56 protein-coding genes and 2 pseudogenes (1 of these 58 cut by a window edge) are annotated in these 56,221 nt (G+C 66.1%); 38 read left to right on the forward strand and 20 right to left on the reverse strand.

Going from position 1 to position 56,221, the window contains the following annotated elements:
• The 3 genes and pseudogenes from G9E11_RS20750 to G9E11_RS03145 form a co-directional block, all read right to left on the reverse strand.
• Positions 1-644: pseudogene (locus tag G9E11_RS20750) on the reverse strand (ABC transporter substrate-binding protein); the annotation flags it as partial.
• Between the two features lie 171 nt (positions 645-815).
• The gene (gene murJ / locus G9E11_RS03140; RefSeq protein WP_190603609.1) at positions 816-2,933 is read right to left on the reverse strand and encodes a murein biosynthesis integral membrane protein MurJ; all 2,118 of its coding nucleotides are present in this window, start codon (positions 2,931-2,933) and stop codon (positions 816-818) included.
• 72 nt (positions 2,934-3,005) lie between these two features.
• Entirely contained in the window at positions 3,006-3,506 is a 501-nt protein-coding gene (locus tag G9E11_RS03145; protein WP_190603610.1) for an NUDIX hydrolase, read from the reverse strand.
• 195 nt (positions 3,507-3,701) lie between these two features.
• Between G9E11_RS03145 and G9E11_RS03150 the strand changes: the two genes are divergently transcribed.
• From G9E11_RS03150 to G9E11_RS03225, 16 genes and pseudogenes are all read left to right on the forward strand, one after another.
• Positions 3,702-5,240, forward strand: a complete 1,539-nt coding sequence (locus tag G9E11_RS03150; protein WP_190602825.1) for a CCA tRNA nucleotidyltransferase — start codon at positions 3,702-3,704, stop codon at positions 5,238-5,240.
• The gene (locus G9E11_RS03155) at positions 5,237-5,818 is read left to right on the forward strand and encodes a histidine phosphatase family protein (protein WP_102972578.1); all 582 of its coding nucleotides are present in this window, start codon (positions 5,237-5,239) and stop codon (positions 5,816-5,818) included. Before G9E11_RS03150 ends, G9E11_RS03155 begins: the two co-directional genes overlap by 4 nt.
• 585 nt (positions 5,819-6,403) lie before the next feature.
• Complete coding sequence (locus tag G9E11_RS03160) at positions 6,404-6,577, forward strand: hypothetical protein (protein ID WP_190602827.1); 174 nt, start codon at positions 6,404-6,406, stop codon at positions 6,575-6,577.
• Between the two features lie 142 nt (positions 6,578-6,719).
• Entirely contained in the window at positions 6,720-8,189 is a 1,470-nt protein-coding gene (locus G9E11_RS03165) for a glycosyltransferase family 87 protein (RefSeq protein WP_190602829.1), read from the forward strand.
• A complete protein-coding gene (locus G9E11_RS03170) occupies positions 8,182-9,621 on the forward strand; it encodes a phytoene desaturase family protein (protein WP_190602831.1) in 1,440 nt (479 codons plus the stop codon). Before G9E11_RS03165 ends, G9E11_RS03170 begins: the two co-directional genes overlap by 8 nt.
• A gap of 80 nt (positions 9,622-9,701) precedes the next feature.
• A complete protein-coding gene (locus tag G9E11_RS03175; RefSeq protein WP_190602833.1) occupies positions 9,702-11,687 on the forward strand; it encodes a penicillin-binding transpeptidase domain-containing protein in 1,986 nt (661 codons plus the stop codon).
• A gap of 139 nt (positions 11,688-11,826) precedes the next feature.
• Entirely contained in the window at positions 11,827-13,509 is a 1,683-nt protein-coding gene (locus G9E11_RS03180; protein WP_190602835.1) for an ABC-F family ATP-binding cassette domain-containing protein, read from the forward strand.
• 127 nt (positions 13,510-13,636) lie between these two features.
• The gene (locus tag G9E11_RS03185; RefSeq protein ID WP_190602838.1) at positions 13,637-14,833 is read left to right on the forward strand and encodes an MFS transporter; all 1,197 of its coding nucleotides are present in this window, start codon (positions 13,637-13,639) and stop codon (positions 14,831-14,833) included.
• A 63-nt stretch (positions 14,834-14,896) separates the two neighbouring features.
• Positions 14,897-16,399, forward strand: coding sequence for a bifunctional phosphatase PAP2/diacylglycerol kinase family protein (locus G9E11_RS03190; RefSeq protein ID WP_190602840.1), 1,503 nt, complete (start codon positions 14,897-14,899; stop codon positions 16,397-16,399).
• A 144-nt stretch (positions 16,400-16,543) separates the two neighbouring features.
• Entirely contained in the window at positions 16,544-17,488 is a 945-nt protein-coding gene (locus tag G9E11_RS03195; RefSeq protein WP_190602841.1) for an ABC transporter ATP-binding protein, read from the forward strand.
• Positions 17,489-17,492: 4 nt separating this feature from the next.
• The gene (locus tag G9E11_RS03200) at positions 17,493-18,371 is read left to right on the forward strand and encodes an ABC transporter permease (protein WP_190602843.1); all 879 of its coding nucleotides are present in this window, start codon (positions 17,493-17,495) and stop codon (positions 18,369-18,371) included.
• A gap of 18 nt (positions 18,372-18,389) precedes the next feature.
• Positions 18,390-19,748 carry a sensor histidine kinase gene (locus G9E11_RS03205; protein ID WP_190602845.1) on the forward strand — a complete coding sequence of 453 codons (1,359 nt, stop codon included), beginning with the start codon at positions 18,390-18,392 and terminating at the stop codon, positions 19,746-19,748.
• A gap of 65 nt (positions 19,749-19,813) precedes the next feature.
• Positions 19,814-20,542: a response regulator gene (locus G9E11_RS03210; RefSeq protein ID WP_190602847.1), complete on the forward strand. Its 729-nt coding sequence runs from the start codon at positions 19,814-19,816 to the stop codon at positions 20,540-20,542.
• A gap of 83 nt (positions 20,543-20,625) precedes the next feature.
• A pseudogene (locus G9E11_RS03215) lies at positions 20,626-21,584 on the forward strand (intradiol ring-cleavage dioxygenase).
• Positions 21,585-21,605: 21 nt separating this feature from the next.
• Positions 21,606-22,940 (forward strand): M18 family aminopeptidase, encoded by a 1,335-nt coding sequence (locus G9E11_RS03220; protein WP_190602849.1) that lies wholly within the window; start codon positions 21,606-21,608, stop codon positions 22,938-22,940.
• A 244-nt stretch (positions 22,941-23,184) separates the two neighbouring features.
• Positions 23,185-24,615 (forward strand): amino acid permease, encoded by a 1,431-nt coding sequence (locus tag G9E11_RS03225; protein WP_190602850.1) that lies wholly within the window; start codon positions 23,185-23,187, stop codon positions 24,613-24,615.
• A gap of 117 nt (positions 24,616-24,732) precedes the next feature.
• On the opposite strand, the gene G9E11_RS03230 is transcribed toward G9E11_RS03225, so the two are convergent.
• The gene (locus tag G9E11_RS03230; RefSeq protein WP_190602852.1) at positions 24,733-25,068 is read right to left on the reverse strand and encodes a YnfA family protein; all 336 of its coding nucleotides are present in this window, start codon (positions 25,066-25,068) and stop codon (positions 24,733-24,735) included.
• 116 nt (positions 25,069-25,184) lie between these two features.
• Here G9E11_RS03230 and G9E11_RS03235 point away from each other — a divergent pair, with 116 nt between their 5' ends.
• The 5 genes from G9E11_RS03235 (at position 25,185) to rplI (ending at position 29,711) form a co-directional block, all read left to right on the forward strand.
• Positions 25,185-27,701 (forward strand): hypothetical protein, encoded by a 2,517-nt coding sequence (locus G9E11_RS03235; RefSeq protein WP_190602854.1) that lies wholly within the window; start codon positions 25,185-25,187, stop codon positions 27,699-27,701.
• A 223-nt stretch (positions 27,702-27,924) separates the two neighbouring features.
• Entirely contained in the window at positions 27,925-28,230 is a 306-nt protein-coding gene (gene rpsF, locus G9E11_RS03240) for a 30S ribosomal protein S6 (protein ID WP_190602856.1), read from the forward strand.
• Positions 28,231-28,285: 55 nt separating this feature from the next.
• Entirely contained in the window at positions 28,286-28,870 is a 585-nt protein-coding gene (locus G9E11_RS03245; RefSeq protein WP_190602858.1) for a single-stranded DNA-binding protein, read from the forward strand.
• A 130-nt stretch (positions 28,871-29,000) separates the two neighbouring features.
• A complete protein-coding gene (rpsR, locus tag G9E11_RS03250) occupies positions 29,001-29,240 on the forward strand; it encodes a 30S ribosomal protein S18 (protein WP_003800144.1) in 240 nt (79 codons plus the stop codon).
• 18 nt (positions 29,241-29,258) lie between these two features.
• Complete coding sequence (gene rplI / locus G9E11_RS03255; RefSeq protein ID WP_102972562.1) at positions 29,259-29,711, forward strand: 50S ribosomal protein L9; 453 nt, start codon at positions 29,259-29,261, stop codon at positions 29,709-29,711.
• Positions 29,712-29,947: 236 nt separating this feature from the next.
• On the opposite strand, the gene G9E11_RS03260 is transcribed toward rplI, so the two are convergent.
• Positions 29,948-30,256: a DUF1801 domain-containing protein gene (locus G9E11_RS03260; protein WP_311764284.1), complete on the reverse strand. Its 309-nt coding sequence runs from the start codon at positions 30,254-30,256 to the stop codon at positions 29,948-29,950.
• Positions 30,257-30,364: 108 nt separating this feature from the next.
• Between G9E11_RS03260 and G9E11_RS03265 the strand changes: the two genes are divergently transcribed.
• Together G9E11_RS03265 and G9E11_RS03270 are read left to right on the forward strand one after the other, a co-directional pair.
• Complete coding sequence (locus G9E11_RS03265) at positions 30,365-30,991, forward strand: FMN reductase (protein ID WP_190602859.1); 627 nt, start codon at positions 30,365-30,367, stop codon at positions 30,989-30,991.
• A 37-nt stretch (positions 30,992-31,028) separates the two neighbouring features.
• Positions 31,029-31,382 carry a TFIIB-type zinc ribbon-containing protein gene (locus G9E11_RS03270; protein ID WP_190602862.1) on the forward strand — a complete coding sequence of 118 codons (354 nt, stop codon included), beginning with the start codon at positions 31,029-31,031 and terminating at the stop codon, positions 31,380-31,382.
• A 49-nt stretch (positions 31,383-31,431) separates the two neighbouring features.
• Here G9E11_RS03270 and G9E11_RS03275 read toward each other — a convergent pair whose 3' ends face one another.
• Positions 31,432-31,998: a hypothetical protein gene (locus tag G9E11_RS03275; RefSeq protein WP_190602864.1), complete on the reverse strand. Its 567-nt coding sequence runs from the start codon at positions 31,996-31,998 to the stop codon at positions 31,432-31,434.
• 2 nt (positions 31,999-32,000) lie between these two features.
• Positions 32,001-32,480: a hypothetical protein gene (locus G9E11_RS03280; protein ID WP_190602866.1), complete on the reverse strand. Its 480-nt coding sequence runs from the start codon at positions 32,478-32,480 to the stop codon at positions 32,001-32,003.
• Positions 32,481-33,197: 717 nt separating this feature from the next.
• Here G9E11_RS03280 and dnaB point away from each other — a divergent pair.
• The gene (dnaB, locus tag G9E11_RS03285; protein WP_190602868.1) at positions 33,198-34,580 is read left to right on the forward strand and encodes a replicative DNA helicase; all 1,383 of its coding nucleotides are present in this window, start codon (positions 33,198-33,200) and stop codon (positions 34,578-34,580) included.
• Positions 34,581-34,590: 10 nt separating this feature from the next.
• Here the strand turns inward: dnaB and G9E11_RS03290 are convergent, their stop codons facing one another.
• On the reverse strand, positions 34,591-35,565 hold the full coding sequence (locus G9E11_RS03290; RefSeq protein ID WP_190602869.1) for an acyl-CoA thioesterase: 975 nt from the start codon (positions 35,563-35,565) through the stop codon (positions 34,591-34,593).
• Between the two features lie 152 nt (positions 35,566-35,717).
• Between G9E11_RS03290 and G9E11_RS20930 the strand changes: the two genes are divergently transcribed.
• Together G9E11_RS20930 and G9E11_RS20935 are read left to right on the forward strand one after the other, a co-directional pair.
• Complete coding sequence (locus tag G9E11_RS20930; protein WP_246468658.1) at positions 35,718-36,542, forward strand: hypothetical protein; 825 nt, start codon at positions 35,718-35,720, stop codon at positions 36,540-36,542.
• A 4-nt stretch (positions 36,543-36,546) separates the two neighbouring features.
• Complete coding sequence (locus G9E11_RS20935) at positions 36,547-37,101, forward strand: hypothetical protein (protein ID WP_246468659.1); 555 nt, start codon at positions 36,547-36,549, stop codon at positions 37,099-37,101.
• A gap of 155 nt (positions 37,102-37,256) precedes the next feature.
• Here G9E11_RS20935 and G9E11_RS03300 read toward each other — a convergent pair whose 3' ends face one another.
• On the reverse strand, positions 37,257-37,691 hold the full coding sequence (locus tag G9E11_RS03300; RefSeq protein WP_190602872.1) for a DoxX family protein: 435 nt from the start codon (positions 37,689-37,691) through the stop codon (positions 37,257-37,259).
• Between the two features lie 156 nt (positions 37,692-37,847).
• Between G9E11_RS03300 and G9E11_RS03305 the strand changes: the two genes are divergently transcribed.
• The 3 genes from G9E11_RS03305 (at position 37,848) to G9E11_RS03315 (ending at position 40,362) form a co-directional block, all read left to right on the forward strand.
• Entirely contained in the window at positions 37,848-39,200 is a 1,353-nt protein-coding gene (locus G9E11_RS03305) for an MATE family efflux transporter (RefSeq protein ID WP_190602874.1), read from the forward strand.
• A gap of 48 nt (positions 39,201-39,248) precedes the next feature.
• On the forward strand, positions 39,249-39,842 hold the full coding sequence (locus G9E11_RS03310) for a hypothetical protein (RefSeq protein WP_190602876.1): 594 nt from the start codon (positions 39,249-39,251) through the stop codon (positions 39,840-39,842).
• Between the two features lie 112 nt (positions 39,843-39,954).
• Positions 39,955-40,362, forward strand: a complete 408-nt coding sequence (locus tag G9E11_RS03315; protein WP_190602878.1) for a hypothetical protein — start codon at positions 39,955-39,957, stop codon at positions 40,360-40,362.
• A gap of 14 nt (positions 40,363-40,376) precedes the next feature.
• On the opposite strand, the gene G9E11_RS03320 is transcribed toward G9E11_RS03315, so the two are convergent.
• A complete protein-coding gene (locus tag G9E11_RS03320; RefSeq protein ID WP_190602880.1) occupies positions 40,377-40,922 on the reverse strand; it encodes a CGNR zinc finger domain-containing protein in 546 nt (181 codons plus the stop codon).
• 107 nt (positions 40,923-41,029) lie between these two features.
• Between G9E11_RS03320 and G9E11_RS03325 the strand changes: the two genes are divergently transcribed.
• Complete coding sequence (locus G9E11_RS03325; RefSeq protein ID WP_311764298.1) at positions 41,030-42,058, forward strand: EamA family transporter; 1,029 nt, start codon at positions 41,030-41,032, stop codon at positions 42,056-42,058.
• A gap of 66 nt (positions 42,059-42,124) precedes the next feature.
• Here G9E11_RS03325 and G9E11_RS03330 read toward each other — a convergent pair whose 3' ends face one another.
• Positions 42,125-42,391: a WXG100 family type VII secretion target gene (locus G9E11_RS03330; protein ID WP_190602885.1), complete on the reverse strand. Its 267-nt coding sequence runs from the start codon at positions 42,389-42,391 to the stop codon at positions 42,125-42,127.
• Between the two features lie 209 nt (positions 42,392-42,600).
• Here G9E11_RS03330 and G9E11_RS03335 point away from each other — a divergent pair, with 209 nt between their 5' ends.
• Positions 42,601-42,873, forward strand: a complete 273-nt coding sequence (locus G9E11_RS03335) for a DUF2277 domain-containing protein (protein WP_190602887.1) — start codon at positions 42,601-42,603, stop codon at positions 42,871-42,873.
• A gap of 9 nt (positions 42,874-42,882) precedes the next feature.
• On the opposite strand, the gene G9E11_RS03340 is transcribed toward G9E11_RS03335, so the two are convergent.
• From G9E11_RS03340 to G9E11_RS03355, 4 genes are all read right to left on the reverse strand, one after another.
• On the reverse strand, positions 42,883-45,261 hold the full coding sequence (locus tag G9E11_RS03340; RefSeq protein ID WP_190602889.1) for a heavy metal translocating P-type ATPase: 2,379 nt from the start codon (positions 45,259-45,261) through the stop codon (positions 42,883-42,885).
• 60 nt (positions 45,262-45,321) lie between these two features.
• Positions 45,322-45,552 (reverse strand): heavy-metal-associated domain-containing protein, encoded by a 231-nt coding sequence (locus tag G9E11_RS03345; RefSeq protein WP_190602891.1) that lies wholly within the window; start codon positions 45,550-45,552, stop codon positions 45,322-45,324.
• A 60-nt stretch (positions 45,553-45,612) separates the two neighbouring features.
• The gene (locus G9E11_RS03350) at positions 45,613-45,969 is read right to left on the reverse strand and encodes a metal-sensitive transcriptional regulator (protein WP_190602893.1); all 357 of its coding nucleotides are present in this window, start codon (positions 45,967-45,969) and stop codon (positions 45,613-45,615) included.
• 282 nt (positions 45,970-46,251) lie between these two features.
• Complete coding sequence (locus G9E11_RS03355; protein ID WP_190602895.1) at positions 46,252-46,758, reverse strand: universal stress protein; 507 nt, start codon at positions 46,756-46,758, stop codon at positions 46,252-46,254.
• Positions 46,759-46,936: 178 nt separating this feature from the next.
• Here G9E11_RS03355 and G9E11_RS03360 point away from each other — a divergent pair, with 178 nt between their 5' ends.
• Complete coding sequence (locus G9E11_RS03360; protein WP_102972543.1) at positions 46,937-47,137, forward strand: hypothetical protein; 201 nt, start codon at positions 46,937-46,939, stop codon at positions 47,135-47,137.
• A gap of 24 nt (positions 47,138-47,161) precedes the next feature.
• On the opposite strand, the gene G9E11_RS03365 is transcribed toward G9E11_RS03360, so the two are convergent.
• From G9E11_RS03365 to G9E11_RS03380, 4 genes are all read right to left on the reverse strand, one after another.
• A complete protein-coding gene (locus G9E11_RS03365) occupies positions 47,162-48,445 on the reverse strand; it encodes a Y-family DNA polymerase (protein WP_190602896.1) in 1,284 nt (427 codons plus the stop codon).
• On the reverse strand, positions 48,438-48,869 hold the full coding sequence (locus G9E11_RS03370; RefSeq protein ID WP_190602899.1) for a LexA family protein: 432 nt from the start codon (positions 48,867-48,869) through the stop codon (positions 48,438-48,440). The genes G9E11_RS03365 and G9E11_RS03370 overlap by 8 nt, the downstream gene beginning before the upstream one ends.
• Positions 48,870-49,180: 311 nt before the next feature.
• Entirely contained in the window at positions 49,181-50,632 is a 1,452-nt protein-coding gene (locus G9E11_RS03375) for an SLC13 family permease (RefSeq protein ID WP_190602901.1), read from the reverse strand.
• Between the two features lie 12 nt (positions 50,633-50,644).
• Positions 50,645-51,763 (reverse strand): PrpF domain-containing protein, encoded by a 1,119-nt coding sequence (locus G9E11_RS03380; RefSeq protein WP_190602903.1) that lies wholly within the window; start codon positions 51,761-51,763, stop codon positions 50,645-50,647.
• 241 nt (positions 51,764-52,004) lie between these two features.
• Between G9E11_RS03380 and G9E11_RS03385 the strand changes: the two genes are divergently transcribed.
• From G9E11_RS03385 to G9E11_RS03405, 5 genes are all read left to right on the forward strand, one after another.
• A complete protein-coding gene (locus tag G9E11_RS03385) occupies positions 52,005-52,961 on the forward strand; it encodes a LysR family transcriptional regulator (protein WP_190602905.1) in 957 nt (318 codons plus the stop codon).
• A gap of 14 nt (positions 52,962-52,975) precedes the next feature.
• Complete coding sequence (locus tag G9E11_RS03390) at positions 52,976-53,212, forward strand: MmyB family transcriptional regulator (protein WP_311764299.1); 237 nt, start codon at positions 52,976-52,978, stop codon at positions 53,210-53,212.
• Between the two features lie 280 nt (positions 53,213-53,492).
• Positions 53,493-53,780, forward strand: coding sequence for a hypothetical protein (locus G9E11_RS03395; RefSeq protein WP_190602907.1), 288 nt, complete (start codon positions 53,493-53,495; stop codon positions 53,778-53,780).
• Positions 53,781-53,864: 84 nt separating this feature from the next.
• Positions 53,865-54,986 carry a WD40/YVTN/BNR-like repeat-containing protein gene (locus tag G9E11_RS03400; RefSeq protein WP_414635169.1) on the forward strand — a complete coding sequence of 374 codons (1,122 nt, stop codon included), beginning with the start codon at positions 53,865-53,867 and terminating at the stop codon, positions 54,984-54,986.
• 9 nt (positions 54,987-54,995) lie between these two features.
• Complete coding sequence (locus tag G9E11_RS03405) at positions 54,996-55,283, forward strand: MoaD/ThiS family protein (protein ID WP_111903109.1); 288 nt, start codon at positions 54,996-54,998, stop codon at positions 55,281-55,283.
• 5 nt (positions 55,284-55,288) lie between these two features.
• On the opposite strand, the gene G9E11_RS03410 is transcribed toward G9E11_RS03405, so the two are convergent.
• Positions 55,289-55,525, reverse strand: a complete 237-nt coding sequence (locus G9E11_RS03410; RefSeq protein WP_102972536.1) for a hypothetical protein — start codon at positions 55,523-55,525, stop codon at positions 55,289-55,291.
• Positions 55,526-55,820: 295 nt separating this feature from the next.
• Between G9E11_RS03410 and G9E11_RS03415 the strand changes: the two genes are divergently transcribed.
• Positions 55,821-56,221 carry the 5' end (the start) of a glycoside hydrolase family 13 protein gene (locus G9E11_RS03415; RefSeq protein ID WP_190602911.1) on the forward strand. It continues 1,384 nt past the right edge of the window, so the window shows 401 of its 1,785 coding nt (coding positions 1-401); it begins with the start codon at positions 55,821-55,823; its stop codon lies beyond the right edge, outside the window.

Here is a 56,221-nt window from a genome sequence, read left to right on the forward strand (position 1 = left end):
GCGGCGGCTGCACCGGCTGCCGGACCCGCGACGGGGCGGGCGGCCGGAAGCGGCGGCACGACGGGAGCCTTCCGCACCGGGGCTGTGGGTGCCTGCGCAGGAGCCTGCTGCCCGCGCCCCTGCGGAGCCGCTGCCCCGTGGGTGGACCGGCCGCCGGCAGGGGCCGGGGCGGTGGCAGGGTACTGCTCGCCCGGCCCGGACTGGCCTTCGCTGTAGTTGATGTACCCGGCTTCGACCTCGTCGTCTTCGTCGTAGGTTTCGGGTTCGTGGGAGCGCGCCTGGCCGAAGATCTCGCTGCCCAGGGTGTCCGTAAAGAAGGGCTCCACGTAGGGCGGATTGGAAGCAACCACAAGGTCCAGCAGGTCAGCGGCGGAGGTGTGGTTGGTGATCAGGTAGGTCGTGGCGTCGCTGACACCAAGGTCCAAAATCTGCACGTTCCCGGGGCGCTCCCCCGTGGCCACTTCGCGGGCACTTTGAGCCACCTGATCGGCGTTGTACGGGCCGGCCACCAGGATGCTGACCGAACGGTTCAGCACCTGGTCCACACCGTCCAGCACCAGATCCTGGTCATGCGAGCTCAGCACTGTGGCCGTGACCTTGTAGCGGCCGCCAAGTACTGATCCGACATCGATCGGGTGGGACACGTGTTCCTCCTAGCCTGTCCGGGAAATGCTTCTGGCCCTGGCGATGCATCGCCCTGAAAGGCCTCCGGCGCGCCGGCGGACCCGTGGTCTGCAACTACCTTAGTTCCCCTCGATCCTAGCCGATGCTGTGCCACGGCCGCGGATGACGGGGCTGGCTGGCTGCCTCCCGGGCTACTTTTTCTTCCTCCGCCGTGACGGGAAGTGGGGGTTCTGTCCGGGGGTTCCCTGGTAGGTCCGGCGGCCGGGGAGTGGGATCTCCCCGCGGAGGGCGTTTCCACGGGCCGTCCCGGGGACGTCTTCCTCAGGAAGGTAAGTGGCGGCGTCGTAATCTTTCGGCTGCGGCGCCGGCCCGGCGCGGAAGGAGGCGGAATCGAACTCGCCGGAAATCCGGGGAATCAGGCCGGTGTCCGAAGAGACCGTGGCGCGTTCCGGCGTCGGACGCCGCAGTGCAGCAGTGCCAGCGGACGCCCCGGCAGCCGAAACCCCGGCGTTAGCCGCGGCAGCGGGAGCAGCTGCCGGTGCACCGGAATCCCCGCCGGAACCGCGGCCCAGCCGCCCCAGCAACGGCCGCAGCAGATCGCGCAGCTCGGTGACGCGGAACAGCTTCAGCAGCAGCAGGTACACCGCCAGCATGACGGGCCCGACCACGATGATGGTCGCCAGGGCGGCCGGCCGGCTACTCCAGGCGAAGCCCACCGGGCTGTAGCTGCCCATAAGCCACAGCCCACCCACACCGGCGATGGCCGAGCCGAGGGCGGCGTAGCCCATACGGATGTATGAGTTGACGATCCGCGGACCGTCCAGGTGCCCCAGCAGGCGGCGCAGGAAAATGGCGGAGACGACCACCGAGAGGATGTTCCCCGCGGTGTAAAGGACGGCGATGGCGAAAATAATCTGGTCGAACGGCAGGAACTGGATGAAGAACGCCGCCACCACATTCACCAGGGCCAGGACCAGCTGGATGTAGAACGGCGTGCGCGCGTCCTCGTTGGCGTAGAAGACCCGGGACATCATGAAGTTGGCGCTCATGAACGGGGTGCTCAGCGCCAGGATGGTAAGCGTCTGCGCCAGCATTACGCCGTCCGTACGGGCACCGCCGGAGAAGAACATGCCCAGCGGCCCGGCGAGGGCGAACAGCGCCAGCGCACCGAAGACGGTCGCCACGGCCATGGTCCGCAGCCCTTGCGACAGGGCTTCGCGGAGCTCCGCGCGGTTCCCGTCCTGGGAAGCCCGGGTCATCCGGTTGAACAGCACCGTGGCGAGGGAGAGAGCGATTATCGAGTGCGGGAGAAGGTACAGCTGGCTGGCCACTTCCAGGACCGCGTTGCCCGGAAGCATGTCACCGGCGGGGTCGCCGGCCTCCTGCAGCCGGAGCCGCTCGGCTCCGGGGATGGTGGCGATGCGCATGACGTACAGGAACGCGAGCTGCCCGGCAGCCGCGGTCAGGAGCGTCCAGACACTTAGCCTGGCGGCATGGCCCAGCCCCACCCCGCGCCAGCCAAAGCGCGGCCGCAGCCCCAACTTCAGCCGGAATACCGGGATCAGGAGGATGGCGGTCTGGGAGAGGACGCCGATGGTGGAGAAGCCGGCGACGAAGAACGTCTGGGACGCACCCCAGTTATCCAGCGAGTGCCGGTTGACATTGTTGGCGCCGAAGATCCAGATGAACATGCCAAGGCCGGCAATGGCCACGATGTTGTTCAGGATGGGGGCCCACATGGCCGGGCCGAAGGCGCCGTTGGCATTGAGGACCTGCGTCAGCAGCGCGTAGAGGCCATAGAAGAAGATCTGCGGCAGGCACCAGAAGGCGAAGGTAACAGCCAGTGCCTTTTGCTGCGGCGAGTAGCCCTGCGTGGTGAGTTCGATGACGGCCGGCGCTAACAGCGTGACCAGCAGGGTCAGGGACAGAAGGACGAGAACTGCCAGCGTGAGCAGCCTGCTGATGTAGTCCGCTCCCCTGTCCGGAGCCTTGCTGGCTTTGATGATCTGCGGGACCAGCACGGCGTTGAACACCCCGCCGGCCACGAGCAGGAAGATCAGGTTGGGCAGGTTGTTGGCGTTGATGAACGTGTCATTAACGGTCGAGCCCAGACCCAGCGCGGCGCCGAGCATCCAGGTCTTGCCGAATCCCAGCACACGCGACACCAGCGTCCCGGCAGCCATGATGGCGCTGGAACGGGCCTCGCCGGGTTGCGCGGCACTGGAGGCTGCCTCGCTGGCGGGCGCTACACCGGGCGGTGTTTCGCCCGGCTGCGCGGGCTGGTCGGAGGACGGATTGGCGGCTGACATCGTCTTCATCGTCTCACCTGGGCGCTGATATCGCGGCACGCACGGGGGTATCCGGCAGGCATTGCCGGACGGTCAGAGGTGCTCGGGAAGGACTTCGCGTGCCAGGTCGGCGATGCGGCGTTCATTGGGGAACGAAAGCTTGCGCGCAAGCTCATGGATGGGAACCCAGGCAACATCAACCGCTTCCTTGTCAGGATCGTTTTCGATGGTGAGTTCGCCGCCGGTGGCGCGCAGCAAGTAGTGGTGCACCGTCTTGTGCACGCGGTGCCCGCTGACGGTAAACCAATAATCGATGCTGCCCAGCGGGGCCAGGATCTTGCCGTCGATGCCGGTTTCCTCGGCAATCTCACGGACCGCGGCTTCCTCGTTGTTTTCCCGGCCCTCGGGGTGGCCCTTGGGCAGGCACCACTCCAGCCGTCCGCCCCTGTTAAGGCGGGCAATAATCGCTACCCTCAGTTCGTCGTCGGAGGTGTCCACCACGACGCCTCCGGCGGAGACCTCCTCGACGGTGGGGAGCGAGGCCGGGGCCGAGTGCGGTGCAGGCGCGACATGGGCACCGATTGCCGACGGCAATGGTGGGTTCGTCCTCCTGCCGGGAGCGCTCGGTACTGGATGGGCCATGCAGTCCACTCTAACGACTCTTGCCCCGCCGTGATGACCGGGACATGGCTTCCGGGTGGACTGCATGTGACGGGCTTTGCCGGCGCCGTCGCACAATGACGGGATTTGGTACGGTGGGGGTCGGTTTTCTGACAAGCTTAAGTAACTATGGCGCACGCACATCAAAAGACTGATCTTCACACCGTTGACTTCCAGGTGGACCCGGTGGTCCTGGAGCTCGGTCAGCGGTTCGTGGACGCCGGTCATGAGCTGTCGCTCGTCGGCGGCCCGGTCCGGGACCTCTTCCTGGGCCGCACCTCCCCCGACCTCGATTTCACGACGGATGCGACGCCGGACCAGACCGTGGCGCTGATCAGGAAGTGGGCGGACAACTTCTGGGAGATCGGCCGTGCCTTCGGAACGATCGGCATGCGCAAGGCCGGCTTCCAGATCGAAATCACCACCTACCGGGCCGAAGCGTACGACCCAGAGTCCCGGAAGCCCGTGGTGGCCTTCGGCTCCTCCCTCACGGACGACCTGCTGCGCCGCGACTTCACCATCAACGCCATGGCCCTGCGGCTGCCCTCGCTGGAACTGGTGGACCCGTTTGGCGGAGTCCGCGACCTGCACGCCTCCGTGCTGGCCACCCCTGGTGCACCCGAGGCGTCCTTCTCCGACGATCCGCTGCGGATGATGCGGGCCGCGCGGTTTGCGTCCCAGCTGGGAGTGTCCGTGCGAGACGATGTCCGCGTTGCCATGACCCGGATGGCCGAGCGCATCAGCATCATCTCGGCCGAGCGCGTCCGCGATGAGCTGGTCAAACTCGTCTGCGGGCAGCATCCCCGCGTGGGCATCGACCTGCTTGTGGATACCGGCCTCGCCGAGTTCGTGCTGCCCGAGGTGTCCGCGCTTCGGCTCGAAGCGGACGAACACCACCGCCACAAGGACGTCTACCAGCACTCCCTCCAGGTCCTGGAGCAGGCGGCCGCCCTGGAGACTGATTCCGACGGCGCCGTCCCCGGCCCCGACTTTGTCCTGCGGTTTGCGGCGCTGATGCACGACGTCGGGAAGCCGGCTACGCGCCGGTTCGAACCGGGCGGCGCGGTCAGCTTCCGCCACCACGACATGGTGGGGTCCAAACTGACGACGAAGCGGATGAAGACGCTGCGCTTCGACAACGACACCATCAAGGCGGTGGCCCGCCTCGTGGAACTGCACATGCGCTTCTACGGCTACGGCGAGGCCGGCTGGAGCGACTCGGCCGTGCGCCGCTACGTGACCGACGCCGGGCCCCTGCTGGAGCGCCTGCACTGCCTCACCCGCTCCGACGTCACCACACGCAACCAGCGCAAAGCCGACCGGCTGTCCTTTGCCTACGATGACCTCGAATCCCGGATTGCCGCCCTCCGCGAGCAGGAATCCCTGGATGCGGTCCGTCCGGACCTGAACGGCGCCGAGATCATGGCCTTGCTGGATCTCAAGCCCGGGCCCGTCGTGGGCAGGGCGTACAAGTTCCTGCTGGAGGAACGGATGGAAAACGGCCCGCTGGACCCTGCTGACGCCGAGTCCCGGCTCCGGGCCTGGTGGGCTGAGCAGCCCGAAGCCGTTGCCCCTGCCACATCTGAGTCTCCCGACGCTCCTGCTACTTCTGTGTCGCCCGGCTCTCCTGCCGACGTCGAATCTTCCCTAACCGAGGAGTCCAAGTGAACGCCGCCAACATCGCCCGACCCCAGCTCTGGATCCTGCGGCACGGCGAAACCGAATGGTCCAAGAGCGGCCAATACACCGGGCTGACGGACCTGCCACTGACCGTGGAGGGCGAGCAGCAGGCAGTCGAGGCCCGCAGAATCCTGGACAGCGTTGATTTCGACCTGGTCCTGACCTCTCCGCTGCGCCGCGCCCGGCGCACCGCGGAACTCGCCGGGTTCCCGGATGCCGTCCACGAACCGCTCGCCGTGGAATGGGACTACGGAGACTATGAGGGCATCAGCTCGGACCTGATCCGCAAGGACAACCCCGACTACCTGATCTGGACGCACGGGGTTCCCAACGGCGAAAAGCTGCATGATGTGGCTGCCCGGGCAGACAAGATCGTGGCCCGGGTGCTGGAGTCAGGGCTGGACAACGTCCTGATTGTGGCCCACGGCCACTTTTCCCGCATCCTCACCGCCCGCTGGCTGGAACTCGAACCTGAAGAGGGGCGGCACTTTATTCTGGGAACAGCAAAAGTTTGCACCCTGGGCTGGGATAAAAGGACGCCTGCCATTGTCCGCTGGGGCCTCTAAAAGGTTCCTTAGCATTTGTTTTTCGAATTTTTGGAAAATAAGTAGTCAACCAGATCATACGTGGTGTACTTTTATTCCTGACCCCAGAGCGATCCGCCAGGGTCCATGGCGCACGTTGCCCGGCCAGTCAGCCGGCACCGGCAGAGCTGAAAAGGAGGTTGGGAAAAATGATTACTTTGACTAGCGGATGGAAGATGACCATTACCGCGTTCCCGGCCTTCGTTGCTGACCCGCGCCCTCTTCACGGACTCGCCCGAGCCTGATTCTGACGGCCCTGACCTTCTCCCACTTGTAAGGGGAGCGCAGGCGGCCAGCGGCAGTCAATTCTGCCGCTTTCCCAGAAACTCTGACCCCGGCGGTCTGCCGTAGCGGAACCACGCGGTTGCGCAGCTCCCCCATAATTCGGAACCCGCTTCCTGTTGGGCCTGCCGCGCTGCCGTTCCGCGGGCCTGTGCCGCTTTTCCGATTCCATTCCCTTACCGGGCATTTCTTTGCCCTTTTACGGCCATTTCTTTGCATCCCCGAATGGCTCTAATTGCCGCGCCCGCATTCTTTTCATCACTTTATGAAGGGAGGTGAAAAACCATGCTCCGCAAATTACAGGAGGTTTTCTCCGACCGTGGTTCCGGCGGTGATGCCGGCCTTTCCGGTCCCGAGCCCGCAACGGTCCAGCAGTCACGGTTCGACGGCCAGCTGCTGGACCAGAAACGGGAGGACGTCTCTGTGCTCATGCATCAGCAGATGAGCGGTATGCGCTGAACCCACACCCTTCGCAGTTCTCGATCCGCGGCTTCGATCCAACGAGGAGGATCCGGTGGGCCACATCGGTCAGCAGTTTTCGAAGGGAGCCCGCGCGGCTTGGCGCGGGCTCCCTTCTTTTAACGTGGGTAAGCTCGAGACCATGCAGGAGACACAACCGCCGCCCGATCGAAAGCTCGTGCGCATGGTGGTGCCGAGCCGCAGCGACCGGCTCCTGCGCAACTTCACCGAGCTCATCGGCGGGCCCCTGGGCCGGCGGTCTGCCCCAGGGGTGGTCGCGCCCGGCTTCTTCACAGTGGAACGCGTGCTGATCATCCTGACCGTGCTCGCCGCCCTCGCTGCCATCGCCGTTAAGGATTACTGCCGCGTGAACGGCTGGGAGACGCCGTCGCAGTTCTACGCGACCTGCTATTCGGACTTCCCGGAGCTGTTCCGCAACCGGGGCCTGGGCGACGGGGCCTTTCCGTTTTTCACGCCGGATGCCTTTTTCGAGTATCCGGTCCTGATGGGCCTGATTGCCGGCATTACGGCCCGCCTGGTGCCCGGCGAGGGGGTCACCGACGCCCGCATCCTCGGTTACTTCGATGTCAACTCCACCCTGATTGCCGCCGTCTGGATTGTCACCGTGCTGGCCACGGCCCGCATGTCCCGCCGCCGGCCCTGGGACGCGGCCATGGTGGCCCTGGCGCCGGGCATCGTCCTCGCCGGAGTGATCAACTGGGACATGTGGGCTGTGGCAATGCTGGCCCTCGGCATGTACTTCCTCTCCCGGGATCGGCTGGTCCTGGCCGGCGTCCTGATCGGGCTCGGGACTGCCACCAAGCTCTATCCCGTCCTTGTTTTCGGCGCCATCTTCCTGTTGGCCCTGCGCACAGGGAAGATCCGTGCGTTCCTTGTCCCGGCAGCATCCGCCGCCGCGGCCTGGCTTGCCGTCAATCTGCCCATTGCCGCGCGGGACCCGGCCGGCTGGAAGTACTTTTTCGAGTTCACGCAGGACCGTCCCGCCGGCTACAGCTCGCCCTGGTTTGCTTACAACCTGGTGGCCGGGCGGGTGCGCTGGACGCTCCTTACGCCGGAGGCCATCAACACGCTGGCTCTGAATGTGTTCCTGCTTGCGTGCGTCCTCATTGCGGTCCTGGCCCTGACCGCCCCGCAACGCCCGCGGATTGCGCAGCTGACCTTCCTCATCGTGGCGGCCTTCATCCTCACCAATAAGGTCTACTCACCCCAGTTTGTCCTGTGGCTGGTGCCGCTGCTTGCCCTCGCCCGGCCGAAGTGGCGTGACTTCCTGGTCTGGCAGGGCATCGAGGGGCTGCATTGGGCCGCCATCTGGATGTATCTTGGCCAAGTGACCAGCGGCGGCGTATCACAGCACAACATCGACATGCCCTACTACGTCCTGGCCGTCGTCGCCCATATGCTTGCAACTGCATATCTCATGCTGCGGGTTGCCTGGGACATCTGGGACCCCCGCTACGATCCGATCCGGCGGCACGCCATGGACGACCCTCATGGCGGTCCCTTCGACAACGCCGCGGACAGCCTGCGGATCGATCTGCTCCGTCCCTCTGCGTCTCTGGTTCCGTGGCGGACGGTGGCCCGCGATGCCTGACGTCGCCGTCGTTGGTTCCGGACCTAACGGACTCGCCGCCGCCGTCGTCATGGCGCGGGCGGGACTCAAGGTGCACGTCTATGAGGCCGCGGACCAGCTCGGTGGGGGCTCCCGGACGTCGCAGGTCATAGAGGAAGGGCACTGGCACGACGTCTGCTCGGCCGTTCACCCGATGGCTCTGGCCTCGCCCTTTTTCCGGGCCTTCGAGCTGGCGCGGCGGGTGGACCTGCAGCTTCCCCCGGTGCAGTTCGGCTCCCCGTTGGACGGTGGCCGCTCGGCCCTCGCGTACCGCTCGCTCGACCGGACCGCCGACGAGCTGGGCCGGGACGGCCGCGCCTACCGCAGGCTCCTCGCTCCGCTGGTGCGGCACATTGACGGGATTGTGCAGACCACGTCCGACCAGTTGCTGAGGGTTCCCGGCCACCCGCTGGCCGCTGCCGTTCTGGGTCTGCGGACCCTCGAGCAGGGATCGCCGTCGTGGAATTTGCGGTTCCGGGAGGACAGGGCACCTGCGCTGGTCAGCGGTGTGGCCGCCCACGTCGTGGGGCGGCTGCCGTCGCTGTCCGGGGCGGGGGCCGGCCTGTTACTCAACGCTTTGGCGCACAGCGGGGGCTGGCCCATTCCGGTGGGCGGATCCTCTGCGATCGCCGAAGCGATGGCCACGGACGTTGAGGCCCACGGCGGTGTGCTGCAGACGGGTTTCCGTGTCACCTCGCTGGCGGAGCTCGAACCGGCGAAGGCGGTGCTGCTGGACGTTGCGCCGCCCGCCCTCGCACGGATCGCCGGCAGCCGCCTGCCCGCCTCCTACCGCCGCGCGCTGGAGTCCTTCCGGTTCGGTAACGGCGCGTGCAAGGTGGACTTCATCCTGTCCGGGCCCGTGCCATGGGCAGCTGCAGGACTGGAAGGGGCCGGAACGGTGCACGTGGGCGGCACACGGGCGGAGATGGCCGAGGCGGAGAACGCCGTGTCCCAGGGCCGGCACCCGGAGCGGCCCTACGTCCTGGTCTCGCAGCCATCCGTCGTTGACGCCGGCCGCGCGCCGGAAAGCAGGCATATCCTCTGGACCTACTGCCATGTGCCAGCGGGGTCCACGGTGGACATGGGCCGGGCTGTGATGAACCAGCTGGAACGCTTCGCGCCCGGGTTCCGTGACCTGGTGGTGCGGTACAAGGTGACGACGGCGGCTGAACTGGCCGCCTACAACGAAAACTACGTCGGCGGTGACTTCAGCGCCGGCCTCCTGGATCCCCGGGGGCTGATCCAGCGTCCGGTCGTCTCGCCCGTTCCATGGCGCACTCCCGCCCGCGGCGTGTATCTTTGCTCCTCCTCGACGCCGCCGGGACCCGGCGTCACCGGCATGCCCGGGTTCCACGCGGCGAAATACGCTCTCAAGGACATATTTGGATTGGACGTCCCTGCCCTTGGCCTTTAGCCCGCGATTCTCCCGCAAGCGCGAACGGGTGTCGCTGTGGCGTGGCTGGCGCGGGGCCGCCGCCGGGGGATAATAACGCAGTGGGGAACACTAAAAAACTTTCACTTGTCCTTGCCGGTCTAATACTCAGCGGCTCACTGGTGGCCTGCGACGACGGCCGCGGCGGCGCGGAAGCCGCGGCGAAGCAGCTGGCTTCCGCCGTCGCCGGCCTCGACCTCCGCCCGGTGGCCTTCGACGGCCGAGACTCGGCAGTGGCCAACGACCAGCTCAACCAGGTCTTCAAGGCGCTGGCGCCGGCCAAGCCCTCGGTCCAAGCCGGCGAGCTGACGCTCGACGGTGACACCGCCCGGATACCGCTGAACTACAGCTGGAAGATTTCCACCGGCGAGTGGAAGTACACCGTCTCGGCCGACCTGCGGAAGTCCGGCGACAAGTGGCTTACCGTCTGGTCGCCCGGGCTACTCGTCCCCAACTTGGCTGAAGGGGAGATTCTCAGCAAAGCCACCCAACCGTCCCCGCGCGCCGACATTCTCGGTGCCGGCAACCAGAAGCTCGTGACGTTGCGCCCGGTGGTCAACGTAGGCATCGACAAGCCCCAGTTGGGTGGCGCCGATGCCGCAGATTCGGCCACCAAGCTCGCCAAGCTGGTGGGCGTGGATCCCGCGGCCTACGTGCAGCAGGTGGCGGCGTCCGGCGCGGAAGCGTTCGTTCCGGCCATCACCCTGCGCAACACCAGTGACCGTGCAGTGACCGACGCGGAGATCGAGGCCATCCCCGGTGGCCGGGCCATCCCGGACGAACTGCCGCTGGCACCGACGCGGAACTTCGCGCGGGCTGTCCTCGGCACGGTGGGCGAAGCCAGCGCCGAGCAGATTGAAAAGTCCAACGGGACCCTGACCGCCGGTGACGTGATCGGCACCGGCGGACTCCAGCAGCAGTACGACGCCCAGCTCCGCGGCACGGACGGCACCGTCGTCCGGGTGCAGCGCGCCGATCTGACCCGGGAAGAGATCCAGGCCGCACCCACGGACCCGCGGCGCACGGTCTTTGAGGTGCAGGGAGTTCCCGGCACGCCGTTGCAGACCACCCTCGACACGAAGCTGCAGCAGCTCGCGGAGGACACCTTGGCCGACATCAAGCCGGCGTCCGCCATCGTGGCGATCCGGCCGTCCACGGGAGCCGTCCTGGCCGCCGCATCCGGACCCGGGAGCAACGGCTACAACACCGCCATGCTCGGCCAGTACGCGCCGGGATCCACTTTCAAGGTGGTGGACTCCCTCGCCATGATTCGCAACGGATTCACCCCCGATTCCACCGTTGAATGCACGCCCACGCTCACCGTCGACGGCAGGAAATTCAAGAACGCCGAGGGCTATCCCAAGGACTCGCTCGGATCCGTGACCCTGCGTGATGCCTTCGCCCACTCCTGCAACACCGCCTTCATCGCCGCCCGAGACAAAGTCACCCAGGCCCAGCTGGAGTCGGCCGCTACCTCCCTCGGGGTGGCTGTGGAGGCACCGAAGCTGGGCGCCGAGGCGTTCCTCGGCTCCGTTCCCGGCGAGGCCGAAGGAACTGAGCACGCGGCAGCCATGATCGGCCAGGGCCGGGTGCTGATGTCCCCGCTGTCGGCAGCCGTGATGGCAGGCTCGGTGGCGAAGGGCTCGCCCGTTTCCCCGGTCCTGGTGGAGGAGACGGCTCGGGAAACATCGTCGGCCAGCCCGGCGCCGACACCGGAAGGCTCCGCCCCGTCGTCGACCGTTACAGCGGAAGCCCCGGCCAAGACCGCCCAGACGCCCGTCACCAAAGCGGAGGCCGCGGCCCTCGCAGACATGATGCGGGCAGTGGTGACTTCCGGCCACGCCGGATTCCTGGCCGAGGTCCCCGGCGAACCCGTCGGTGCCAAAACGGGAACCGCGGAGTTCGGCAACGCCAACCCGCCCAAGACGCACGCCTGGATCATCGCCGTGCACGGGGACCTGGCAGTTGCCGTGTTCGTTGAGGACGGCGGGCTCGGCGCCACCACCTCCGGCCCGCTGCTGAAGAAGTTCCTGACCGCCGCCGGCTGACGTTTCGCGCTGACGCCCGGGGCATCCACCCCCATCCGCACCACGCCGGAGTTTTTGTCCACTTGTCGCGACTTTGAGGCCCTTTGGGCACGACATTTGGACAAAAACTCCGGCGGGCGGGGCGTGGGAGAATTGCCCGGTGGCCCATATTGACGTTTCCGGCATTGACTACTTCCTCTCCGACGGCACGCAGCTGCTCAACGGGGTGACCTTCAAGGTCCCGGATGGCACCAAGACGGCGCTCATCGGACCCAACGGAACAGGAAAAACCACCCTGTTCCGCATCATCTCCGGGGACCTGACCCCGGACGAAGGCGTGATCGGCCGCTCCGGAAACATGGGCATCATGCGCCAGTTCGTGGGGCAGGTCCGGGACGACTCCACGGTCCGCGACCTGCTCGTATCCGCCGCCCCGCCGGCGCTGGCGGAGGCCGCCCGCGCCGTGGATGAGGCGGAGCTGGCCATGATGGAGCACGACGACGAGCCCACCCAGATGCGGTACGCCCAGGCGATCGTCGACTGGGGAGACGCCGGCGGGTACGACGTCGAGACGGTCTGGGACGAGGTCTGCATGGCTGCTCTGGGCCTGCCCTTTGACCGCGCCCAGCACCGCCGCGCGTCCACGCTGTCCGGCGGCGAGCAGAAGCGGCTGGTGCTGGAGGCGCTCTTCGCCGGTCCCGACGAACTCCTGCTCCTCGACGAACCGGACAACTACCTCGACGTCCCGGGAAAGCGCTGGCTCGAGGACAAGCTCAACGAATCTAAGAAGACCGTGTTCTTCATCAGCCACGACCGGGAGCTGCTGAACAACGCCGCCGGCCGCATCGTCACGCTCGAACCGGGCATCAACGGGGCCGGGGCCTGGATCCACGGCGGCGGCTTCGGCTCCTACGTCGAGGCACGGGCAGACCGGAACGCCCGCTTCGAGGAGCTGCGCAAGCGCTGGGACGAGGAGCACTCAAAGCTCAAGGAACTCGTCAACATGTACAAGAACAAGGCCGCCTTCCGCTCGGACATGGCCAACCGCTACCACGCAGCCCAGACCCGCCTGGCTAAGTTCCTTGAGGTCGGGCCGCCGGAAGCCCTGCCGATCGAGCAGAACGTCCAGATGAGGCTCAAGGGCGGCCGCACCGCCAAGCGTGCCGTCGTGGCCGAAAAGCTGGAGCTGACCGGCCTCATGAAGGCCTTCTCCACGGAGATCTGGTTCGGCGACCGGGTGGGCGTGCTGGGCTCGAACGGCTCCGGCAAGTCGCACTTCTTGCGGCTGCTCGCCACTGGCGGCACGGATCCGGAGCGGGAACACCTTCCGGTGTCCGACGTCGAAATCGCCGAAGTGCCCCACGAGGGCACCGTGAGGCTTGGCGCCCGTATCCGTCCCGGGTTCTTCGCGCAGACCCACGTCCGGCCCGACCTGATGAACCGCACGCTGCTCGAAATCCTGCACCGCGGCGACGAGCACCGTTCCGGCCTGGGCCGCGAAGCCGCTGCCGGGGCACTCGACGGCTACGGGCTGGCAGGACAGTCGGAGCAGAAGTACGAGTCGCTCTCCGGCGGCCAGCAGGCGCGGTTCCAGATCCTGCTGCTGCAGCTCTCCGGTGCCACGCTGCTCCTGCTGGACGAGCCCACCGACAACCTCGACCTGCACTCGGCCGAGGCGCTGGAACGGGCCATTGACCACTTCGAAGGAACGGTTCTGGCCGTCACCCACGACCGCTGGTTCGCTCGCACCTTCGACCGCTTCCTGGTCTTCGGCTCCGACGGCAAAGTGTACGAGTCGGCCGAACCCGTTTGGGACGAGAAGCGGGTGGAGCGCGCCCGCTGATCGGGTTGTTCCGCTGATCGTGCTTGTCGAGATCACTGGTTTCGACAAGCTCAACCAGCGGCGGGCGGGTTTCGGCAGGCTCAACCAGCGGGGCAGACCCGACCGCCTGCGGCATTAGAGTTGTCGAATGACCTCAACGCAGCAGCTCGCCGGCCGGCAGGTTTCCGCAGCCGCCCTCGCAACGTTCATCATTTTCGGCGCGAACGGTTTGGTCTTTGCGAGCTGGGCTGCCCGCATTCCGGCTGTCACGGAGATCCTGGGCATCTCGTCGGGCCAGATGGGGACCCTTCTGCTGTGCACCGCCGTCGGATCCCTGATCGCGCTCCCCACCGCCGGGCACGTCATCAACCGGATAGGCACCGCCAACACCGTCCGGGCCAGCGGCTTCCTGGCCGCACTGGCGGGTGTGGGAATCGCCGCGTCACTCCTCGCTGAGTCGGTGGCCGGAACCGCCGCCGCGCTCTTCTTCTTCGGCATCGGCATCGGGCTCTGGGACGTGTCCCAAAACGTCGAGGGGGCCGACGTCGAGCACCGGCTCCGCAAGACGGTCATGCCCAAGTTCCACGCGGCCTTCAGCGGCGGAGCCTTCCTGGGGGCCCTGATCGGGGCAGGCCTGTCGGGGCTGGGGGTTGGCCTGCCGCAGCACCTGCTGGTCATCGCCGTCTCGGTTGCCGTGCTGACCTTCGTGGTCCCCCGCTACTTCCTCCCCCACAGCGTCCCTGAACAGCCCGCCGAGGGCGAAGCCAAGGCGGCCCGCGGACCCTCCGCATGGCGGGACGGCCGCACCCTGCTGATAGGCGTGGTGGTCCTCGGTGCCACCCTGACCGAGGGTGCGGGCAACGACTGGATCGCCAAGGCGTCCGTGGACGGTCTGGGAACATCCGAGTCGACCGGCGCCCTGCTTTTCGCACTCTTCGTGCTGGCCATGACCGCCATGCGCTTCTTCGGCGGCACAGTCATCGACAAATACGGCCGGGTGGCAGTGCTGCGGGGAAGTATGGCCGCCGCCGCGGCCGGCCTGGCCCTGTTCGTCTTCGCCGGAAACCTCTGGCTGGCCGCTGTTGGCGCAGCGCTATGGGGAGTGGGGGCTGCCTTGGCGTTTCCCATGGGAATGTCGGCCGCGGCAGACGATCCGCGGCACGCGGCGGCCAGGGTGTCGGTGGTTTCCACCATCGGCTACGTCGCCTTCCTGGCTGGTCCTCCGCTGCTGGGCTACCTCGGGGACCTGACCGGAATCCACCTGGCACTGCTGGCCATCGGTGTGCCCATCCTGGTCGCCCTGCTGCTCGCCGGCGCCGCCAAACCCCTTCCCGTCCGGAAATGATCTTCGCGGAAGAAATCGGCCGTGGCGCGAACACACCCCAGTACCCGGCGGTAGGGTGGGGAAATGCGACGAATGCTGCGCCGCGGACCCGGCTGGGTGGCCGCCCTCGACCGCACGCTGATGCGGGCCGTCTCCGGCTTTCCGGGCGGACACCATGACACTTTTTTTCGGCGGCTCTCGGCTTCCGCCAACAAGGGAAAGCTCTGGTTTGGCGTAGCGGCCGTGGCCGCTGCCATCCCGGGACGCACCAGGCGCGCGGCAGTCCACGGGTTGCTGGCACAGGGTGTGGCCTCCGCCGTGACGAACCTCGTCTTCAAAACACTGCTTCCCCGCGCCAGGCCGCTGCCTGAGCACTTGCCGGTCTTCCGCTTCGTCCATCCCCAGCCCACCAGTTCGTCCATGCCGTCCGGCCACTCGGCCTCAGCGGTGGCGTTCGCCTTGGGCACGGGAATGGTGCAGCCGGCACTGGGGGCGGTCGTGGCCCCCGTGGCCGCGGGCGTTGCATACTCCAGAGTACATACAGGCGCCCATTGGCCTTCGGATGTGCTGTTCGGTTCCGCGATCGGGGCCGGTGCGGCCCTCGTGACGAGGAGATGGTGGCCGGTGCGGCCGCCCATGCCTGCCATCTCCAGGCGCCGTGTGGAGGCGGCTAAAGTCCCTCACGGGGAGGGGCTGAGCATCGCCGTCAACACCCTGGGCGGGTCCTTTACCGAGGAAACCGCCGCAGCCCTGAAAGAGGTATTCCCGCTTGCGCATATAACTCTCATGGCGCCCGAGGACGATGTCGCCCAGCGGATGGCGGAGGCAGCCACCGTTCCGGGCATCCGGGCGCTCGGGGTGTGGGGCGGGGACGGAACTGTGGGCACTGCCGCGGCGGCCGCCGTCGAGCATGATCTTCCGTTGCTGGTGCTGGCGGGCGGAACCCTCAACCACTTCGCCCGGGACGTCGGCACGCCCTCCCTGGTGGAGGCGGTAGCCGCAGCGGAAAGCGGTGAAGCGGCGCTGGCTGACGTGGGTGCCGTCGCCGTTGAACGCGGATTCGCGGACGATCCGGAAAAGCTGGAGCTCATCATGCTCAACACCGCGAGTATCGGGCTGTACCCGAACTTGGTGCGGCGTCGCGAACAGCTGCAGCCCGCCCTCGGGAAGCCGCTCGCCGGTGTCGTGGCGATGTTCCGGACATTCGCCGTGGAGAAACCAATTACCCTGATCGTCAACGGCGTCCGGCACAGGCTCTGGATCATGTACCTGGGCCGCGGCCGCTACTACCCGAGGGACCACGCCCCGCTCGTCCGGCCCGTGCTGGACGACGGCGTGCTCGACGTCCGGATGATGACCGCCGACGAGTCCTTCGCAAGGCTGCGCATGCTGTGGTCCGTGCTGACCGGCACGGTGGGGACGTCCCGGATCACCCACCTCGCCGAGGCCACCCGTGTCCGTGTGGAGTGCGGCACGGCGCCCATGGTGCTTGCGGTGGACGGCGAGGCCATGCCCGGCGTCCGGTCCGCCGAGTTCACCCTGAAGCGGGGCGCCCTGCGCTACTACTCACCCAGGGAAGACAGCTGAGGGCCTCATCCCACCGGATGACGCCGGGAAACCCTGATTAGCCCCTGAATCATCCCTGAGACCGGCGAATTCAGCAGGCGGCGTAGGTAGCGTGGAACGTGCACACCAGACAGCACGCCAGCAGCTATGCAAAGGAAAGCTTCCATGATTGAGGCAGAAGGCCTGACAAAGGTCTACGGCGACAAAACCGCCGTCGGCGGCGTCAGTTTCACCGTCCAAGCCGGCCAGGTCACCGGCTTCCTGGGACCCAACGGGGCCGGCAAGTCAACCACCATGCGCATGATCATGGGCCTGGACGCCCCGACGGCGGGAACGGTCACCGTCAACGGCGTCCCGTTCGCCCGGCACGCGGCACCGCTGCGGGAAATCGGGGCGCTGCTCGACGCCAAGGCAGTCCACACCAGCCGCTCAGCGTACAACCACCTGCTGGCCATGGCCGCCACGCACAGCATCCCGCGGAAGCGCGTGCACGAGGTCATTGATATGACAGGCCTCGCGGACGTGGCCCGGAAAAAGGTCAAGGGCTTCTCCCTTGGCATGGGCCAGCGGCTGGGCATCGCCGCCGCGCTCCTGGGCGACCCGCAAACCATCATCCTGGACGAACCCGTCAACGGCCTCGATCCGGAAGGCGTGGTCTGGGTGCGCAACCTGGTGAAGTACCTGGCCTCCGAGGGGCGCACGGTGTTCCTGTCCAGCCACCTCATGAGCGAGATGGCCCTGACCGCCGATCATCTGATCGTGATCGGCCGCGGAAAGATCATCGCTGACGCTCCCATCAAGGACATCATCACCGGCAAGGGCCACACCCGGACGCGGGTGCGCTCGGACCAGCCCGACAGGCTCATGCAGGTCCTCGCCGGAACCGGGGTCTCGGTAGAGCTGCAGGACCACGAGCTCCTTGAGGTCACGGGCCTGGACCAGCGCCAGATTGCCAGGAGCGCCCTGGACAACCAGGTTCTAATCTACGAACTCACCCCGCTCCAGGCGAGCCTCGAGGAGGCCTACATGGAGCTGACCAAGGACGAGGTCGAATACCACTCGCTGATCACTACGGGAGCTCCGGTTCCCGCCCAGTCCGGAGGCAACTGACGCCATGAGTACATCGACTTCCACCCAGCCCGCCGCCGGCCCCGGCCGCGCCGCCATTCACAACGCAGCTAGCCCGGGGTCCGGTCCAAGCTTTTTCCGGGTCCTGAATTCGGAGTTCATCAAGTTCCGCACGCTCCTGTCCACCACGATCCTGCTCGCCTCGACGGCCGTCGTCATGGTTGGCTTCGGCGCCCTGTCCGCCTGGGGAACCGGCCAGTTCGCAGACCAGGCCGCCTCCGACCCCGAGGCGGCTGCAGCGATTGCGGCGCAGGGCGGCGACCTCGTCGTCACGGTGCCCACCTCCGGCGTAGCCTTTGCGCAGCTGATCCTGGGCTCACTGGGCGTCCTGCTCATGAGCTCCGAGTTCACCACCGGCATGGCCCGCTCCACCTTCGCGGCTGTACCCAAGAGGCTGCCGGCGTTCGTCGCCAAGCTCGTGGTGGTCATCGTCAGCGCCTTTGTCCTGACGGCGGCGTCCACCTACGTCGCCGGTCTGGTGTCGGTGCCGATCCTGGACAACTTCGGCCTCAAACTGGACCTCGCCAGCTCGCAGTCGGTCAAGCTGCTCCTCGTCACCAGCGCCTATGTGGCGGCGGTGGCGGCAATCGGCATGGCACTCGGCACGCTGCTGCGGAATTCCGCCGGCGGCATCATGGCCCTCGTGGGCCTGTTCTTCGTGGCGCCGATCGCGTTCCAGCTCATTCCCGGCGACTTCTTCGAGGAGGCCCGCAAGTACCTCCCCGGAAACACGATCAACCCGCTGACCGCCGTTGAGCACGTTCCGGACACACTGGAAGTCTGGCAGGCGGCCCTCGTGCTGGGCGCCTGGGTGGTGGTGCCGGTGGTCGTGGCCATGATCCTGCTGAAGAAACGGGACGTCTAGCAGACCCGGGTTTTGCACATGATGAATGCTGTTTCGGTGAAGGACGCGCCAGCTACCCCGGCTGACGCGTCCTTCGCGGAGCTTGCTGCCCGACGGCGAGGCCGGGTCCGGCGCTACCTGTACCGGCGTCCGCGCGTCATGGACGCCATGGTGGTCGCCTGCTATTTGGTGCTGGTGCTGCCCACCGTGATCGACGCCGTGAATGCGGGCAGGTGGGCCGCGATCGGGCTGCTTGCCACTGTTGCGCTGTCCCTGTTCCTGCGGCGCCGGCGCCCGGTGGCCGTGGTGGTGTTCATCGCGTTGGCTGAGGTTGGCGTGACCCTGCTTCATCCGTGGGGATCCAACGTGTCGGCAGGGCTGTGGTTCTCGCTCTACGCCGTGGCCGTGGCGCACACGCGCCGCTTTGCCCTGGTCACGATGGCGGTGGCCTCAGCGCCGCTGGCACTGCTGTACTTCCTGGCCGCGGTGGGTCCGCTCGAGCGGGAGCTGCCCAGAGCTCCCTCCTCACCCGAGGAGTTCCGTCTCGTGACCAGCATTGCGGCGGGCACCAGCATCGTATTCTCCAACATCATCGCCACCGGCATCGGCATCTCCGTCCGGCAGCGGCGCGAGCACGAGCAGGAAACGGCAGCGTGGGCGGCCCGGGCCGCCCGCCTGGGGTCGGTCAACGAACGCAACAGGATAGCCCGGGAGATGCACGACGTCGTGGCCCACTCGCTGACTGTCATGGTGGCCCTGTCCGACGGCGCCGCCGTCGTGGTCCGAAGGGATCCGGAACGCGCAGCGGAGGTACTGGCGGAACTGTCCCGGACGGGCCGCACTGCCCTGGCGGACATGCGCCGGGTGCTGGGGGTCCTGCGGGATGACGCGACTGCCGGCCACGCGCCCCGTGAGCCGCTCGCGGATGGTGCCAGCTTCGGGAAGCTGCTGGACGGCTTCCGGGCTGCGGGACTTCCGGTCCATTACTCGCACACCGGCCCGGCACTGCCGGAGGACGTGGCCCTGCAGCTGACCGTGTACCGGATCGTGCAGGAATCGCTGACCAACGTGCTGCGCTATGGCCGGGCGCTAAGCCGGGTGGATGTGTTGGTGGTGCGCGAGGATTCCACGGTCACCATTGAAGTGCTCGACGACGGCCGGGGCACCGTTGACGCCGTCGCCCCCGGCGGGGGCAGCCCGGGCGGCGCCCTAGCTGCCGCGCCGCTGGGGACAGGGCAGGGCCTGACGGGGATGAAAGAACGGGCCGGAATCTACGGCGGTACGGTGGAAGCAGGCCCGGCCGCCGGCGGCGGCTGGCGCGTGCGGGTTGTCCTGGCACTAAACGGCGGGACGCTGAACGGCAATATGCAGACCGGCACCACGCCGGCAGCACACTGACCGGCAGGACGCGGGACGGCAGGATGCGGGACGGCAACTTGGAGAACGGCAAAATGGGGGAACAAATGAACGAGTCCGGACGCCTCCGGGTCCTGCTGGCGGACGACCAGCCGCTGCTGCGGATGGGTTTCCGGCTCATCCTGGAGGGTGAGGACGGCCTTGAGGTGGTGGGTGAGGCTTCCGACGGGGCCGACGCCGTCCGCCAGGTGGGCCACCTCGATCCCGACGTCGTGCTCATGGACGTCCGGATGCCCACGATCGACGGGATCGAGGCCACCCGGGCCATAACCGGTTCAGGCTCGCGCGCCAGGATCATCATCCTGACCACCTTCGACCTGGACGAGTACGCCTTCGCCGGTCTTCAGGCCGGCGCCTCGGCCTTTCTGCTCAAGGATGTGGCACCCGCCGAACTGGTCCAGGCCGTGCGGGTGGTGGCGAGCGGGGACGCCGTCGTGGCGCCCCGGGTCACGCAGCGGCTACTTGAGACGTATGTCCGCGGGGCCGGGCCCGCCGCCGCGTCGGGTGGTCAGGGAACGGCGGCCCCGCCGGCCCCGGCACCTGCTCCGCGCGACCCGCTGCTGGAGGACCTGACGCCCCGGGAAACAGAGATGCTCGAAGCGATGTCCGAGGGGCTGTCCAATGCGGAGATCGCGCACCGCTATTTCCTGTCCGAGGCCACCGTGAAGACCCACGTGCGGCGGATTCTGACCAAGCTGCACCTCCGCGACCGCGTCCAGGCCGTGGTGTACGCGTACGAAACAGGCCTGGTGACCCCGAGCAACCCCGACTACTGAAACGGGCCGCTCGGCGAAACACGCATAGCGTCTGCACAGGGAGGCCCTATGCAGGCCATAGCCCGCTGGAGTTGGATGGTGCCATGACAACCGCGCCCCGCATCCCGGATGGACAGCAGCCCCGGCACGAGCCGCACCCCAACCATGACCGCGGGCTCGAATTCGATCTGTCCACGCTCGTGTCGCGACGCTCGCTGGGCATGTTCCTCGGCGCCGGCACGGCGGCCGCGCTGGCCGCGTGCACTCCCGGAGGGCCGTCATTGGGGTCGTCATCGGCGCCGTCATCGGCACCATCAGGATCACCGTCGGGACCGCCGTCGTCGGCTTCCGCAAGTTCAACGACGACGGCGCCGGCAGCTTCCGCTGCCGTCTCTGCTTCCGGGTCCCCCACCGTGACCCGGGCGATCGCCGAGTGTGGCGTGGAGATTCCGCAGGAGACAGCCGGGCCTTACCCCGGCGACGGATCCAACGGACCCAACGTCCTGGAAGCCTCGGGGGTGGTCCGGCAGGACATCACCTCAAGCTTCGGCACGTCCAGCACGAAAGCGGACGGTGTGCCGCTGACCGTCACGCTGACCCTGCTCGACAACGCTAATGGTTGCGTCCCGCTGGCCGGCGCGGCCGTCTACGCCTGGCACTGCGATAAGGAGGGCGGTACTCGCTCTACGATGCGGGGATGGAGAACGAGAACTTCCTGCGCGGCGTGCAGGAGGCGGACGCCAACGGCCAGGTCACCTTCAAGACCGTCTATCCCGGAGCCTACAACGGCCGCTGGCCGCACATACATTTCGAGGTGTTCGAGTCCATGAACAACGCCACGGCAGCCGGGCAGGTGCTTGCTGTCTCGCAGATCGCCCTGACCGGCGCCGCCTGCCGGGAGGTCTACGCCGTCGCTGGCTACGAAACCAGCGCCCGGAATTTCCCGAACACCACGCTGCAGTCGGACAACGTGTTCGGCGAGGACGGCGGCATCTACCAGCTGGCCACCATGTCCGGTTCCGTCTCCGGCGGCTACACGGCAGGGCTCAGCGTCACCATCTAGGGCAAGGCTAGACTCGGAGCCATGCCTCTCCATTCCTCCGCCGCAGAGCACATCCGGGACCTGGGCGACTACGTCAGCGCCTCGCCGTCGAGCTTTCACGCCGTGCACGAGGGCGCCCGGCGCCTGGCGGAGGCGGGCTTCACCGGCCTGGACGAGCTGCAGCCCTGGGACGCCACGGCAGGGAAGTTCTACGTCATCCGGGACGGTGCGCTCATCGCCTGGGTCACGCCCGGGGATGCGGGACCCACCACCGGCTTCAACATCCTGGGCGCCCATACGGATTCGCCGTCGTTCAAGCTCAAGCCCAAGCCGACCACTGGCCGCTTCGGCTGGCTCCAGGCCGGCGTCGAGGTCTACGGCGGACCGCTGCTGAATTCGTGGCTGGACCGCGAACTGCAGCTTGCCGGGCGCCTCGTGATGCTCGACGGCACGCAGCACCTGACGGCCACCGGCCCGCTGCTGCGCTTTCCGCAGCTGGCCATCCACCTCGACCGGGCCGTGAATGAAGGCCTGACCCTCGACAAGCAGCAGCACATGAACCCCGTGTTCGGGCTCGGCGATCCTGGCGGGGAGGACCTGCTGGCGGTGCTGGCCGAGCGGGTGTCCGGCGAGGGCTCGCCGGTTGATCCGGCCCGGATCGGCGGGTACGACGTCGTCATCGCGGACACGCAGCCGCCTGCGGTTTTCGGGGTCAGGAGTGAGTTCTTCGCCTCCGGACGCCTGGACAACCTTTCCGCCACGCACGCGGGAATCACGGCGCTCATCGCGCACGCTGGCGCTTCCGACGGCGGCCCGGACGCTTCCGGGGGAACCGCGCCGATTGCGGTGCTCGCCGCCTTCGACCACGAGGAAATCGGTTCGGCGTCCCGGTCCGGGGCCTGCGGGCCGGTGCTTGAAGACATCCTGGTCCGGATCTCGGACGGGCTGGGCGCCTCGGCGAGCCAGCGGCGGCAGGCGTTCGCGGCGTCGTTCTGTGTTTCCGCCGATGCCGGCCACGCCGTCCACCCCAACTATGCCGAACGGCACGACCCCGTCAACCGCCCGGTCCTCAACGGCGGGCCGCTGCTGAAGATCAATGCCAACCAGCGGTACGCAACCGACGCTGCCGCGGCTGCCCTCTGGGCGCGGCTGTGTGACGAGGCCGGAATTCCCTACCAGGAGTTTGTGTCCAACAACGTGATGCCCTGCGGGTCCACCATCGGTCCGCTGACAGCCACCCGGCTGGGCATCAGGACCGTGGACGTGGGCGTTCCCCTGCTCTCAATGCACTCGGCCCGGGAGCTTTGTGGCGTGGAAGATCCGCACCGCCTTGCCCGGGTGACCGAGCTGTTCTTTGGAACTGCAGCGCACGCCTAGTGCGCACGCGACACATTTCCGCAGGGTTACAAAAATGCCTGTTGGGCAACCTGCGTTGCCACGTACGGTGTGTGGTTGGAAATGTGCCTATTTTGGATTGCCGTAAACTGTAACTTTGCACAGCCCGGACCAGCCCCCGGCTCCCTTAGTGTGAAACGCACAGTGTGGTCCCCGGCACAGCCTCCAGCCTTTGCCGCCCGGCCACCGCCCCAAAACCTGCAATCAAAACGAGGATGGCGCAGCCATGCACGCTGACCAACAACTGTCGAAATCCCTAAAGCCCCGGCACCTGTCGATGATCGCCATTGCCGGCGTCATTGGCGCCGGCCTGTTCGTCGGCTCCGGCGCGGCCATCCAGCAGGCCGGTCCCGGCATCCTGCTGGCCTACATGGCCGCAGGCATCGTGGTCATCCTCGTCATGCGGATGCTTGGCGAGATGGCGGCCGCGAACCCCGAAACCGGATCCTTCTCCACCTACGCCGACAAGGCACTGGGCCGCTGGGCCGGCTTCAGCATCGGCTGGCTCTACGCGTGGTTCTGGATCATCGTGCTGGGCATTGAGGCCACAGCCGGTGCCGCGATCATGCACCGCTGGGTACCGGGCATCGACCAGTGGGTCTGGGCCCTGGCGCTCATGATTCTGCTCACGCTGACCAACCTGGGCTCGGTGAAGTCCTACGGGGAGTTCGAGTTCTGGTTCGCCTCCATCAAGGTCACGGCCATCATCCTGTTCCTCCTTTTCGGCGTGGCAGCGATCCTCGGCCTGGTTCCGGGCGTTCCGGCACCCGGCCTGAGCAACCTGACGGGCAACGGGGGCTTCCTGCCCAACGGACCGGGGGCAGTCCTGGCCGGAATCCTCGTGGTGGTCTTCGCGTTTTTCGGTGCTGAGATTGCCACAATCGCAGCCGGTGAATCCGAAAACCCGGTTGAAGCGGTCAAGAAGGCCGTGAAGTCCACGGTCTGGCGCATCCTTGTCTTCTACATCGGCTCGATCGCGATCGTTGTCACGCTGCTCCCCTGGAACTCCGCCAACGTGGCCAAGAGCCCGTACGTCGCGGTCATCGAGCTGTTCGGCATCCCCGGCGCGGGCACCATCATGGACGTCGTGGTGCTGACCTCGGTGCTGTCCTGCCTGAACTCGGGTCTCTACACGGCCAGCCGCATGCTCTTCTCGCTCTCGCAGCGCGGCGACGCCCCGAAGTCCTGGACCCGCATCTCCAAGCGCGGCGTGCCCGCCGCAGCGGTGCTGGCCTCCACCGTGGTCGGCTTCATCACCGTGGGACTGAACTACATCGCCCCGGACACGGTCTTCCTGTTCCTGGTGAACACCTCCGGTGCCATCGCGCTTTTTGTCTGGCTGGTCATTGCCGCGTCCCAGCTGGTGCTGCGCCGCCGGATGGGGGCCGCAGCCAAGGACCTCTCGCTGAAGATGTGGTTCTTCCCCTACCTCACCTGGCTGGCGATCGGCAGCATCGTGGCGTTGATCATCGGCATGGTGATCCTGGATTCCACCCGCGAGTCGCTCCTGCTCTCCGTGGGCCTGGCCGCCGTGGTGGTCGGCATCGGTGTGTGGCGCTACCGCAAGGGTGGGCCGGGCCGGGCCGGGGTGCCGGCAGCCTCTGAGACGTCCGCCGAAACCGCTGATGCAGGCGTGGGGTCCGGCCCGGCGTCGTAATCACGCCTCCACACTCTGCGACTCTGAAGCACCATCCGCCCGGTTGGCCGTTTACGGCCCGACCGGGCGGATGCCTTTGTTTTTAAGTGAGCTTGTTTGGGTCAGCCCTGCCAGGAGTCAGCCCTGCCTGGGGGCGAACATGATGACGGCGACGCCGACGAGGCAAACGGCGGCTCCGATGAGGTCCCAGCGGTCGGGCCGGAAACCGTCCAGAAGCATGCCCCACACCAGGGAGCCGACGATGAAGACCCCGCCGTACGCCGCCAGGACCCGGCCGAAATGGGCATCTGGCTGGAAGGCGGCCACAAAGCCGTAGAGCCCCAGCGCCACGATTCCGAGCCCGGCCCACCACCACGCCTTGTCCTCGCGCACGGCCTGCCAGATCAACCAGGCTCCGCCGATCTCCGCCACGGCCGCCAGGGTGAAAAGGAGCACGGACTTCAGAATCGTCATGGCTCCAGTATTCCGCGCCGGAGTTGTCCACAGCACCGGGTCATATGACTGGCGCCGCCGCCGGATTCCCCCTAGATTCACAGCATCAGTGAGAGTCCGACAGAAATCTGGGGAAAATGTCGCAACAACCGCCTGTTTCCGCGCCCGCGGTGCCCGAGCTTCCGGCGCATCAGCCTGGAACATCTCCCGGCCCGCAGCCGGGCAATTCATTCTTCGATTTCCGCCTGCTTTGGACCGGCGCTGCCGCTGCGGCTGCCTCCTACACCGCGGTGTACCTGTTCAGCCTCGCAGCCGTACTGCTGTCCCTCGCAGGCATTGCGGCCAGCCAGGGCAACCCGGTTCCGGCACTGGGCGGAGCAATTGCCGCGGAGCAGGCACCGGACGCCTGGTCGCAGCTGGGCCAGCTAACCGCCCAGTTGGTGGCGATGGCGCATTTGGGCAGCGCAGGTACCGCCGTGGCAGGTGTGGTGCCCTTTCTTGGGTCCGTCCGGGGTGAGGGCCACCTCTATGGAGTCCCGTTGGCGGTGCTCCTGATCAGCGCGGTGGGCATCTATCTGGCAGGCCGTTTGGCCGAACTGCGGTTTCCATCCGCTGGCCGGCCGCAGCTCCTGCTGCAGTCCGCAGTCAGCGGCGCGGTTTTCGCACTGCTGGTCAACGGTGTGGCCGCGGCCGCTGCCGTCCGTTTCCCCGCCACGGGCGGATTCAGCGTCGATCCCATCTCAGCAGCCGGCGGATGGTCTGTTTTGGTCGCCTTCCTTCTTGCTGCAGGGCTGTCTGCACCGTCCCGGAACAGCATATATTCGCGGCGCGCGGCGTCCGCCGATGCATCGTTCCTTCGCGGAAAACTGAACCTGCCGCTCGCCGCCGTAGCAGTACACACGGCAGTTTTTTCGGTCATCGCCATCCCCGCGGCATGGATCACTGCCGCCGTTTCCGGGGGCTGGGCAGCCCTGCTCTCCGGCCCGCTGCTGATGGGCAACGCGGCCGGGTACTGCCTTGTGGCCGGCCACCTCGGAGGCCTCCACGTGCTGTCAGAAACGACGGCGATTTTCGGCGCGCAGCAGAGCGTGAATGAGGACCAGACCATTTACGGCTTCGGTGCTGATGCAGCGGGCACGGACCCTGCGGTCGCTGCGTGGGCGGCGCTGGCACTGGCATTGGTCTGTACGGTCATTTCCGGCCTTTGCGTTCTGCTGCGCCGGGGCACCGTTTCCAACGGTGACCTCCGGCAGTGGGCGCCCGTGCCCGCAGGATTCCTGGTGTTGGGGCTGCTGTTGCTGCCTCTCCTAACGGTTCGCGCAGACTTTGATGCGCCGGGACTCGCTTCCGGTCAGTACGTCCTGGCACCGGCTTGGTGGTCGCCGGCCGTCCTCCTCGGCTGGGGGCTGCTGGTTGAGGCTTCGGCACGCTTCCTGGCGCCTTACCTGGCGCCGGTGGTGCCGGCCGGGCTGCAGCGCCTGCTCCGCGTCCTGCCCGCCAGGCCTCAGGAAAGCGGGCCGGGTGAAGCCGGAGCACTGGTCCCCGTCACCCCCGAGGAAGGGCATGCGGCAACCGGCCCGGCGGCAACCGGCCCTGCCGCAACCGGCCCTGCCGTAACCCCTCGTGCAGAGCGGCAGCTTTCGGCCAAGGGCAGGAAGCGCCTGCTGGTGTCAGCCGCCGTCGTTGGTGCGGTCGCGGTGCTCGCGGCGGGGTCGGTGGTGACAATTAACGCGGTCAAGCCCGGCCCGGACCAGCCGGTGAAGGCCTACGCCCAGGCACTCATGGACGGCGACGCGCGGAAAGCCCTGGAAATTTTGGATCCCGACGTGCCCAATGAGGAGCGGGCCCTCCTGACCAATGAGGTTCTCGGCGCTGCGGCGAACCGCATTGACGGCTTTTCGATCATTTCCACCAGGGTTTCCGGTGACTCGGCGCAGGTCAGTGCCGAACTGAGGCAGGGAGGGCGCAAGTACGAGCAGACGTTCGCCCTCGTCAAAAAGCAGCCCGAGCTCCTGGACGACCATTGGCAGCTTGAGGCGTTCCCTCTGCAGCAGGTCACTGCCTCCGTCGATGTTCCCCTGGCGGCCGTCTCGGTCAACGGAGTAACTGTCCCCGCGGGTCAAAATGAGGTCACTGCTATCGGCACAAACATCAGTCTCCCGGCGTTTCCCGGTTCCTACTCCGTAGGTCTTCCGGACAGCGAGAAGTACCTCTCGGTCGAGGACCAGCAGGTAGTGGTCTCGGGCGGCTCGCTGCCACAAGCGCCGGAGACAGCCAGGCTCACGGTAAAGGCCTCGGATGCGCTGGTGGCGGAAACATCCCGCCAGGTGGCCGCCGCCCTTACCGCCTGCGAGAAGTCCACGGACATTGAACCGGAGGGCTGCCCGTTCTCACAGTTTGCTTTCGGCGATGTCCGAAATGTTAAGTGGTCGGTCACCGCCGACCCGGACTACGGGCTTAGCCGGTCGTTTGATGGCACTTGGCGGCTCAGCGGGGGTAAGGCCGGCGAAGCCACGGTGAGCTACGAGAGGAATGCCTCCTTCAGCAAGACAGACCCTGAGTGGGAAAAGGAGACCGATCAGGTGCAGTTCTATGTCAGGGGCAACGTCTCAGTCGAGCCGGACAAGGTGCTGGTGAGTTTGTCGCGCTTCTGACGCCCGGTTTTCCACATAGCCGGACCGGCACTCCCGCCCCGGCTGTCAGGGCCCATAGCCTTGGAGTTATCCGAATCGCGGAAACCGTCGCCGGTGCACTAAGATAGTGAAGTCTGTGCTGCGCCCTGGTCCTTCTTTGGCCGCGGGCGTGCACGGCATCGCAAATGAACCTCCTGTTACGGAAATACCGTAACCGCTTAGCCCAAAGGAGGTGGGTTCACATATGCGTCCTTACGAATTGATGGTAATCATCGACCCCGAGGTCGAAGAGCGTACCGTAGAGCCGTCGCTTCAGAAGTTCCTGAACGTCATCACCAACGATGGTGGAACCATCGAAAAGGTTGACATCTGGGGCCGTCGCCGTCTGGCTTACGACATCAAGAAGAAGTCCGAAGGTATCTACGCCGTGGTGAACTTCACCTCGACGCCGGCTACCGCCAAGGAACTTGACCGCCAGCTGAGTCTTAACGAGACCATCATGCGCACCAAGATCACCCGCCCCGAAGAGCAGAAGGTTGTTGCTGAGTAATTTCAGCTACCAACTTTCATTCTTTACACCGCAGGAACGAACAAGGAGGCAGTAGATGGCAGGCGAAACCACTATTACGGTCATCGGTAATCTCACCAATGACCCCGAACTGAGGTTCACACCGTCAGGTTCGGCAGTAGCGAACTTCACCATCGCGTCCACGCCTCGCACCTTCGACCGCCAGTCCAATGAGTGGAAGGACGGGGAAACCCTGTTCCTCCGCGCTTCGGTCTGGCGCGAGGCAGCAGAGAACGTCGCCGAGTCCCTCACCAAGGGCACCCGCGTGATTGTTTCCGGCCGCCTGAAGAGCCGTTCCTACGAAACAAAAGAAGGCGAGAAGCGCACCGTTATCGAGCTCGAAGTCGACGAAATCGGCCCGAGCCTGCGTTACGCCAATGCCAAGGTCAACCGCACCCAGCGCTCCGGCGGCCAGGGCGGTTTCGGCGGCGGCAACAGCGGCGGATTCGGTGGCGGTGGATTCGGTGGCGGCCAGGGTGGAAACCAGGGCGGCAACACCGGAGGAAACTGGGGCGGCGGCAACCAGCAGCCCGCAGCGCAGGAAGACCCCTGGGCCACGCCCGGGGTCAGCAATGCGGGCGGCGGCTGGGGCAACGGCCCGGATTCCGAACCTCCCTTCTAAACAACAAACCAAAGGTCCGGCGCAGCATGCGTCAGAGCGTTCCATACGGCACTCTCTGAGCACGCCGCAGTCGGACCACCACCATCCCGTGGATCACGATTCACGGGCTCCCTAGAATAGGAGCTCCACGATGGCTAAGGCTGAACTCCGTAAGCCCAAACCAAAGTCCAACCCCTTGAAGGCCGCTGACATCACTGTCATCGACTACAAGGACGTAGCATTGCTGCGCAAGTTCATCTCCGACCGCGGAAAGATCCGCGCCCGTCGCGTCACTGGCGTCACGGTCCAGGAGCAGCGCAAGATCGCCCAGGCAATCAAGAACGCCCGCGAAGTTGCCCTGCTGCCCTACTCCGGCGCTGGCCGGGGTTAAGGAAAGGGATTAACTAACATGGCAAAGCTCATTCTGACCCACGAAGTAACCGGTCTCGGTGCTGCTGGCGACGTTGTCGAGGTCAAGGACGGTTACGCACGTAACTACCTGCTGCCCCGCGGTTTCGCCCTGACCTGGTCGAAGGGTGGCGAGAAGCAGGTTGAGTCCATCAAGGCTGCCCGCGTCGCCCGCGAGCACGCTTCCCTGGAAGATGCTCAGAAGCAGGCCGCCGCTCTGTCCGCCAAGCCGGTCAAGCTGGTTGTCAAGGCTGGCGAAAGCGGCCGCCTGTTCGGCACGGTCAAGCAGGCCGACGTCGCCGACGCTGTTGAGGCCGCAGGCCTTGGCAGCATCGACAAGCGCAAGGTTGAACTGCCGGCTCACATCAAGTCGGTTGGTTCCTACCAGGCCAACGTCCGTCTGCACGACGACGTTGCTGCTGTGATCGAACTCGACGTAGTCGCAGGCAAGTAGTAGATCCGGCGTTTGCCGGGTCTGCTTCGCAGTCCTGAATTGCTGACGGCCCCCGCCGTCGAATTCCTCCGGGAAGCCGACGGCGGGGGCTTCGTCATTTCCGGCAGGTTCAGGCCGACTGCCTACTGTTGGTGCAGGACCGTGGCGCAGTATCGGTAGCCGATGCTGATCAGTTCGGCCAGCACGGCTTCATCGACGTCCGACAGCTTGTTGATATAGAGGCAGCCGCCACCCGTCTAGTGCTTTCCCAGACGGTCGAGGAGCGCGGCCGACTCCGGCGCATTCGTCAGGCCGTACAGCGAGAGGCTGGCCTTGCGGGGCGAAAAACCCACCGCTGCAGTGTCCCCTTCGCGCCCGGTGGCGTACTTGTAGTGAGCCCTGCCGAATCCGACGATGGTGGGACCCCACATCTCAGGTTCCTGACCCGTCAGTCCTGCCATGAGGGTACGCAGCCGCAGGGCGTCCTGCAGGCGCACTGGGTGCTCCACAGCCGCGATGAAGTCGTCCGCCGAAACCCCTGTCACCCGTGTCTTGTTTTCCGCCATGGACGCAGTGTACTGGGCGGTTATCGGGGTGGCGGAATAAAGGGCGGACCTGCCCGGTTGAGCGATTAGATGCAAATGCATATACAGCGCCAACCAGAGGAGACCGCCATGGAGACCCGCCGCATTACCGTTCTGTCCGCCGGGCTGGGAGTGCCGTCGTCGACGCGCCTGCTGGCCGACCAGCTGGCCGCCGCCGCCACACGGGAGCTGGCTGCCGCCGGCTACGAGGTGACCACCGACGTTGTGGAGCTCCGCGATCTGGCCGTGGACATCGCCAACAACTTCGTTACGGGTTTTGCCCCGCCCCGGCTGGCTGAGGTGATCGCCGGCGTCGAGGCCTCCGACGGCATCATTGCGGTCTCACCGGTGTTCAGTGCTTCCTACAGCGGGCTGTTCAAGTCCTTCATTGACGTCCTCGACCCCAAGTCACTGGACGGCAAAGCGGCCCTCCTGGGGGCCACCGGCGGAACGGACCGCCACCAGATGGTGCTCGACCACGCCATGCGCCCGCTCTTCAGCTACCTCCGCACCCGGACCGCCGCCACGGCCGTCTTCGCCGGACCCCAGGACTGGGGAAACGCGGACGACGGCGGCACCCCCCTTTCGGTGCGGATCGAACGGGCCGCGGCCGAGTTCAGCCACCTCCTGGAAGGGGGCCAGCCCGGCCGCAAACCCGCCCTGCTGGAGTCACTGCCCTTTGAACAGCTGCTGGCCGGGATCTCAGGCGGGCGGTAACGCGAACTAATCGCAGCACCCGCTCGTTGTGCCGGGCATGAAATGTCCCATTGATTCTTCAGACCTGGTCATGAGCGAACGCAGCGGCGTGGAAATCGACTACTGCCCGCAGTGCCGGGGTGTGTGGCTGGACCGCGGCGAACTGGACAAAATCATCGACCGCGTCAACACCGGGGCACCTGCGGCGCCCGTTCCCCCTGCACCGGCGTCACCTGCGCCCGGCATGGCACCTCCGCCGCTGTACCGCAACTTTGAACCGCGGCGTGAAGAGCCGCGGCGGGACCAGCCGCGCTACGACGACCGGAACTACGGCAAGGGATACGACCGCGACTATGACCGCCGCCGCCACAAGAAGAAGGAAGGCTGGCTGGGGGATCTGTTCGACTTTTGAGTGCCGCCGGGCCGGGCAGCCGGCGGCAGTTAGTTGTTCAGCAAGGCAATTAGTCGTCCAGCAGGGCGATGAATTCGCGCGCCTGTTTCAGCGTGATGTCCGAATGCCGGGTCAGCGCGTTGGCAGCTGCTTCGATATTGCCGCTCTTGGCGAGTGTGCGGATGCGGCCGTAGATCTCGTCGTTGAGCATGTTGCTGCTGACCTCCCGGGTGACATCGCCTTTGCTGGCTATGGCCCGGTACCTGTACGGGAACCGCTGCGGTGGCTCGTCGTCGTCCTCGGGTTCGCTGGGTTGTTGGGCCGGCGATTGGAAGGGCTGCGGGTGGGCTGCCAGCGCGGCCACCGCGTCCCGTGATGCGCGCAGGCCCTGCCCTGAGACCTCGTAGTACAGCTTGATCGCAGCCATGGCCTGGCCCTGGGCGATGAGCGCGTACAGCCGCCGGTGTTCATCCTCGGACAGCTTGGCTGCGGCTTCCCTTGCCAGCTCTGCGGACTCCACAGGCGGTTTGGCCGGCTCCCTGACCGTGCGCCGGCGGTGGCCCAACGCACGTGCCGTGATGGCAACGGCCACAGCAACGGCCACGAGGATCAGGAAGGGGATCAGGAGCGATTCCATGGTTACAGCCGATCTACATATTGCTTGGCGGTCAAAAGGTTGGAGTGGGTGGCCTGGCGCAGAAGCCTGATGGCCTGGACCTTCTGCCCGTTGCGCACCAGTGTCTGCAGCTGCAGCGCCAGCTGCGGGTTCAGCGTGGTCCCGGTGGCAAGTGCCGCAGGGTAGGAGCCGTGCGGGAAGTCGGCATAGTGGCTGGGATCATGGCCGGGGTGGCCGAGCGGAAGTGTCTGGCGATGGTCATGCTGCTGGTTCTGCTGTTGCCGGTTCTGGCTCGGCAGGGCCGCAGCCTCCAAGCGTGCCCGGGCCGCCATGGCCGCCTGAACCTGGGCTGCGTAGTGGGCTTGGGAACGCCTTGCCAGATCCAGCTGGTAGCGGTCCGCGTCGGACATGCCCCCATCACGCGGCTTCAGTGCCGTAGCGAGCGCCCAGAGGGCTGCGGCGAGGATAAGGGCAGGAACCAAGACTGTCAGTACGTCGCCCATACTTAGAGCTTAACGCCAGATCCGCGTTATCCACAGCATATGCCCGGCTGCGCATGGTGGGCTCCATCCGTGACGGCGGTCATGACCCCCGGGCGGCAAGATTCAGCCGTACGGCATGCGTCGGGGAGCGGACTCGGACAAATGCCGGTGATCCGTATCACAAAGTGGGAATGTAGAGGCCGAAGACGCCCACTGAGGTTGGAATTACTGGCCGGTATCCCCAGGGGACGCTTACGGCTGTGGATGAAGGTTTGCGCAAAAGATTATTTCGTCCACAGGAAAAACTGGACGTTTCCGCAGGTCAGACCCCATATATGCGGAAAAGAAAATGTCTATCCACAGCTTCCCCCACAGGCTGTGCACAAGCAGCGCTATCTTGTGCACACGTTATCCACAGAGGTGCGAAACTGCGGGCTTTGTGAGTGGGCAGACGGGCGCTAACGTAGCGGAGACACCCCATTCGGGTGAGTTTTCCCTTCCGGCCTGAAGACCGGAGCCAGCGGACAGCCGGACTCCGGGTGATTGGTGCTGCCCTGTGGAAAACCTGTGGATGAGGCGTCGCCGGGGTTCAATAGCCCGGACCGAAAAATGTCAGGGCCTGCTGGTGTAGTTGCATTAGCCCGGGCAGCAGTTTTGCTGCGCGGCTTACCCGCGGCACACGGCACACGCGCCGCAGTCCTCCTGCATGGACTGCGGACACAATGGAGGACAGCAGCTTTGTCAGTTACGCACCTGGACTCAATCGAAGGTACCCGCGGATCCGAAGGCAGCCGCAAACCTCCGCAGGACATCCCCGCCGAGCAGTCCGTCCTGGGCGGCATGATGCTCTCCAAGGACGCCATTGCGGACGTGGTTGAGATCCTGCGCGGGCAGGACTTCTACCGCCCCGCCCACGAAACTATTTATGAGGCCGTCATCGACCTCTACGGCCGCGGAGAACCCGCAGATGCCGTCACGGTGTCCGATGAGCTGACCAAGCGCGGCGAAATCAACCGGATCGGCGGACCGGCCTACCTCCATGAGCTCATTCAGACGGTACCCACGGCCGCGAACGCAGGCTACTACGCCGAAATTGTGGCCGAGCGCGCCGTGCTCCGGCGGCTGGTCAATGCCGGTACCAAGATCGTGCAGCTCGGCTACGGCCAGGACGGCGAAGTCGAAGACCTGGTCAACCAGGCCCAGGCGGAGGTCTACGCAGTCGCCGAGCGCCGCACCGCGGAAGACTACGTCGTCCTGAAGGACGTCATGGAGTCCACCGTGGATGAGATCGAGGCCTCCGGCCACCGCGGTGAAGGCATGGTGGGCGTTCCCACCGGCTTCTACGAGCTGGATGAGCTGACTCACGGGCTGCATCCGGGCCAGATGATTGTCATTGCCGCCCGGCCCGCCGTGGGTAAGTCCACCTTCGCGCTGGACTTTGCCCGCTCGGCCGCCATCAAGAACAACCTGGCCACGGTGATGTTCTCCCTCGAAATGGGCCGCAACGAGATCGCCATGCGCCTCCTCTCGGCCGAGGCCACAATCGGCTTGCAGGACCTCCGCAAGGGCACCATCAAGGACGAGCAGTGGTCCAAGATCGCCACCACCATGGGGCGCATGAATGATGCCCCGTTGTTCATTGACGACAGCCCCAACATGTCCCTCATGGAGATCCGCGCCAAGTGCCGCCGCCTCAAGCAGCAGCACGACCTCAAGCTCGTGATCCTCGACTACCTGCAGCTCATGAGCTCGGGCAAGAAGGTGGAGTCCCGCCAGCAGGAAGTCTCCGAGTTCTCGCGTGCACTGAAGCTGCTGGCCAAGGAACTTCAGGTCCCCGTCATTGCCCTGTCGCAGCTGAACCGTGGTTCTGAGCAGCGGCAGGACAAACGCCCCATGGTCTCCGACCTGCGAGAGTCGGGGTCCATCGAGCAGGACGCCGACATGGTGATCCTGCTGCACCGTGAAGACGTCTACGACAAAGAGTCCCCGCGCGCCGGCGAGGCGGACATCCTCATCGCCAAGCACCGTAACGGCCCCACCAAGGACATTGTGGTGGCCTTCCAGGGTCACTACTCGCGGTTCGCCAACATGGCGGGGGATGCCGGAGGCGGCGGCTTCTAGGCTGCCGGTGTCAGCCGCGCTGTGACTGCAGCAGGTGGTTGGGCAGCCTGTTCCCCGGGGCTGCCGCCCTGATCTCCAGGAGCTCCCGCGCATGGGCGTGGAGCCGCTTGTCCTCCTCGGACACGGGGGTCCATGCAGGGATGGGGACCGAAGTCCCCTCGGCGTCGCGGGCCACCATCACGGTGAGGCAGTAGGTGGTCAGGTTCAGTTCACGGCCCTTGGGGTCCCCGGAGCGGACATGTACAGCAATGTGCATGCCCTTGGTGCCCGTGTAGACCAGCCGGGCCTCCACCTCCACCACGTGGCCAATCAGCAGCGGCCGGTAGAACCGGACTCCGCCGGAGAATACAGCCACCGTGTCCCGGCCGCAGTAGCGGGAGGCGCACACATAAGCGGCCTCATCGATCCATTTCATGACGATCCCGCCATGAACTTTCCCGCCCCAGTTCACGTCCGTGGGTGCCGCCATAAACCGCAGGACGACGCGCTCGGCGGTGCCGGCATCGGTATATTCCTGGGCGCTCATGGCTTCGACGATCTGTTCTCGGATACCAATCCGCGCCAGGGCGTGGTCCCGCTGTTCCAGTTCTTCCGCCGTCATTGGCTCGAACTGCTTTACCGGGATGGGTTTCCCGTCCTCGCCAACCGCCACAAAAATCACCATGCACTGGCTCCGCATGGTGGCCGGCCCGCCTTTGGGGTCCCCGGAGGAGACCACCGTCCGGATGTGCATGGAGGAGCGGCCCGTGTAGACGATGGTGGCGGTGACCTCCACCATGTCGCCGATGTTCACCGGGTCGGCGAAATGGATGTTCCCCACGTAAGCGGTGACGCAGTAGGACTTGGCCCAGCCCACGGCGGCCGCATAGGCCGCCTTGTCCACCCACTCGAGCACGGTTCCGGCGTCGACGGATCCGCTGTGGCCCACGTCCATGGGGGCGGCAAGGAAGCGGAGGGTTACTGAATTGGCGGCAGTCTCGCTCATGGTCGCAGTTTACTGACCGCAGTCCTCGGGGCAGATCCGGGCCTTCACAAACGCGCTCCCGCCCGCCATAAGCCCCGGTGGCCCGTGCCTCCGATGTCACGAACGGGAAAGGAGTGGCCGGTTCGCTCTTGATAATGATTATCATTAGTTCCATGTCATCGAAACGACCTGTTCTTCCTGCCCGATCTTCCACCCGCCGGCCCGGCCGCGCCATCGCGTCTTTCGCCCGGGCCTTCACGCAGCCGCTCGCAAGGCCGCACGCAGTCCGGTTGGTGGCGGCCTGCGGGGCTGCCCTCCTCCTGTCCGGCTGCGCAGGAAGTCCCGGTCAGGAGGCGGCCGAAAGTTCTGCCGGCACTCCACAGAACGTCGAGACCGCAGAACCCGCGGAACTTCGCGCCCCCAAACCACGCCTCGCGTACACCTACGAGGGCGGCATCCGAGTGCTGGACGCCGGGACCCTCGAGTCTGTGGCGGACGTCGAGCTGGACGGTTACAACCGCATCAGCCCGGCCGGGGACGGCCGCCACGTCCTGGTGGCGGCGGGTGACTCGTTCCGCGTCCTCGACGCCGGCGCCTGGACCGAGCGGCACGGCGATCACGGCCACTCCTACGCCGCCCAGCCCACGCTGACGGCTCACGCGTTCGCGGCGAGCAAACCCGGCCATGTGGTGCGGCACGCCGGAAGAACTGTCCTGTTCAGCGACGGGTCCGGCAAGGTGGAGTCCTTCGAGTCGGCCGCCCTCGGCGAACTGTCGGAGGACGGCCTTCCGGAGACGGTCACCTACACGGCACCCGAGGCCCACCACGGCGTGGCGGTGGAGCTGGAGGACGGGAAGCTGCTGGTAACGGTGGGCGACGAGGACGCCCGCAACGCCGTGGCCCTCCTCGCGCAGGCCGTGGGTTCGGGCCGCAAGGAGACGGGTCTGGAACGCAGGGAGATCCTCCGCAGCCAGCGACTGCCCCGGTGTCCATGGTGAGGCGGTGGCCGGCGAAAACACCGTGATCTTCGGGTGCGAGGACGGGCTGCTGGTTTTCAAGGACGGCAGGTTCTCCAAGATCTCCAGTCCTGACACCTTTGGCCGGATGGGCAACCAGGCGGGCTCGCCGGCGTCGCCAGTGGTGCTGGGGGACTACAAAGTGGACAAAGACGCGGTCCTGGAGCGGCCCACGAGGATTTCGCTGGTGAACACGGATACCAAGGCCCTGAAGCTGGTGGAACTCGGTACGAGCTATTCGTTCCGGTCGCTGGGGCGCGGGCCGGCCGGTGAAGCGCTGGTCCTTGGCACGGACGGCTCGCTGCACGTCCTCAACCCCGTGACAGGCGCCACGGTGTCCACGATCCCCGTCGTTGCCGCCTGGCAGGAGCCGGAGGCGTGGCAGGATCCCCGGCCAACACTGTACGTCCAGGGCTCCACCGCCTATGTAACCGAGCCGGCAAGGCGACAACTTCACGCCGTCGACCTGAAGACGGGCAAGACCGTCCGCACGGCAACGCTGGGTCACACCCCGGATGAACTGACGGGTGTCACCGGCTGACTAACTGACCGGCTGAACCAGCAACAGCCGGCCGAAAAACGAGTAAAACGACAAACGACGGCGGCCGCACCTGGAACCGAAGTCCCGGGCGAGCAGCCGCCGTCGTCGTTCCGTGGACAGTCACCGCTCTGGAGCGGTGCTGCATTCAGGGAGGGTTACGCCAGAACCTTGAGCTTGGAATTGCTGCGGCCGAACAGGGCTGCGTCCGCCGAGAGGCGGCCGGCTCCGGCAAGGGTGATGGCCGCTGCCCCGGCTGCGAGCAGGAGAACCAGCTCGTAACCGCCGGTGGCAACGAAGACTCCGGCCGAGGCGTGGACCAGGAAGAGGGCACCAAGCATGTCCAGGGCGAGCAGGGCGGCGAAGACGCGGGTCAGCAAGCCGAGGATGAGGGCGATGCCGCCCACCAGCTCCAGGGTGGCGACGACCGGGGCGGCGACCTCAGCGGCCGGAACCCCCATCTTCGCGAAGGATGCCTGCGTCCCGGCGATGGTGAATTCGCTGAACTTCTGCCAGCCGTGCGCGGCGAAGAGGAATCCGGTGATGACTCGCAGGATCGTCAGGGCTGTGGTGGTCTGGGTGGACTGGTTCATGGAGATTCTCACCGTTCGGTTCGATTGGGGGTTGTCTCTGTGGGTACGCGGTACGGAGCGCGTCAGCTGAAGCTTCCCTTCCACTGTCCCGAAGTTTTGTTGAAGTGTCAACTAATGTGTCGTGGTTATCTTTTTTGCGGCGGCTAGGCTGACTCCGTGCCCCAATCGCCTTCCGCCGCCGTTTCCACCCCAAAGCCCGACAGCCACGGCCGGGAAATCCTCCGGCTTGCCGTTCCCGCCTTCGGTGCGCTGATCGCCGAACCGCTCTTTCTGCTGGCCGACTCGGCCATTGTGGGGCACCTGGGCGTTGCCCAGTTAGCCGGCGTGGGGCTGGCCTCGGCGGTGCTGCACACCGCAGTCGGGCTGATGGTTTTCCTGGCGTACTCCACCACCCCTGCCGTGGCGCGGGCGGTGGGGGATGGCCAGATCGGAAGGGCGCTTGCCGCCGGGCGCGACGGCGTCTGGCTGGCCCTGCTGCTCGGGACAGCGCTGGCGCTGGCTGGGTTCCTCGCCGCCGAGCCGCTGATCGGGCTCATGGGGCCGAGTCCGGAGATCCGCACCTTCGCGGTGGACTACCTTCGCTGGTCCATGCCCGGGCTGGTCGCGATGCTGCTGATTTTTGCCGGCACGGGCGTGCTGAGGGGGCTTCAGGACACCCGGACGCCGTTGGTGGTGGCCACGGCGGGTTTCACGCTGAACATCGTGCTGAACCTGGTGCTGGTTTACGGATTCGGACTGTCCGTCGTCGGGTCTGCCGTGGGAACCAGCATCGCGCAGTGGGCCATGGCTGCCGTGTATCTGGTGATGGTGCAGCGCAATGCCCGTCACCATGGTGTCAGCCTGCTGCCCCACTGGCATGGGATCCGGGCCATGACCAAGGTGGGCTCCTGGCTCATGCTGAGGACCCTGAGCCTCCGCATCGCCATCCTCGCGACGGTGCTCGTGGTCACGGCTCAGGGTGCAGTGAATCTGGCTGCCCACCAGCTGGCCATGACAGTCTTCACCTTCCTCGCCTTCGCGCTGGACGCCCTGGCCATCGCCGCCCAGGCGCTGATCGGCAAGGAGTTGGGAGCCTCCAACCCCGGCAAGGCGCGGATCCTGACCCGGACCATGATCCGCTGGGGTACCGGCTTTGGGGTGGCCACCGGCGTGCTGCTCGCCGTGGCGGCTCCGTTCGCAGGGGCCCTCTTCACACCGGACGCCGGCGTTCAGTCGGTCTTGACCGCGGCACTGTGGGTACTGGCCGCGAGCCAGCCTCTTGCAGGGTACGTGTTTGTCCTCGACGGGGTGCTGATCGGGGCCGGCGACGCGAAGTATCTGGCGATTGCCGGCGTCGTAAATCTTGCGGTGTACCTTCCGCTGCTGCTGGCGGTGCCGCTGGCCGGGGCCGACGGCGCCGCGGCGCTGGTGTGGGTGTGGGTGGCCTTTTCGCTGGGGTACATGTGCGCCCGCGCCGTGACGCTGGGGCTGCGGGCCAGGACAGACCGCTGGATGGTGCTCGGCTCCTAGCCTGCGGTCCGGATTCGCCGGCACGGGCTGGCGCACTAAACTGGAGCGGTGACTTCCCCCGCTAAGCCTGCTGAATCCGCCGCGCCTGCCCCTTTGGCGGAGCTGTGGAAACCCGCCCTGCTGCGGGCTGCCGCGGCGCTGGTGTTCGGTGCTGTGACTGTGTTCTGGGCGGCTCCTTCCGTGACCGGGATGTCGCTGACGGGCGGGGTGTACCTGCTGGCCACCGGCCTGATCCTGCTGTGGGGCATTCCGCTGACCGGTTTCCGCCGCGAGGCGGCTGCCGGCCGCATTCTCTCCGCCGCGGGAGCTGCCCTGACCGGTGCCGGCGTGGCCCTGCTGTTCCTGCAGGGCAGTGTGGTGTTCGCCGGTGTTGGTGCTGTGGGGCTGGCCGTGGCGTCGGCGTCCGAGCTGTACCTGGGCATCAGGTTCCGCGGGCGGCACGTCCTGGCCCGCGACTGGCTGGCATCGGGAATCATCGGGCTGGGCACGGCCGGCACCCTGCCGTTCTTCGTGGGGCTCGGCCCGCATGCGCTGCTGGGCGTTGCCGGCGGCGGCGCCATCATCTCGGGCGTGCTCTGGATTCTGGCAGGCCTCTCACTCCGGCACGATGCGCGGGCGGCCGCGTCAAAGGCCGTAAACTAGTACCAAGGGTTCTACTCCTTGTAGAACAGCCGTTGGCTACCAGTACCCTTCAAGACCAGCACACAGCACAGCGGGCAGGCCGCATCCCGCCGCCCGCACGGGAGGAATCACCTTGGCACACCAGAAACCAGGAGCACCGCGCAATCTGCGGACCTCGGTCAAGGGACCCTTGATGTTCTCCGCCTTTTGGGCTGTGGTGGCGTTCTTCGCAGTGCTGATCTTTGCCTCCGGCGGCAGCGCCCGGTCGCCGCGGTTCGACCTGGCTTTCATTGCCGCCGGCATCGCCTTCATTGTCACCCTCGTCATCGCCGCAATGCTGTCCATGAGCTACAAGGACAACGCCGCGCACCTTGGTAAAGGCTCCGGGGTGAACCTGAGCTCGGCCCGGAAGTCTTCCCAGGGACACGGCGGCCACGGAGCTCAGGGAACCCAGAGTGAAGGAACCCGGCGGCGTCCGGATGCCCCGGGTGCTGGTACGGCCGGAACCGGTGAGTCCGGGCCCGGCGGCGGTGCCTCCTAACGCCCGACTGGTGCCTACTCCCCGCTGGCGTGGCGCGCACGGTAGGCAGCGACGTGCGCACGGTTGGCGCAGTTTCCGGTGTCGCAGTACCGTTTGGACCGGTTGCGGCTGAGATCAAGGACCGCCGCGTCGCAGTCATCGGCCGCGCACATGAGCATGCGGTCCATCTCCTTGCTGCGGATTACATCCACCAGTGCCATGGCGGCTTCGGTGCCCAACCTGTCCGCCAGCGGGGCATCGTGCGTGGTGGCGTGCAGGTGCCAGTCCCACTGGTCGTGCTTGAGGAGCTGGGGGAGTGCGCGGGCTTCCCGCAGGAGCCGGTTCACACTGGCCACGGCCGTATCCTCGTCGGCGGTCCATGTAGCTGCCAGTTCCGCGCGCAGTGCGTGGATGCTGGCCAGTTCGGCGTCGTCGTGGGTGCGGGAGCCGGTAAAGCCCTCCTGCCGCAGGAACTCGTCGAGGTCCTCCACGGTGGCCAGGCTTTCTGCGCCGTTAGCGGCAGAGTTGATGAGGTTCACCACGAAGCGCAGTGAGATTTCCGTGTCAGGGGCAAAAACCACCTTGACTCCTTACAGTGCGGGGCCGTAGTGTCAGGACCAATACCCCACTTTACTCCTGACGGGAGACCTCCGTGTCCGCATCGAACCGCCGCGCCAACACAGCGCTGATTTCTACGGCTCCGGCTCCCGCTCCCGCTGATGCCAGGGCCTCGGCAAAGGCTTCCGGCTTCCTTGCGTCAGGACTGGGCATTGCCCTCTTTTCGTCTGCCGTCTTCGGGCTTTCCGGCTCCTTTGCCAAGGCACTGCTGGAAACTGGCTGGACGCCGGGGGCCGCCGTCACGGCCCGGCTGACAGCGGCTGCACTCATCCTTGCAGTCCCTGCTGTTCTGGCGCTTCGCGGGCGCTGGACCCAGCTGCGGTCCAACTGGGTCACGATCCTGCTGTTTGGCCTGGTCGGCGTGGCTGCATGCCAGCTGTTCTACTTCAACGCCGTGGCCCGGCTATCCGTTGGAGTGGCGCTCCTGCTTGAATACCTCGCCCCGGTACTGATCGTCCTGTGGCTCTGGGTGGCCAGCCGGAAGCGGCCCCGCCGACTGACAATTGCAGGGACGCTGCTGTCCCTGGGCGGGCTGGTCCTCGTTCTGGACCTCACCGGTGCAGTGAAGGTCGACGTCGGCGGTGTGTTCTGGGGCCTCGCCGCTGCCGTCTGCTTGGCCATGTACTTTGTCATCACGGCCAAGCAGAATGAGACCCTGCCGCCCATCGTTCTCGCGTCGGGCGGGCTTCTGGTGGGCGCCGCGGTGATGTGGCTGTCGGCAGCCACGGGACTCCTGCCGATGGCCATCAGCACGGCCGACACTAAACTCGGCCCGTGGACCACCCCCTGGTGGGTTCCGCTGGGCGGCCTCGTGCTGCTGGCCACCGTACTGGCCTACGTTTCAGGAGTCATGGCTGCACGCGCACTCGGCTCCAAGGTGGCCTCGTTCGTGTCCCTGACTGAGGTCCTGTTCGCCGTGATCTGGGCCTGGCTGTTGCTTGGCGAACTGCCCGGCGCCATCCAGCTCCTCGGCGGCGTGTTGATCGTAGGCGGGGTACTGTTCGTCCGGCTGGATGAGCTCCGGGGAGCCAAAGCGGGGGACCAGGCTGCTGTGACAAAACCGCTTGACCACGCGAACGACGTCGAACCCGTCCCCTGAGCCTTTACTGCTTAAATGCCGGAGGGCCGGACGCCTGCTGCGTCCGGCCCTCCGGTGGTTCCCGGTCTAGCCGCGGGAAGTCTCTTCCTGCTGCTGGGCGTTCCGGTTGGCCTGTTTGCCCGCCTCTTCCAGTGCCCGCGCCACCCTCTCGAGGGCCGGAAAGTGTTCGCTCTGCCACTGGTTGCGGAACTGATCGGCGTCCGGGCCCCTCCAGTCGACCCCGCCGAGCTGATTGTTCAGCTGGTTCTTCTGGTTCTGGATTTCAGTCGAACCAGCGTTGAGTTTGGTGCCCAGGTTCCGCAGCGCTTCAATATCTGCACCCAACAAAGCCATGACGTATCTCCTTTAATCAACGGAACCGATCCAGTCGGCATCCCCCGTGGCCTCCGGCTCGTCCGGAAGATCCATTGCCTCAAAACTATCCTTCGGCCCTGAAGAGTGTCGATGGGCAGCGCTCCCCATGCAGTCCTGCCCATGGGCGGTGCCCTCCCGAGCGGGGCGAAAGGGTCGATCCTCGGCGCTCCAGAGCCTAGCATGGGGGTATGTGCCGGAATATCCGTACCCTCCACAACTACGAACCGCACGCTACCTCTGAGGAGATCCACGCTGCAGCGCTGCAGTACGTGCGCAAAGTGAGCGGCAGTACCAAGCCGTCGAAGGCCAATGAGGAGGCATTCGAGCGCGCCGTGCACGAGATAGCGCATGTGACCCAGCACCTGCTCGACGCCCTCGTTACCCACGCCCCCGCCAAGGACCGCGACGAGGAGGCGGCCAAGGCGAAGGCCCGCTCGGCCATCCGCTTCGGTACCGCCTAGGTCTGGGTACTACCTGCCGAAGCGGCGGAGCCTCAGCGAGTTGGCCACCACCAGCACGGAACTTGCTGCCATGGCCACGCCAGCGATCATCGGATTGAGCAGGCCGAGGGCCGCCAGTGGAATGCCCATGGCGTTGTAGAAGAAGGCCCAGAACAGGTTGGTCTTGATGGTGGCCAGAGTGCGGCGGGACAGCTCGATCGCCGTTGCCACCTGCCCCACGTCGTTGCCCATCACGGTCAGGTCGGCGGCTTCGATCGCCACGTCCGTGCCGGAGCCCATCGCGATGCCCAGATCGGCCTGCGCAAGGGCCGCTGCGTCGTTCACGCCGTCCCCTGCCATGGCCACGGTGGCACCGCCAGCCTGGAGCCGACGTACCGCTTCCACCTTGCCCTCGGGCAGTACGCCGGCGAAAACATCGTCCGCGGCGATTCCGACGGCGGCGGCCACCTGGGCTGCGACCGCGGCGTTGTCGCCCGTGAGCAGCATGGGCCGCAGGCCCAGGGCCTTGAACCGCGCGACGGCTGCCGCCGATCCCGCCTTGACCGTGTCCCGCAGCTCGACGATGCCGGCAGCCTCGCCGTCGACCGCCACCCAGATGGCCGTCGCGCCGGACTGTTCCGCGGCGCGGAGCGCCTGATCCTGCGCCGGCGTGGGCTCCACGCCGTTGTCCCGCAGCCACCCGCTGCGTCCGGCAACCACGAGCCGGCCCTCAACGGTTCCCACCACTCCGCCGCCCGGCGCGGACCGGAAGCCGACGACGGCGAGCAGGCCGGCGCCGTCGTCCGCTGCACTGCCGCTGTGGCTGGTGTGGGATGGCTGCCCCATGGCGGGTATGGCAGGCATGGTGGGCACGGCGGACCGAGCGGCGGCGGCGATCGCGGCGGCGATCGGATGCTCCGACGCCGACTCGACCGCTCCGGCCAGCCGCAGGACTTCCGCCTCGCTGAACGGGGCGAATGCCACGGTGGCCTCGACGGAGAGCTGGCCGCTGGTGACGGTTCCGGTCTTGTCCAGCAGGATGGTGTCCACCGTGCGGGTGTCTTCCAGGACCTGCGGGCCCTTGATGAGGATGCCCAGTTGCGCGCCGCGGCCGGTGCCGGTCAGGAGGCCCACGGGGGTGGCCAGGCCCAGGGCGCAGGGGCAGGCGATGACCAGCACGGCCACCGCAGCCGTGAAGGCCGAGCGGAGCTCAGGCCCGGTGATGTCCGGCCCGGCGGCCAGCAGCCAGCCGGCGAACGCGAGGACGGCGATGGCCAGGACCACCGGCACGAAGACTGCGCTGATGCGGTCAGCAAGCCGGGCGATGGGCGCCTTTCCGGTCTGCGCCTGGGAGACGAGCCGCCCCATCTGGGCCAAGGTGGTTTCCGCGCCGACGCGCGTGGCCCTGACCAGCACCCGGCCGGACGTGTTGATGGTGGCACCGGTGACATGGCTGCCCGGACCGACGTCCACCGGCACCGATTCGCCGGTGACCAGCGAGGCGTCCACCGCCGAGGCGCCGTCCACCACAACGCCGTCGGTGGCGATCTTCTCGCCCGGGCGGACCACGATCAGGTCTCCGACAGCCAGCCGGCTTGCCGGGATTTTCACCTCGGCAGCGTCTTTCAGGATGGTGGCGTCCTTGGCACCCAGGTCCAGGAGGGCGCGCAGGGCGTCACCGGCCTTCGCCTTGGCGTTCGCCTCCAGGAGCCGGCCCAGCAGAAGGAACGTGGTGACCACGGTGGCCACCTCGAAGTACAGGCCGCCGGAACCCGCGCCGCCCATCTGCTCCATGCCGGGCTGTTCGGTCAGTCGCGGGTCGGCGAGGAGCTGCCAGACGGAAAACAGGTAGGCAGCGATGACTCCGAGCGATACCAGGGTGTCCATGGTGGAGGCAAAGTGGCGGGCGTTGATGGCGGCCGCCTTGTGGAACGGCCAAGCCGCCCAGCTGACCACCGGCAGCGCCAGGGCGCCCGCCACCCAGCCCCAGTTGGGGAACTGGAAAGCCGGGAACATAGAGATGAGGAACACCGGCACGGCCAGGACCGCCGCGACGAGCAGGCGCGGCTTCAGCTCTGATGCCTTGCCGCCGTGCGCCATATGGTCTTCGTGGTGCGGGTCGGCGTCGGCTACTTCAGCTAGGGTCTCGTCGTGGTCCTCCCCGGTGACCGTTTTGATCCTTGCCTTGTAGCCGGCCGAGGCTACCTGGTCTGTGATCTGTTGGTCCGTGATGCCGGCCGGGACGGTCACCTGCGCTGTTTCCAGGGGGAGGTTGACGGTGGCCTCGACGCCTTCGAGCTTGGCGAGCTTCTTTTCCACCCGGTTCACGCACGACGCGCAGGTCATGCCCTCGACGTCGAGCTCGATCACCCGGTTGGCGGAGCCTGCGGAAAGGTGTTCGCTGCCCATGACTGGTCCTTCTCTGGTCGTGCTGAATTTTGGCCGTGCTCGGTGCGAATGGGAGGCGGGTCAGGCCTCGTTGGCCACCACCATGTAGCCCGCCTCGGCCACTGCCTCGCCGATTTCGGAGGGGGAGAGCTTCTGCGTGGAGGTGATGGTGACGGTCGAAATGCCGCCGGAATTGAGGTCGATGTCGATCTCCTCGACGCCGGCCAGCGCCTCAAGCTCCTCGCTGACGGCCGACACGCAGTGCCCGCAGGTCATGCCGGAGACGTGGACTTTGGTGGAGATGGTGCTCATTGCTGACTCCTAGTTGGTGCGACGACGGGGGTTGGTCGGCTGGTGGGTGGTGGTGGGGGGCTAGCGCAGCAGGCGCCCGATGGCACCAGCGGCCTCCTTGACCTTAAGGTCGATGGCTTCAGCCCGCAGGTCAGGATCAGGTTCGGAGGCCGCCCCGACCACGCAGTGGCCTATGTGTTCTTCCACAAGGCCCAGGCTGACGGCGTGCAGGGCCTTGGTCACGGCCGCCACCTGCGTCAGGATGTCGATGCAGTACTTATCTTCCTCAACCATGCGGGCGATGCCACGGACCTGTCCCTCGATCCGGCGGAGCCGGCGCAGGTACGCATCCTTGTCCGCCGTGTAGCCGTGCTGCGGGGCTTCAGCAATCGCTTCTTCGTTGGGCGCCGTCGGCGTCCGTCCATCGGAAGTTTCCATAACCGCAACATATACCCCTAGGGGGTATCAGTCAAGGGTGGCGCGGCAGGCCGACGGGAGTGCGGGAAGGGATGGTGCGGACAGGAATGCTTGAGCCCCGAGGTTTTTGGGCAACAAAAAAGCTCCGGAGCGCGTTATTGGGGGATACGCACTCCGGAGCAGTTTTTGGGCGGCCCTGCGTGGACCTGCCTGATCAGCTTACTTGCCGGTAGCCATGTTGGCCACCACCTCGAATAACTACTTTCGCTTTACTTTTCCGCGGCTGTCCGGGGCCACTATCGGCTATTCGGGCCGGTCTTGGTGTGCGGCCATCCGGAACGGCACCACCAGCACGGGACGGCTCTGGTGGTGAGTGAGCCATGCGGCCACGGAGCCGTTCAGGAGTTCCGTGATCCTGTGCCCGAAGCCGCGCTCGGGCGTGCCCACGATGATCATGGGAGCATTGACTTCCGATGCCAGTCTGCCGAGGGCCCGGGCGGGATCCCCGGTGAGCGTGCGCAGAGTCCATGCAGATCCTCCGTCCTGCATGGCGGAGCCGATGGACGACTTCAGTTCCGTCGTTACGGAACGGATGTCGTCGTCGTCCCTGTCGGGATGCAGCGAAAGCCGGTGCGCGGAGCGCGCGGGATCCCACTCAACCAGGTAGCTTGCCTCGTCCACGTAGGCGCACAGCAGCGGGGCGGACAGCTTTTGGGCCAGGGTGACCGCGGTCTTGAGGACCTCCGGATGCTGGCCGGGAACCATGCCCACTAGGAGGGGAGGCGGGCCGCTGAAATGCTCTGCATCCATAATCAATTGTGTGCCTGCGGTATCAGGAAAGACCAGAGCCGCAGCCGCCTTCGCCCCAGCTCAGCGCCGGTTTTTTAGCCGTGCGGGACGGCTGTCGTCCCGCGGAGAAGAGTGCTGATTTTCCCTTGAATCCCGGCCGCGGCGAGCCTAGCGTGGAGACGTAGAAAGGCGGCGTCCCATGCAGATTTACATGTGGTGGCTTGATCTGGACTTGAAAAGCAAGGAATGGCTTCGCGAGAACCTGCGGGCCGGCGACGTTCCGCTGTTCGTGATGCAGGGGATTGCTGAGGCGGGAGGTCCGCACCCGGATACGCCGCAGGCAGTCCTGACCGAAGCCGAATGGGATTTCATCGAGACGCAGTCTGAATTTGTGGACTGACTGGTCCGCGGACGCATGGGCCGGTCAGGCCGCGCGCACCACCGGCAACTCGTCCCAGTGCGTCGTGTAGCGCGGCGATCGCATTCCACGCTTCATGCTCCAATCGAGGCCGGTCTTCAGGCCTGCGAACCCGAGTCCGATGGTGCCCCTGCCGTACTTCCGGCTGATCTGTTCAACCAGCGGCCCGATCCCACGTTCCTCGTGCGGGTTGGCGAAGGGCTCAAGGGGCTGCTGGTTCCCGGACGGCCGCAGGTCGGTGACCATGATCCCGGCACGGGCGTAATTGACGCCGTCCTGGATCGCAGGAAGCAGGGCGTGGGCAGCCTTAGTGAGCAGTACGGGGTCTGAAGTGGGCATCGGCAGCGGAACACATACCGAGGGAGACGACTTGTCCTTCGGGTTGTAGTGGGACGTGCCGGCGAACGCGGTGAGGACCTTGGCCTGCAGGCGGTGCCGGGCCAGCCGGGCACTCGCCTGTTGCGCGTAGACGCTCAGTACCTGGCGAAATTCGGAGGCCGAAGTCAGGGGAGTGGAAAACGAGCGGGAGAAGATCAGCTGGTCCCGGCCCATGCGTTCCTCCTCCAGCGGTATGCAGGGCGTTCCGCGCAGCTCGAGCACGGTGCGCATCAGCACCACCGAAAAGCGGTCGCGCACCATCACAGGATCGGCCCGGCTGAGCTCCAGGATGGTGCAGATCCCCAGGGCGTTCAGCCGCTTTTCGAGCCGGCCGGCCACACCCCACACCTCCGAGACCGGCAGCCGCGCCATGAGCAGGTCCCGTACCTCCGGTTCCATCGACTCCCAGCGGCACACCCCGCCGAGCGCGGGGTTGTTCTTTGCCCACCGGTTGGCCAGTTTGGCGAGCGTCTTGGTGGCGGCGATGCCGACGCACACGGGCACGCCGACGTTGCGCTGGACTGCGGCCTTGATGGTCCGGCCGAGACCCACCATCTGTTCGGGGGTGCCCTTGATGCCCAGGAACGCCTCGTCGATGCTGTACACCTCAAGCCAGGCCGAGTAGCGCCCCAGCAGTTCCATGACGCGGGCGCTGATGTCGCCGTACAGTTCGTAGTTGCTGGATCGGGCAACGAGGCCCCACTCCTTGGCCCGAGGGGCTAGTTTGAACCATGGATCGCCCGTGCTGATCCCCAGGGCCTTGGCCTCCGGACTGCGGGTCACGGCGCAGCCGTCGTTGTTGGAGAGCACGACGAGCGGTTTGCCTTCCAGGGAGGGGTCGAAGGCCCGCTCCGCGCTGGCGTAGAAGCAGTTCACGTCCACCAGTGCTATCTGCTGCCGGGCGTTAGACATGGTGCAGGCACCTCGTGGCCACGCCCCAGATGGTGAGGTCGGCCAAGGCGGGGACGTTGATGTCCGGATACAGAGGGTTGGCGGCCTGGAGCACTACGCCTGCCGCGCTGATCTTCAGGCGCTTGATGGTGAGCTCGCCGTCCAGCACGGCGACGACCACGGACCCGTCGCGCGGTTCCAGCGCCCGGTTGACGATCAGTTCGTCGCCGTCGCTAATGCCGGCCTGTTCCATGGAGTCCCCGGATACCCGCACGATGTAGGTGCTGGTGATGTCCTTGATCAGGTGCTCATTGAGGTCGATCCGCCCGTCAAAGTAGTCCTGGGCGGGGGACGGGAAGCCCGCAGCCACGGCCACGGGCGAGATCAGCACCAGCCGCACGGAAAGTCCCGCCTTTATCACGCGGGGTCCAATGATCACACCCACAACACACCCTTTTTCGAATATATGTTCGATAGTTCAGTGTAGTCCCCGGGGCTGACAGAATGCATTCCCGCCAGGACGCGGGTAGCTGTTGGCCGGAGTTGAGGCAAAGCCAAAGGCAGGGCGGCTGCGAAAGCCGCCCTGCCTTTGGTGCGCACGGGCGTGCCTGCGCCCGTCTTTCGGGTTTCCTGTTGCGTTGGAGGCAGGGTCATCCCGTGCGCGTGCCGGACGTAGATCCGGCGGTCCTTGGTCCCGTCATCGTCTGCTGTTGTTACCTGAGGCGGATGCCTGTGTGGGTTCGCAGGGAGCTACGGTCACATGATGCCGGTGGGTACGAGCAGGGCCCAGGCCAGTGCGGGGGCTGCGAGGACGACTGCTCCCGCGTACATCATTAGCTGCTTGTAGACGCGTTGGCGGTCGTTCTCGCGGGCGTTGGCGACGACCAGTGCTCCGTCTGTGGAGAAGGGGGAGACGTCCACGACCGTGGCAGCGATGGCGAGTGCTGCAACGGTTCCGGAGGCGCTGAGTGAACTGGTGGCCAGCAGCGGGCCGGCCAGGGGGATGAATGCGGTCAGCAAGGCGGTGGAGGAGGCGAAGGCCGATCCAACGCCGATGACGTAGCAGAGGACGAGGGCGATCAGGAGTGGTGCACCTAGTGCGAGGGCTTGCTCGGCGAGGGTATCGATGACGCCGACGTGCTGGAGCAGGGAGACGTAGGTGATCATGCCTGCCACCAGCAGGACCGTGGACCAGGAAACGCCGCCGATGAACGTTTTGTGTTCCTTGATGTTGACGAATGCCAGGAGGAGGCCGGCCGAGAGGGCGACGAATCCGATGGGCATGTGGAAGCCCAGGGTGCACACGAGAATCACAGCGATCAACGCCAGCGTAAAGATCTGTTGACCCTTCGGACGTCCGACGCGGGTTGCGTCGAGACCGGCGTACTCGTTGGCGTGGTTGTCGCGCAGCTTGCCCAAGAGGGCGAACAGCACGATGGTCAGGGCTGAGAGGATGAGATTGAGGGCGAAGCTGGCCGTGAAGAGCGCGCCTTGGGAGACGGGGAATCCGTTTTTGAGTGCGATGTCGTGCACCAGCACGCCGGCGACGGACAGCGGGGAGAAGCCGCCGGCGTGGGCCCCGTTGATGACGAAGGCGCCCATGAGGACCGGGTGGATGCGTGACTCGTAGGCAAGTCCGAGGGCTGCCGGTGCCAGCAGTGCGACGGCGGCCGGGGAGAAGGTGCCCAGGGCGGTCAGCGCGGCAGCCATGAGGAAGAACACCCAGGGGAGGAGCGCTGTTTTGCCCCTGACCAGGCGCACGCAGGTCTGAACGATGATGTCGATGGTCCCGTTTCTTTGGGCCATGCTGAAGAAGTAGGTGACGCCGATGATCGTCAGGACGATGCTGGCCGGGAAGTCCTCGAGGATTTCCTTGTCGCTCATACCGAGCATGAAGTAGCCGACACCGAAGGATGCCACCAGCCCCATGATGCCGATGTTCAGCGGCCATTTCGTGGCGACGACGAACATCACGACCAGGATGACGAGCGGGATGATCTGGGTGGCGGTCATGGTCGGCTCCGATCCCGAGGCGGCCCCGGGGTTCAAGAGGACACCCCCGAACAGGAGGGCGACCAGACCCAGGATAGTGGCGGCGGCCACCGTCATCAGCAGGATACGGCGCCGACGGGTGGGATTGGGACGCTGGGAGCGGGCGGCGCTTGTGTCGCTATCTACGGGTGCAATTTGTTCTGCGGTCTTAGTCATGATGCTGTCTCCTCATTGAGTGGCGCTGGCGAGGGAGGCGTCGACGGCACTGCCGAGAGCCTCGGGGAGGTGGATAACCGTGGTCGCGAGAGTGCGGGCTGTTCGGTCGACGCCGACGAGCAGTGATCCGTCCCGTTCCTCGCTCCAGGTTTCGATAACCCCGGCCGGTGTGCGCAGCCGCAGGGTGGGGTGAATCGTGTCGCCGGTGATGGCGTTAAGCACGGTGCCCGGGGTGCGGGCGGCGAGGGTCAGTGCGATGCTGCCGGTAATGGCCAATGCCGGGTGGGGCCTGCCCATCGAGAGCATCATGACGCTGACGTCGCTCTCCGGATCGGACTGGGCCGGCGAAGCCACGATGGCGAGCTTGGGGACGGCGCGGGCCGCCTCGGCGGTGGTCGCTGCCAGCCCCATCCGCACTGCGGCCTGGCGACGGATGTGTTCCAGGGTTTCCAGTTGCAACTCCACCCCTGCGAGCCAGCTGTCGTAGCGCGCAGGGTCAAGGCCAAGGTCCTCAGCCCGGAGAATCACCACCGGCGCTCCGGCGTCGACCATGGAGACGGTCCAGCGGGTTCCGCCGGCTGTGATGGTGTCTGAGGCTGATCCGGTGGGAAGCAGCTTGCCGGTGGTTTTGCCGGCAGGGTCCTGGAAGCCCAGGCCCACCCGGTATCCGGGGAACGGGACACCCGGCATCTCTGCCTGCGGAACGATCGGCAGGGCACCGGACGGCGTGGACACCCGCTGGATGATGATCTGGCCGGTGTTGGTGTTGCGGGTAACGATCCGGGTGACGTCACCGGTCGGGACCACCCAGCCCTTTTCGATGGCGTACAGACCGACCACTGCCGAGCAGTTGCCGCAGTTGCTGCCCCAATCCACTGCGGCCTCTTCGATCCCCACCTGGGCGAAAGTGAACTCAACGTCGACATCGCCGGCGGTGGGACGGCCAAGGATCATCGCTTTGCTGGTGGTGGAAGTCGCCCCGCCAACACCGTCGATCTGCCTGTGGTCCGGACTGCCGAACAGCCGGGGAAGCAGCACGTCAGGGCTGGTTCCCGTCTCGCCCAGCTGTCCGGTTTCGAAGACCCAGCATTTGCTGGTGCCTCCGCGCATCCATTCCGCTTCGATCTTCATGGTTAGTTCCTTGCTTCTCTGCTGCCCAGGGGTGTTCAAGGGCCTGATTCGAGATTGAGGCAGATCACAAATGAAGACAATGTCGGATTTGTGATGCAGGATGTAGAAACCCTTAACTCAGCTGCCTTGAAGGAGCTCAGTTACCAGAATCAGGCTCGGCGCGCCCGGAAAGACCCATGACTTCCCGGGAAACGAAGCGACGTAGGTATAGAATGAACATCTTCCACAGAAGGGTGAATCATTGCTTAACGATGAGAGCCAGGATTTATTCGATATTCGCCGGTTGGCGTTGCTGGTCGAGGTCGTCGAGCAGGGATCGATCACTGCCGCGGCCGAACTGATGATGTACACGCCGTCAGCAGTCTCCCAGCAGCTGCGCAAGCTCGAGCAGGAAGTTGGCCAGCCTCTCCTCAACCGCCGCTCCCGCGGGGTGGTGCCCACCGAGGCAGGACAAGTGCTCGCGGGCCACGCCCGGAAGATCGTTGGGCAAATGAGGGCAGCACAGTCCGACCTGGATCAAATCGCAGGCCTCAAACGCGGCTCCCTGGCCATCGGAACATTTCCGACTCTCGCGGGGTCGTTCCTGCCGGTTGTTATCCGGGCCTTCAAAAAGAGGTACCCGGCCATTGGCCTCTCCGTGCGAAGCGCACGCTTCGATGACCTCGTGACAGACCTGCAGTCTGGAGTTACCGGCCTATGCCTGCTGTGGGACTACCCTTGGAACCGCTTTCAGGACGATTCAATCCGCATCACGGAAGTCTTCCAGGAAAGCACCGTCCTCTTGGTATCCCGCGGACACCCACTTGCCGGCCGCAATGAGATCCGGATGGAAGAGCTCCGCAAGGAATCGTGGATAGTGCGGGCCGAGGCCCACCCCGTGGTGGAAGTGCTGCAGCGCTCCGCCCACGAGGCCGGCTTCGAACCAACGATTGGCTTCCTGGCCAACGACTACCAGGAAGCCCAAGCCATGGTGAGTGTCGGGATGGGCGTGGCCATGGTGCCGAAAACCGCCGTCGCCCTCCAACACCCCGACGTCAGTGTCATCAGCCTTGGCCCCGACGCACCCTTACGGCGCGTATTACTGGCCCAACGACAAGACAAGGTCTACGCCCCGGCTGAAGTCGCATTCCACTCCACCCTGCTGGAGATCGCCCGCGAACGAGCCGGAGACTACCTGACGACTCCAGGCAACCCGTGAACGCCGCGCGTTTCGTGTTCCTCGATCCCGGGGCACAGACGTTCTACCAAGACTGGGAGTCCAACACCCGCCAGGTCGTCACCCTCCTCCGGGTCGAAGCGGGACCGCACCCTACAGATGCTGGTGTTCTCCGCGGAACCAGGCTCTGCGTCCCACGATGGGCTGCAACTGCTGGCGAACTGTGGGTAGACACCCACAGTGTCGTTACATCCAGGGACCCGGCGGCCACTAAGCACATCGGCTGTAGCTGAACGCTGCAAATGATCACGTCGGCGCACGCTGAAAGCTACAGTCATCGCAATCGTATCGTCGGCGAGGCGCCTCATATCCCGTGGGTTAAGAGACGTTGGGGTTGGAGCGTTTTTGGCACCTTCGCCGGGTCTGAACCTGGTGGACTCCTACCTGGGGGTACACCCGTAGCCAGGCCAGGCAGCGGTTGTATTCATCACACGTTCGCCGTGCCGTCTCCGTGACAGCGGGTCCGCGTCGCATACTGGTCTCATGGGGATGCAAGGTGCAGGAGGATCAGTGGTGGAAACCTTGAAGAGGGTGGTGCGGAACGAGTACTTTCCGGCGGCAGCCGTGCTGGCGCTGGTGGTGCTCTTCTGGGTCGCGGGCCTGTTCGGCGGCCTGTCCCTGCTGAGCCGGAGCCAGCCGCCGATCGCCACGCTGACCTGGCTGCTCTTTGTCTACGCCGCCGCCGTCCTGACGCCCCTGGCCGGAATCCTGGCAGCGGCCGACCTGCTCCGCCGGTGGTGGCGAAACCGCCGTGCCGCGAAAGCCGGCACCGCCAAAGCCGGGGCGAGGATCGGGTCCTAGGTCCCGTCCGGGCATCGAACCCAGGCAAACCCGTGGGGGCTGAAACCATTGCAGCCCCTCCGCCGGAGTGGTTGCATGGGGTGCATGAATGCCTCAGCGAGTTTCGTTTTAGCAATCGGGACCAAAAAAGGCCTCTGGCTGGCCACCAGCCAGGACCGGAAGCAGTGGTCCTTTTCCGGCCCGCACTTCCTGATGAGCGAGATACCAAGCATCGGAATCGACACGCGGGACGGCCGCACACGCATCATGGTGGGGGTGCGGTCCGAGCACTGGGGCCCCTACGTTGCCCACTCAGATGACCTCGGCGCCACCTGGACCGAGCCCGAGCAGGGTGCCATCAAGTTCCCCGAAGGCACCGACGCCGCCGTGGAACGCATCTGGCAGATCTACCCCGACGCCGAATCCCGCCCGGGGGTGGTCTGGGCCGGTGTGGAGCCGATTTCGGTGTGGAAATCGACCGACGGCGGCGAGCACTTCGAGCTGAACCGCGGACTGTGGGACCACCCGCACCGCAGCGAATGGGGTGCAGGATATGGCGGCGCGGCCGCCCACTCGATCGTGGTCAACCCCTCCGGGGAGAACGTGCACGTCGCCATGAGCACCGGAGGCGTCTACCGCTCGCTCGACGGCGGGACGTCCTGGGAGCCGCGGAACAAAGGAATCTCGGCCTACTTCATGCCCGATCCCAACCCGGAATTCGGCCAGTGCGTGCACAAGATCGCGGCGGATGCCGCCGTCGACGGCCGCCTTTACGCGCAGAACCACCACGGTGTGTACCGCACCGACGACAATGCCGAGAACTGGGAATCGATAGCGGAGGGCCTGCCGGCCGATTTCGGGTTCGTCATGCTGACGCACCCCAGGCGTGCAGGTACGGCCTGGGTTGTTCCGTTGAAAGCCGACGGTGAACGCATTCCGCCGGACGGAAAGCTCGCCGTGCACCGTACCGACGACGCCGGTTCGACGTGGAAGCGCCTGGATTCCGGGCTGCCGCAATCAGAATTCAACGCGGTGCTCCGTGACGCGGCCTCCGTGGATTCCGCTGAACCCGCCGGGGTCTACTTCGGAACGCGCGGCGGCGCCGTGTATGCCAGCGCCGACGAAGGTGAAACCTTTGCGGAGGTGGCCTCCCACCTGCCCGATGTGCTGTGCGTTCGCGCTGCCGTTGTGGCTGGGGCGCCGGTTGCAGCGGCGACTCCCGCGTGAGGATGTGCGGTGGCTGAGATCAGCGTGGTCCTTCCCGGCGTCCTCCAGCCGCTCGCCGGCGGGCAGTCCATACTGACTACACCCGCCGACGGGGCGGTGACTGTGGGTTCGTTGCTGGATTCCGTGACCGGGACCTACCCGGTACTCGCCAGGCGGCTGCGGGACGAGACGGGTGCGCTCCGCCGCTACGTGAATATTTACGTGAACGGCGAGGAGGTCCGGCGTCTCCGCGGCCTGGAAACGGAAGTTTCTGCCGGCCAGGAAGTGCTGATTATCCAGTCCGTGGCTGGTGGCTAGCTGGCTCAGGCGACCCGCCAGACGCTGCATTCGTCCGTATTGATGGCCTTGCGCATGCCCGAGTGATGATCCATGATCCACACGACGCCGATGCCCGGGGCTGTCTCCTGGACGCTGCCGCGGCGGACGATGACGTCGTCATAGCTGGGGCCCACCGACAGGCGGGCCTCGATCTCGTCGCCGCGATGCAGCTGGTCCAGGGCACGGACCCGGGTGATGTGGGGTTTGGCTTCCTTCAACATGGCGTGGCCTCCTGAGCTGGAGCTGGTGCCTGCAATTGCCGGCACAACCAAGTGTGGCGTGGCAATGTTGCGCACGCGTTTCCTGCCCGTTAGCGCCCGGTTAGTTTCCGGCGCCAGGGCGGTTTCCGCAGGTCAGCAGCTGGACTCGTTCCTCGGCAGCCTGATGTATGGCGAGTAAGCAGCAAGCACAACACCCGGCTAAGGCCCTTGAGCGTCAGCCATTGACCGCCGATTCTTCTGGAACAAGACTTTCAGTGGGCCAGCAGCCCGCCACCGTCCACCAGGAGGAGCAGCGATGACCACGCAGGAAACCGAGGCAGAAGCGGCCTACCGCGCCGGCAGGGAGTGGTTCAAGAGCGCGGTGGTCTACCAGATCTACCCGCGCAGCTTCGCTGACTCGGACGGCGACGGCATCGGCGACCTCCGCGGGATCATCGGCAAGCTGGACTACCTGCAAAAGCTGGGGGTCGACGTCGTCTGGCTTTCACCGGTGTATCGCTCGCCGCAGGATGACAACGGCTACGACATCAGCGACTACCGCGACATCGATCCCGTGTTCGGGAGCCTGGAGACCCTCGACGAACTGCTGGACGGCCTGCACTCGCGGGACATGAAGCTGGTGATGGACCTGGTGGTGAACCACACCTCGGACGAGCATCCGTGGTTCGCGGAGTCCCGCTCCAGCAAGGACAACCC

Origin of the sequence: Arthrobacter ipis (genome assembly GCF_014694315.1) — a bacterium.
Lineage (GTDB): Bacteria > Actinomycetota > Actinomycetes > Actinomycetales > Micrococcaceae > Arthrobacter > Arthrobacter ipis.

Coding starts and splice junctions, on each gene's coding strand:
- G9E11_RS03410 (WP_102972536.1), bottom strand. CDS start 55,525: ATGTTGAAGGAAGCCAAACCCCACATCACCCGGGTCCGTGCCCTGGAC.
- G9E11_RS03345 (WP_190602891.1), bottom strand. CDS start 45,552: ATGAGCACCATCTCCACCAAAGTCCACGTCTCCGGCATGACCTGCGGG.
- G9E11_RS03220 (WP_190602849.1), top strand. CDS start 21,606: ATGCCTCTCCATTCCTCCGCCGCAGAGCACATCCGGGACCTGGGCGAC.
- rplI (WP_102972562.1), top strand. CDS start 29,259: ATGGCAAAGCTCATTCTGACCCACGAAGTAACCGGTCTCGGTGCTGCT.
- G9E11_RS03280 (WP_190602866.1), bottom strand. CDS start 32,480: ATGGGCGACGTACTGACAGTCTTGGTTCCTGCCCTTATCCTCGCCGCA.
- G9E11_RS03300 (WP_190602872.1), bottom strand. CDS start 37,691: ATGAACCAGTCCACCCAGACCACCACAGCCCTGACGATCCTGCGAGTC.
- G9E11_RS03270 (WP_190602862.1), top strand. CDS start 31,029: ATGAAATGTCCCATTGATTCTTCAGACCTGGTCATGAGCGAACGCAGC.
- G9E11_RS03400 (WP_414635169.1), top strand. CDS start 53,865: ATGAATGCCTCAGCGAGTTTCGTTTTAGCAATCGGGACCAAAAAAGGC.
- G9E11_RS03150 (WP_190602825.1), top strand. CDS start 3,702: ATGGCGCACGCACATCAAAAGACTGATCTTCACACCGTTGACTTCCAG.
- G9E11_RS03165 (WP_190602829.1), top strand. CDS start 6,720: ATGCAGGAGACACAACCGCCGCCCGATCGAAAGCTCGTGCGCATGGTG.
- G9E11_RS03210 (WP_190602847.1), top strand. CDS start 19,814: ATGAACGAGTCCGGACGCCTCCGGGTCCTGCTGGCGGACGACCAGCCG.
- G9E11_RS03350 (WP_190602893.1), bottom strand. CDS start 45,969: ATGGAAACTTCCGATGGACGGACGCCGACGGCGCCCAACGAAGAAGCG.
- G9E11_RS03230 (WP_190602852.1), bottom strand. CDS start 25,068: ATGACGATTCTGAAGTCCGTGCTCCTTTTCACCCTGGCGGCCGTGGCG.
- G9E11_RS03260 (WP_311764284.1), bottom strand. CDS start 30,256: ATGGCGGAAAACAAGACACGGGTGACAGGGGTTTCGGCGGACGACTTC.
- G9E11_RS20930 (WP_246468658.1), top strand. CDS start 35,718: ATGTCATCGAAACGACCTGTTCTTCCTGCCCGATCTTCCACCCGCCGG.
- G9E11_RS03225 (WP_190602850.1), top strand. CDS start 23,185: ATGCACGCTGACCAACAACTGTCGAAATCCCTAAAGCCCCGGCACCTG.
- G9E11_RS03200 (WP_190602843.1), top strand. CDS start 17,493: ATGAGTACATCGACTTCCACCCAGCCCGCCGCCGGCCCCGGCCGCGCC.
- G9E11_RS03375 (WP_190602901.1), bottom strand. CDS start 50,632: ATGACTAAGACCGCAGAACAAATTGCACCCGTAGATAGCGACACAAGC.
- G9E11_RS03330 (WP_190602885.1), bottom strand. CDS start 42,391: ATGGCTTTGTTGGGTGCAGATATTGAAGCGCTGCGGAACCTGGGCACC.
- G9E11_RS03205 (WP_190602845.1), top strand. CDS start 18,390: ATGATGAATGCTGTTTCGGTGAAGGACGCGCCAGCTACCCCGGCTGAC.
- G9E11_RS03380 (WP_190602903.1), bottom strand. CDS start 51,763: ATGAAGATCGAAGCGGAATGGATGCGCGGAGGCACCAGCAAATGCTGG.
- G9E11_RS03360 (WP_102972543.1), top strand. CDS start 46,937: ATGCAGATTTACATGTGGTGGCTTGATCTGGACTTGAAAAGCAAGGAA.
- G9E11_RS03355 (WP_190602895.1), bottom strand. CDS start 46,758: ATGGATGCAGAGCATTTCAGCGGCCCGCCTCCCCTCCTAGTGGGCATG.
- murJ (WP_190603609.1), bottom strand. CDS start 2,933: ATGTCAGCCGCCAATCCGTCCTCCGACCAGCCCGCGCAGCCGGGCGAA.
- rpsF (WP_190602856.1), top strand. CDS start 27,925: ATGCGTCCTTACGAATTGATGGTAATCATCGACCCCGAGGTCGAAGAG.
- G9E11_RS03190 (WP_190602840.1), top strand. CDS start 14,897: ATGCGACGAATGCTGCGCCGCGGACCCGGCTGGGTGGCCGCCCTCGAC.
- G9E11_RS03170 (WP_190602831.1), top strand. CDS start 8,182: ATGCCTGACGTCGCCGTCGTTGGTTCCGGACCTAACGGACTCGCCGCC.
- G9E11_RS03290 (WP_190602869.1), bottom strand. CDS start 35,565: ATGAGCGAGACTGCCGCCAATTCAGTAACCCTCCGCTTCCTTGCCGCC.
- G9E11_RS03340 (WP_190602889.1), bottom strand. CDS start 45,261: ATGGGCAGCGAACACCTTTCCGCAGGCTCCGCCAACCGGGTGATCGAG.
- G9E11_RS03275 (WP_190602864.1), bottom strand. CDS start 31,998: ATGGAATCGCTCCTGATCCCCTTCCTGATCCTCGTGGCCGTTGCTGTG.
- rpsR (WP_003800144.1), top strand. CDS start 29,001: ATGGCTAAGGCTGAACTCCGTAAGCCCAAACCAAAGTCCAACCCCTTG.
- G9E11_RS03335 (WP_190602887.1), top strand. CDS start 42,601: ATGTGCCGGAATATCCGTACCCTCCACAACTACGAACCGCACGCTACC.
- G9E11_RS03245 (WP_190602858.1), top strand. CDS start 28,286: ATGGCAGGCGAAACCACTATTACGGTCATCGGTAATCTCACCAATGAC.
- G9E11_RS03185 (WP_190602838.1), top strand. CDS start 13,637: ATGACCTCAACGCAGCAGCTCGCCGGCCGGCAGGTTTCCGCAGCCGCC.
- G9E11_RS03195 (WP_190602841.1), top strand. CDS start 16,544: ATGATTGAGGCAGAAGGCCTGACAAAGGTCTACGGCGACAAAACCGCC.
- G9E11_RS03265 (WP_190602859.1), top strand. CDS start 30,365: ATGGAGACCCGCCGCATTACCGTTCTGTCCGCCGGGCTGGGAGTGCCG.
- G9E11_RS03235 (WP_190602854.1), top strand. CDS start 25,185: ATGTCGCAACAACCGCCTGTTTCCGCGCCCGCGGTGCCCGAGCTTCCG.
- G9E11_RS03160 (WP_190602827.1), top strand. CDS start 6,404: ATGCTCCGCAAATTACAGGAGGTTTTCTCCGACCGTGGTTCCGGCGGT.
- G9E11_RS03365 (WP_190602896.1), bottom strand. CDS start 48,445: ATGTCTAACGCCCGGCAGCAGATAGCACTGGTGGACGTGAACTGCTTC.